Below are 55,082 nucleotides of genomic sequence, written 5' to 3' on the forward strand. Positions count from 1 at the left end.
CGGGTGGGTGCGAGCGGTTTCCTCGGCAAGTACGTCACCACGGACGTGCTGCTGGACGGGATCCGCACCGTCGCCGCGGGCGAAGCCCTCCTGTCGCCGGGTGCCACGCAGGCCCTGATCACCCGGTTCCTGACCACCCCGGCCGCCGGGCCGCCGCTCGCGCCCGTGGAACGCCTCGCGGACCTGACGCCGCGCGAACAGGAGGTGACCGTCCTGGCGGCGCACGGCAAGTCCAACGACCAGATCGCCGGCGAGCTGGTGCTGAGCGTGCTGACCGTCCGCACCCACGTACAGCGCGCGATGACCAAGCTCGGCGCCCGCGACCGGGCGCAACTCGTCGTCATCGCCTACCAGAACGGCCTGGTACGCCCGGAGCCTCCCGGCCCATGACCACGTTGGGTACAACGGCGGCCCCGCGGGCGGACGTGTCTCGGTTCCGATGTGCGTTTTCGATGTGCGTTTTCGAAACTCCGGCCTGCTCGGAACAGGCACGTGGAGGGCAATTCCGGTCAGGGATCGGAATGTCGCGCGCAGTTTATGGCGGTGCGCTGTCACCGGACCATGCAGCTTTGAGCCGGATGCGGGAAGCCCCGACGGCCCAGCGGGGCGTTGCGGCCGGCGTCGAGGGGTGGGGTCGCGACCTGTGGGCAGGGCCCCGGCCAGGACGCCCGTGTCTGCGGCGCCGCCGTACCCGGCCCTGGTGGGGGCAACGCGCGGCGCGGTCGCGCGGGCCGGATACCGGTGTTGCGGTGCGCGCGACCGCGCCGCGCTACCGGGGCGCTAGCGCGCTACTGGCCGACGCGTCCGTCGATGCACTCGCGGAGCAGGTCCGCGTGTCCGCAGTGGCGGGCGTACTCCTCGATCCGGTGCACCATCAGCTCGCGGACGGCGATGCGGTCCTTGCCCAGCCGCTCGCCCAGGTCCGGGTGTTCGGCCAGGACGGCGTCGGTGGCGGCCTGCTCCCGGGCGAGGTCGGCGTACGCGGCCTCGACCATCCCCGGATCGGCCGCGACCGCGTCGAAGTCGCCGCCCTTGCCGTAGAGCTTGGGCAGCGGCTCGCCGATCCAGCCGCGCCAGTCCCGCTCGACCTCGGCGAGGTGCCGCAGCAGCCCGAGCAGCGACATCGTGGACGGCGGGACCGACCGGCGGGCCAGCTGCTCGGCGTCGAGCCCGTCGCACTTCATGCGCAGGGTCAGGCGGTAGTCGGCCAGGTACTCCTGCAGCGTCGCCAGTTCCCCGTCCGGGCTGGGGCCGTCGCTGTTGCGCGGGTCGTCGCCCGGGTCGATCCACATGTCGGGGTAGACGTTCGCCTGGGTCCAGCGCTCGGGTCGCTCGTCGCTCATCTCCCCAGCTTCACCGGTGCGCCTCCGCGCCCGCCACCGCATTTGCGCGCGGCGTCGGTGGGACGCGACATCATGTCGCCCGAAGAGGGCCGAGCGCATCGCATCGAGGACTACAAATGGCGGCTGACCATGTGGACGGAGTCGTACGTCAGCCAGCTCCCGTCACCGAGCGGGCGGTGGGGGCTGACCCGCCACCGCCCGCCGCGTCCGTGCGCAGGCCGTCCGATGAGTGACGGCGGTCAGTGGGGTTGGAGGTTGTCGAAGAGGGCCAGGGCGTCGGCGGGGTTTGGGCTGACGAGGCGTTCGAGGCCGGCGGCGGTGAGTTCGGCCCACCGGGCGGCCCTGGCCCACATGTGTTCCTCGAACGCGCGGACGGCCGCGTCCAGGTCCGCGGGGTCGGGGGTGGCGGCGACGGCCTCGGCGAGTTCGGCGCCTTCCAGCATCGCGAGGTTCGCGCCCGCCCCCAGCGGGGGCATCAGGTGCGCGGCGTCGCCCAGGAGTGTCACGCCCCGGGTGTGCGTCCAGGTGTGGCCCACGGGCAGGACGTGGAGGGGGCGGCGGACGAAGGCGGTGCCGCGGCGGAGCAGGTCGAGGACGGGGTCGGCCCAGCCGTCGAACAGCGCCAGCAGGCCCGCCAGTACGGCCTCGGCGTCGGACGGGTCCGGGCCGAGGTCCGGGGTCGGGGGCGCGGTCGGGTCCGGGGCCGACGGGGGGTCCAGCGGTGCGCGGAACTGGGCGTACACCTTGACGTGGCCGCCGCTGTTGCGCTGGGCGACGACGGCGCGGTTGACGCCGTACACGGCCACGGAGCCGTCGCCGACGAGCCGGGCGAGGTCGGGGTGGCGGGTGTCGACGTCGTCGAGCGAGGTCTCGACGAAGGTGACGCCGGTGTAGTGCGGTGTCACCGGGGACACGGCCGGGCGGACCCGGGACCACGCGCCGTCCGCGCCGACCACGAGGTCGAAAGCCTCCTGCCGCCCGTCCTCGAAGTGCACCAGTACGCCGTCCCGGTGCCCCGGGACAACCCGCGTCACCCCCCGCCCCCACTGGACGTCGAGGTCGCCGAGCAGCAAGTCGCGCAGGTGTCCGCGGTCGATCTCGGGATTGGCGCGCTCGCCCGGGCGCGGCTGCCAGTCGCGGAGGACGGTCCCGTCGCTGTCCAGGATGCGCATGGCTTGCCCCTCGGGGCGGGCCATCGCCTGGAACTCCGCCAGCAGCCCGGCTTTGTCGAGCGCGAGTTGGCCGAGGCCTTCGTGCAGGTCGAGAGTGCCGCCCGGAGGACGGGCGTCGCGGGCGGGATCGCGTTCGAGGACGGTGGCGTGGTGGCCGTGGCGGTGCAGGACGCGGGCGAACGTGAGGCCGGCGGGACCGCTCCCCACTACGGCGATACGGTGTCTCATGTCGATACACTGTATTTCTCCATGACGGCGTATCGCAACAGTACGGTGTACCCATGACTGTGTGGGACCGCCCCGAGCCGCCGACCCGACCCGCCCCGCTCGACCGCGATCGCATCGTCGCCGCCGCGATCGCACTGGCCGACGAGGGCGGCCTCGACGCGGTCTCGCTGCGCAAGGTAGCCGCCCGCTTGGACGCCGGCCCGATGCGCCTGTACGGATACATCTCCACCAAGCAGGAGCTGTTCGACCTCATGCTGGACGCCGTCTATGCCGAGGTCCTGCCCGAGGAGCGGCCCCGCGACTGGCGGGAGGCGCTGCGCGTCCTCGCCGTCCGCACCCGGCAGGCCGCGCTCCGCCATCCGTGGCTGGCCGACCTGCTCGGCGGCCGCCCGACCCTGGGTCCGAACGCCCTTGCCGTGTCGGAGGCCACGCTGTCCGCACTCGACGGCGTCACCGACGTCGACACCGGCATGCGCGCCGTGGAGACGGTCAGCGCCTACTACATCGGCGCGATCAGGCGCGAGGTCGCGAACCTGCGGGCAGAGCACGCCACCGGACTGTCCAAGCACGACTGGCAGCGCGCCCACGGACCGCACGTGACGAACATGCTCGCCACGGGCCGCTATCCGGCGCTCGCCAAAGCCGTGCACGACGGCGCGGACGTGGACCCCGAGACCTCCTTCGCCACCGGCCTGGACTGGGTCCTCGACGCCGTGGCCGCCAAACTCACCCACCCGCCGTCATGAGGCCTGCCGACGTGACGCCCGCCGAAGCGACGCTCGGAAACGCCGCACGCCTGCTCCGGGAGGAACTGCTCCGCGACGGCAGGCCGCTGGGAGACCTGGTCGCGGAGGACGCCTGGCAGGCGTTTCTGCGGTTCGCGCGCATCCCCTTCGACACCCCGAGGACGACCGACTGCGACGGACTGCTCTTCCAGTACGGCACGTACGCCTTCGACGGCCCGCCCGCGTTCCTGCTGGACTTCACCCGGCAGTTCGAGTCCGTCGACGAGCACGGCGGCCACGAGAACCACGTCCAGGTGCACTGCGAAGTCCGGTTCTCCCCCACCCCGGCGCTGAGCGAACTGGGCGGCTTCAGCTCCTGGTTCTTCCCCGGCGGCGGCAGCCTCGACGCGTGGGCGACCGGCCTGACGACGACACCCGCATGGTCGATCGTCGCCGCGCACATCCCGAACGGGATCGTCGTGGCCGTCGAAGACGCCTGCTGAGCGAGGGCGACGACGGCGGGCCCGGCGGGCATCCGGGGCGTCCCTCGGGGGCTACGCGGCGGCCAGGCGCTCGGCTGCGGCAGCACGTACGTGGGCGACTTCCATCAGGTCGTCGCGCAGCTCGGTGACGCGCGCCTGGGTCGTGCGGTTGTCCGGGGCGTGGGCGATGCCGAGGAGCCGGGCCTGCTCCTGGCAATCCCACAGGGACTCCGTGTGGGCGTAGTCCAGGCCGGCTGTCGCCCCGATGGCGGTGAGTGCCTCCAGGTAGGCGGCCCGCGCGTAGGAGTGCGGGGTGTGCAGCCAGAGTCGGCGCAGGTCCGGCGCGGCGGGTGCGGCGGCCGCGCCGAACCGGGCCAGTCGCCGCGCGGTGGCCTCGGGGCCGCACCAAGTGCGCGTACGCCGCTCCAGGTCGCGTACCAGTCGTGCCAGGTGCAGGGCGCGTTCGTCGACCAGCGAGTCCCACGCCCAGTCCCGGCGGATCCCGTCGTACACGAACGCCGAAGCCGCCGAAGGGTCCTGCACGGCCCGCACGGTGCCCAGGCCCCGCCCGCGTTGCAGCAGCCCTTCAAGGGAGTCGGGGTGGGCGTAGGAGTCGGGGTGGGCGTGGAACAGCGCGTCTTCGTCATTCATCGTCCGGAACGATGCCCGACCGGACGCCCCGCCGCCACGCGATATGCGCCCGGCGCGGGGCGGCGCGGGCCCACGAGCAAACAGCCGCCCCCCATACGCTCCGACGCGGCCGCGCACTGGGGGCCGCCGAACCAGAGCCGCCGTACGGTGCGGGCCGCCGCCGGCGGCCGGTCTGGGGCTCGTCGCGGGTATTCAATCGATCGGTTGACCACGGGGCGGCCTGGCCGTAGGTTGTATTTAACCGGCAGGTTGAATAATCGTAGGCGAAAGTGCGAGGTGCGGGAATGTCCGACGACCGGCTGTCCCGGGTGTTCGCCGCGCTGGCCGACCCCACCCGGCGCGACATCGTCGCGCGCCTGGCCGCGGGCGACGCCACCGTCAACGAACTCGCCGCCCCGTACGACGTCACCGTCCAGGCCGTCTCCAAGCACATCAAGGTCCTGCAGGACGCCGGCCTCGTGAGCCGCAGCCGAGACGCGCAGCGCCGCCCCTGCCATCTGGAGGCCGAGGTCTTCGACCTCATGACCAAGTGGATCGAGCGCTACCGGCGCGAAGCCGAGGACCGCTTCCGCCGCCTGGACGCCGTCCTCGCCCGGATGGACGACCAGGGCGACCCGGCCGGCCGAGCCGACGGCCGGACCGACACCCCGCCGGACGACCGGCCCGCAGCCACGGAGGAAGCGGCATCATGACCACCACCGACCACGACAACCCCGGCACCGACCACGACACCGGCCGCCGGGAAACCCGCATCACCGCCGACCCCGCGCAGCCGACGATCGTGATCACCCGCGAGTTCGACGCCGCGCCCGCGCACGTGTTCCGCGCGTACACCGACCCCGACCTAGTCGTCCAATGGCTCGGCCCGCGCCGGCTCACCATGCACATCGACCGCTACGACGCCCGGACCGGCGGCTCCTACCGCTACGTGCACACCGCCGACGACGGCACCGCGTACGGCTTCCGCGGCGTCTTCCACGAAGTACGCCCCGACACCCGCATCGTCCAGACCTTCGGCTACGACGGCTCACCGGACAACGTCAGCCTGGAGACCACCGCGTTCCTCGACCTCGGCGGCCGCCGCACCCGGGTGACCACCACCTCCCTCATGCAGTCCGTCCAGGCCCGCGACGCCATGCTCGCGAGCGGCATGGACCGCGGCGTCCGCGAAGGCCACGAACGCCTCGACGAACTCCTCGCCCGCGACGCCGCCCCGCGCACCCCGGCCGACGAACACCGCCGGATCGCCCGCACCTTCACCGACCGGGTACGCGGCGTCCCGCCCACCGCCTGGGACAACCCCGCCCCGTGCGAGGGCTGGGTCGCCCGCGACGTCGTACGCCACCTCGTCGAGTGGTTCCCGGCCTTCCTGAAGTCCGGCGCGGGCGTCGACCTGCCCGCGGGCCCCTCCGCCGACGAAGACCCGGTCGCCGCGTGGACCGTGCACAGCGACGCGGTGCAGGCCCTCCTCGACGATCCCGCCACCGCCACCCGCACCCTGGCGAACCCGCACATCGGCGAAGTCCCGCTCGACCAGGCCGTCGACCGGTTCTACACCGCCGACGTCTTCCTGCACACGTGGGACCTGGCCCGCGCCACCGGCCAGGACGAAACCCTCGACGCCGCCAAGTGCGCCGAACTGCTGGACGGCATGCTGCCCCTCGACGACGTGCTTCGCGCCAGCGGCCAGTACGGCCCCCGGACGAAGGTGCCCGACGACGCCGACGTCCAGACCCGCCTGCTCGCCTTCATCGGCCGCGCCCCCTGACCTGACGCGCGACCCGGCCAGGGCCGGCCAGGCTCGGCCTCGCCCGGTTGGGCCAGGCCGTGGGACGCCGAAGGCCCGGGAGGCGGCGCGCCGGGCGCCTGGGGCCGGGCGCCTGGGCTGCGGGGACGCGTCAGCCGAGGACGAACGGCAGCCTCGCGGCCAACCCGCCGTCCGCGCCGCCGCCCTCGGTCGCCAGCCGGGAACGCTCCTCGGCGGTCGGCGCCCGGCGGCCGGTACCGACCAGCAGCGCGTCCGCGTCCGAGAACGACGCCGGGAACGCCGCCCCCGCGAGCTCCTCCAGCATCGTGCGCGAACGCGCCAGACCCGGCGCCGGCGGCGACACGTCCGACAGGTGCGCGGCCAAGTCGATGTGGTGCAGCGTCCACTCCAGGACGTACGCCTCCAGGTAGTCCCCCGCCGTGAGCACCTGGTCCTTCGTCCCCACCAGGCCGCGCGGGTCCGCGAGTTCCGCGGCGCGCCCGGCCGCGGAGCCCACGTCGTCGAGGTGGAACTTCAGCAGCCACGGCTCCTGGTAGGCCGCCGCGAGCCGCACGGTCAGCGCGTCCAGCGGATCGTCGCCGGTCGGCGCCTGCACCAGTTCCCAGTACGTCACCGCGTTCCGCGTCGGGGCCGCGTCGGCCGGCGTCGCCAGCGTGATCAGCACGTCCTGCGCGTCGATCACCAGATGGCACACCAGGTCCCGCACCAGCCAGCCCGCGCAACCCGACGGACGGGCGAAGTCCTCGTCCGAAAGGTCCGCGACCGCCGCCCGCAAGGCCGCCCACGAACTCGAGAAGAGATCCACCCCGGCACGCTAACAGCCACCGGACCCGCCCGGCTGCCCGCGGGCGCAGCGCGCCGGGCCACGGATTCGGGTCGCCGCGCTCCCGGCCACCGTTCGGTTCTTCGTTCCGGTTCGCCGAGTCGTCTCCACCGCGCTCGTCCGCGCCGCCGGCTCACGCCGCCGGTTCACGCTGCTGGTTCACTGGTCCCGTGACCAACGATCTCTGGCGCGTCGACCGGCTCGACCTCGACGGCTACCTCGCCCGGCTCGCCCTGCCGGTCCGCGAACCGGGCCGGGCCGCGCTCGACGAACTCCACGAGGCGCACGTACGCACGTTCACGTTCGACAACTTCGACGTCGTCCTGGGCAGCCACCCCGGTGTCGACCTCGACGCCGTCCAGGAGAAGTTCGTGGGACGCGGCCGCGGCGGCTACTGCTTTGAGCACGCCACCGTCTTCGCCGCCGCACTCGAACGCCTCGGCTACGACGTACGCCGCCGTCTCGGACGCGTCGGCGATCCGGCCGACGGCACCCAGCAGGGCCGCACCCACATGGTCGTCGAGGTCCGCCTCGACGGGCAGCGGCTGCTGTGCGACCCCGGCTTCGGTATGAGCCTGCTGCGGCCGGTCCCGATCGCCGACGGCGCCGGCGACGAACACCTCGGCTGGCGCTACCGCATCGACGCCGCGGACGGCAGCGGCACCGGCGGCAGCGGTGGCTGGGAGATGCGGCGGTGGCGCGACGACGGCTGGCAGATGATGCACACCACCGACGAACTGCCCGTCCTGCCCGTCGACGTGGTGATCGGCCACCACTACACCGCCACCCACCCGGCCTCGCACTTCGTGCGCACCCTGATGGTCGCCCGCCACCTGCCCGACCGGCACGTCACCCTCACCGAGGCCACCGTGACCGTACGCCGGGCCGGCGCCCCCACCGAGCACCGCCCGCTCCGCGACGGCGAACTCGCCGACTGGCTGCGCGTCCTCGCCGTGCCGCTCACCGGCGACGAGGAGGGGCGGCTCCTGACCTGGGCGGCCGCTCACCGCCCTACCTGACCGCCCTACCTGACTGCCCCGCTTGACCGACCCGCCGCCCGACCGACCGGCTGAATCGCCGACTCACCGGGCGGCCGGTCGGTGAGTCGGCCGGTCTGCGGGGGCCTCAGGCCCCCACGTACTGGGGGGCCTCAGGCCCCCACGTACGCCGCGAGGTGCTCGCCCGTGATCGTGGACCGCGCCGCCACCAGATCGGCCGGCGTGCCCTCGAAGACCACCCGCCCGCCGTCGTGGCCCGCGCCCGGCCCCAGGTCGATGATCCAGTCCGCGTGCGCCATGACCGCCTGGTGGTGCTCCACCACGATCACCGACTTCCCCGAGTCCACCAGCCGGTCCAGCAGCCCGAGCAACTGCTCGACGTCCGCCAGGTGCAGGCCCGTCGTCGGCTCGTCCAGGACGTACACCCCGCCCTTCTCGCCCATGTGCGTCGCCAGCTTCAACCGCTGCCGCTCGCCGCCCGACAGCGTCGTCAGCGGCTGCCCGAGGCTGATGTAGCCCAGCCCGACATCCGCCAGCCGCCCCAGGATCGTGTGCGCCGCCGGCGTACGCGCCTCGCCCGCACCGAAGAACTCCTCCGCCTCGGCCACCGACATCGCCAGCACCTCACTGATGTCACGGCCCCCGAAGCGGTACTCCAGCACGGACCCGTCGAACCGCTTCCCCTCGCACACCTCGCAGGTGCTCGCCACCCCAGCCATCATCGCCAGGTCCGTGAACACCACGCCCGCGCCGTTGCAGTTCGGGCACGCACCCTCGGAATTGGCGCTGAACAGCGCCGGCTTGACCCCGTTCGCCTTCGCGAACGCCTTGCGGATCGGCTCCAGCAGACCGGTGTACGTCGCCGGGTTGCTCCGCCGCGACCCCTTGATCGCGCTCTGGTCGACCGACACCACGCCGTCACCCGCAGCGGCCGCGGCGCCGCGGCCCGGGCCCTTCACCAGCGACCCGTACACCAGCGAGCTCTTCCCCGAGCCCGCCACGCCCGTGACGACCGTCAGCACCCCGAGCGGGATGTCGACGTCCAGGTCCTGCAGGTTGTTCGTCGACGCGCCCCGGATCGACAGCTTCCCGCGCGGCGTCCGCACCGACTCCTTCACCGCCGCCCGGTCGTCGAAATGCCGGCCGGTGACCGTGCCGCCCTTCCGCAGCCCCTCCACCGAACCCTCGAAGCACACCGTCCCGCCCGCAGACCCGGCCCCCGGACCCAGGTCCACCACGTGGTCCGCGATCGCGATCGTCTCCGGCTTGTGCTCCACCACCAGCACCGTGTTGCCCTTGTTCCGCAACCGCAGCAGCAACTCGTTCATTCGCCGGATGTCGTGCGGGTGCAACCCGATCGTCGGCTCGTCGAACACGTACGTGGTATCCGTCAGCGACGACCCCAGGTGCCGGATCATCTTCACGCGCTGCGCCTCACCACCCGACAGCGTCCCGGACGGCCGCTCCAGCGCCAGATATCCGAGGCCGATCTCCACGAACGAGTCCAGCGTCTGCCGCAACGCCGCCAGCAGCGGCGCCACCGACGGCTCGTCGAGCCCGCGCACCCACTCCGCCAGGTCGCTGATCTGCATCGCGCACGCGTCGGCGATCGACACCTTCCCGATCTTCGACGAACGTGCCGCCTCCGTCAGCCGCGTCCCCTCGCACTCCGGACACGTCGTGAACGTCACCGCACGCTCCACGAACTCCCGGATGTGCGGCTGCATCGACTCCTTGTCCTTCGACAGGAACGACTTCTGGATCTTCGGGATCAATCCCTCGTACGTCAGGTTGACGCCCTCCACCTTCACCTTGACCGGCTCGTGGTAGAGGAAGTCCTGCATCTCCTTCTTGGTGAAGCGGCGGATCGGCTTGTTCGGATCCAGCAGGCCCGACTCCGAGTACACCCGCACCGTCCAGAAGCTGTCCGACTTCCAGCCCGGGATCGTGAAGGCGCCCTCCGAGAGCGACTTCGAGTCGTCGTACAACTGCGCCAGATCGATGTCCGACACCGACCCGCGCCCCTCGCACCGCGGACACATGCCGCCGGTACGGCTGAAGGTCGCCTTCACCGTCTTCTTGTTGCCGCGCTCCACGGTGATCGCACCGCTCGCGCGCACCGACGGCACGTTGAACGAGAACGCGTTCGGCGAACCCGCGTACGGCTTCCCCAGCCGGCTGAACAGGATCCGCAGCATCGCGTTCGTGTCCGTCACCGTGCCCACCGTCGACCGCGGATCCGACCCCAGCCGCTGCTGGTCCACGATGATCGCCGTCGTCAGCCCCTCCAGCACGTCCACCTCGGGGCGCGCCAGCGTCGGCATGAACCCCTGCACGAACGCGCTGTACGTCTCGTTGATCAACCGCTGCGACTCCGCCGCGATCGTGTCGAACACCAGCGAGCTCTTCCCCGAACCCGACACCCCCGTGAACACCGTCAGCCGGCGCTTGGGGATCTCGATGCTCACGTCCTTCAGGTTGTTCACGCGCGCGCCGTGCACCCGGATCAGGTCATGGCTGTCGGGATCGACCGGCGCCTGCGCCGACGGCGCGTCCGGCCTCGCCGCCGACCTGCGGGGCCTCGTCATCGCATTTCCTCGATCCGGATCAGGTTCCCGAACGGGTCGCGGAACGCGCAGTCGCGCACACCGTAGGGCTGGTCCGTCGGCTCCTGCACCACTTCCGCGTCCCCCGCCTGCAACCGGTCGAACGTCGCGTCCAGGTCACGCGTCGCGAAGTTGATCCCCGCGAACGTGCCCTTCGCCATCATCTCCACGATCACGCGCCGCTCCTCCTCGGTGATCCCCGGATCCGCGGCCGGCGGGTGCAGCACGATCGACGTCCCCGGCTGCCCCACCGGGCCCACCGTGATCCACCGCATCCCCTCGTAGCCGACATCGTTGCGCACCTCGAACCCGAGCGTGTCGCGATAGAACGCCAACGCCGCCTCCGGGTCGTTCTGCGGCAGGAACGAAGAATGAATCGTCAGGTCCATGCCGCTCACGCTAACCGCGGCCCGACCCCTGTGCTTCTCGATTCCTGACCGGACGCGTCACCTGTTTCGCCACGCACGACGGCATCCCCTCCGTCGCCTGCGCGGCCCGCTGCCGGTACGCACTCGGCGGCGTCCCCACCAACTCGGCGAACCGTGTGCTGAACGTCCCCAGCGACTGGCAGCCCACCGCGAAGCACACCTCGGTGACGCTCATGTCGCCCCGACGCAGCAAAGCCATCGCCCGCTCGATACGCCGCGTCATCAGATACCCGTACGGCGACTCCCCGTACGCCTGCCGGAACTCACGGCTCAGATGCCCCGCCGACATGTTCGCGCCACGCGCCAACGCCTCGACGTTCAGCGGCTGCGCGTACTCCCGGTCTATCCGATCCCGTACGCGACGCAGCCGCACCAGGTCGAGCGCACGCTGCTCGGGGGAGGGTCTGCCGGTCACCCATACGATCCTGCCACACGGCCCGGACAGCCCCCCCGCAGAACACCCCAAATCAACAGCGCGGAAACACCGCCGCCGCACGGGCGCCGACCTCCGTCTGCCGACGTGGCACAGGTCACGCCGCGCCGGCGCGACCTGTGTAGACCGGATCACCCGCGCCGGGCGTATGCGCAGTGAGTTCAGCGAAGACCCGGGAGCCGTGCTTGACCATCGAGGAGTTCGAAGAGTTCTACGCGCACGCCGCCGCCCGCCTCACCGGCCAGATGTACGTCATGCTCGGCGACGCCCAGGAAGCCCAGGACGTCGTCCAGGAGGCGTTCGTCCGCGGCTGGAGCCGACGCGCCCAACTCGACCGCAACGCCCAACCAGAGGCCTGGATCCGCACCGTCGCCTGGCGTCTCGCCGTCAGCCGATGGCGCGGCCGCCGCCGCACCGAGGCCGCCTGGCGACGCACCGGCGCACCACCCGCGGTCGACGGACCCGGCCCCGAAACCGTCGCCCTCGTCGCGGCACTGCGCGAACTCCCGCCCCGCCAACGCCGCACCCTCACCCTGCACTACCTGTGCGACCTGACCGTGGAACAGATCGCCGCCGAGACCGACACGTCCGCGGGCACCGTGAAGACACACCTCGTCCGCGGACGCGCCGCACTCGCACGCATCCTCCAGGACCCGCGCATTGAGGAGGCCCCCGGTGCCTGAGGCCCCTGACGACCGGACCAACCCGACCCACCCCGACAACGCGTACGACCCGCTGCGCGCCGCCTTCCACCGGGCCGGCGCCCACGGCGAGGCCGGCGCCGACCCCGCACCCCTCGGCCACGTCACCGCCCGCGGCGACCGCCTGCGCCGACGACGCGCCCTCACCCAGGTGGCCGCGGCCGCCGTCTTCCTCGCCGGTACCGGCATCGCCGCCGCGGCCCTCGCCCCCGGCGACGGCCACGCGCCCCCCGCCACGCCCCCGTCCGTCTCCGACACCTCGTGGCCCGCCACCCAACCCCCGTCCGCAATCCCCACCGGCCCCCTCACCGGCGTGCCCGGCAGCCCAACCTCCGAGACCCTGTCCCCCGACGGCGTTTCCACCACCACGACCACATCGGGATCGACCTCCGGAACAACCACCGCACCGGGCGGCATCCCGACCTCCCAGAACCCCTAGCCCGCCCAGGTCCAGCCCGGCCCCCCAAGCCCGGCCCCTGGGCCTGGCCCCGTTCCCGCCCCCTCGAACCACCCGCAGCGCACCCACCCACACCGCCCGCGGGCGATGACGCACGCCCTCACCCGCCCAGGAGCTCCGCCGTGACCCTCACCCCACCGCGCACCCCACCCGCCCGACCGGCGCCCACCACGCCGCACCGATCGGGCGACCGCCCGGAAGCCCGCCGGAAACCACGGACCGCCCCAACCGGACCGGCCGCCGCACTCCTCGCCCGCATACCCCGGCTCGACCGCGACGTCCTGTGGCTCTACTTCCTCACCCGCATCGCTCTGTGGACCACCGCGTACGCCACCCGCCACCTCTTCCCCGCCGACGGCGACGCCCGCCACGCCGAACCCACCCTTTCCGCCTGGGCCCAGTGGGACTGGGTGCATTACATGCACATCGCCCGCGACGGCTACTTCCCCGACACCCCCGGACCCGATCTCCGCCCCGGCGACGAAGGCTGGGACAACCGCGAGGCGTTCTTCCCCGGCTTCCCTCTCCTGCTGCGCGCCGTCCACACCGCCGTCCCGAACTGGACCGCCGCCGGACTCCTCATCTCCCTGGCCGCCGGAGCCGTCGCCGTCCTCGCCCTCGCCCGCATCGCCCGCCACCATTTCGGCGACGACCGCACCGCCCGCCTGGCCGTCCTGTTCCTGCTCGTCTCCCCGTGCGCCGTCTTCCTCGCCGCCGGCTACACCGAAGCCCTCTTCCTCGCCCTCGCCCTGCCCGCATGGCTCGCCGCACTCCGCGGCAACTGGCCGCACGCCGCACTACTCGCCTGCCTCGCAAGCTCCGTACGCGTCAGCGGCCTGTTCCTCACCGCCGCACTCGCCGTCCACTACGCCACAACCGCCACCACCGAAGCCCGCCGCCGCAAAGCCACCGCACACCCCCGACGGCCCGCCGAACCCCGGCCCTCACCCTGGCGCCACCTCCCCTGGCTCGCCCTCCCCGCGCTCCCCCCGGCCCTCTACACCTGGTACCTCCACACCCGCACCGGCGACTGGATGGCCTGGAAACACGCCGAGGAACGCGGCTGGCACCGCCGCTTCCACGCCCCCTGGGACGCCTGGCAGACCACGTGGAACGCCGCCTTCGACAACACCTACCCCACCGGCTACGCCGTCGAATGGCAGGCCGAACTCCTCGCCATGGCCGTCGGCGTCACCCTCGCGACATTCCTCCTCGTACGCCGCCGCTGGGCCGAAGCCACCTACGTCGCCCTCAGCCTGTGGGCCCTCGGCACCTCCTACTGGTACATGTCCATCCCCCGCGCCACCCTCCTGTGGTGGCCCCTGTGGATCATGCTCGCCGCCGCCGCACACCGCCGCCCGTACGCCAAAACCGCCTACCTCGCCCTCGCCGCCCCACTGTCGACCCTGCTCGCCGCCACCTACCTCTCCGGCCGCTGGGCAGGCTGACCCCGGACACCTCCGTCACGCACCAAGCGCAACAAAACATCACAAACCAAACCCCCGCGCTACCCGCTCCACCAACGTGTCCTCCGCCACCCCTGGATCGACCACCACCGAGCGCAGGCCAAGACGCCGCGTCTCCTCCGCGAGCCGATCCGTGAACAACCGGTCCCGCTCCCGCAAATTGCGCTCCGCCCGCTCCGGGTCCCCCGTCCGACTCGAGATGTCCCCCGCCGACCCCCGCCCCTCAAACGCGGCAGCCCGAAACGCCGGCGTCGGCAGCAACCACACCGCCCGCGACGGGTCCGCGAGCAACGGCGCCACCAGACGCGGCAGCAACCGGAACCCCTCCACCACCACCCGCGAATCCGCAGGCAAGGCACGCAAGTCCTCGACGATCAACCCGAACGCCTCACCGCGAAACCAGTGGAACGTCTCGAGCATCACTTCCGGCGAACGCTCCACCCACCGTTCGTCCATGCTCATCGCCGCGAACGCCGCCAAATACGGGGCTTCCGCCCGCGAACTCCGCGCCGCGTGATCACCCATCACATCGTCGGTCGCATACACCCGCAGACCGAACCGCTCCGCCAGCCGCCGGGCGACCGTCGATTTGCCGCCGCCGCTCCCGCCGCCGAGCCAATACACGTCCCGCGGCAACCCCGGCACCGCGTCACGCCTCCGGCAGTGCCGGGATTGCCAGCTCCGCCAGCCGGTCCGGATCCGCCAGGAGGTTGATCTCCACCACCCGCCCGTCCGCCACCGCGAACGACATCACCGAGAACGCCGTCCCCTCCGGCGCCGTCACCAGCCCGTACGCACCGTTCACCAGCGCCAGCCGCGAATACGGCGCGAACTGCGTGAACGTCAGTGCCTGCTCCGCCACCGCCCGCGCCCCCGACACCAACCGCGACACGCCGCCCACCGCCGCCGCACCTGTGTCCGCCCGCAAGACCACATCCGGATCCAGCACCGCCAACAGCGCCTCGAAGTCGCCCGCGCGCGCCGCCTTCAAGAACGCCCCCACGACCTCACGCTGGCGCCCCCGGTCGACCTCCTCCCGCGGCGTACGCCCCTGCACCTTCCGCCGCGCCCGGCTCGCCAACTGCCGTGCCGACGCCGGAGTGCGATCCACGATCGGCGCGATCTCCTCGAACGGCACCTGGAACATGTCGTGCAGCACAAACGCCACCCGCTCCACCGGCGGCAGCGCCTCCAGCACCACCATCAGCGCCAGCCCCACCGAATCCGTCAGCATCGCCGCGTGCTCCGGATCCACCGAGTCGTCCCGGTCCACCACCGGATCCGGCACGTACACCTCGAGCGCATCCTCACGACGCGACTTGCGCGACCGCAGCATGTCCAGGCACACCCGCCCGACCACCGTCGTCAGCCAGCCCCCGAGGTTCTCCACCCCCGATACATCACTGCGGCTCAACCGGATCCACGACTCCTGCACCGCGTCCTCGGCCTCGCTCACCGACCCCAACATCCGGTACGCCACCGCCCGCAGATGCCCCCGGTTCTCCTCGAACCGCTCCGCCAGCACGTCCATCGGTCCCACCACAGCGCACCCATCCCCTCGTCACGCACCAGACCGACGGCCACACAGACGCAACCGCCTCACAAGATCATCAGCGATCCGCGGCCCCACCGACATCCACAGAGCGCGACACCGCCCCGCCGGCCCCGCCGCCGTCCCCCGTTCGACGCAACCGCCCGCCTTCGCCCCACACCCCCGCAACCACGCCCCGAAAACCCCATCTGACCAGCACAAACATCCCGCGACCCGAACCCACGTCTAGGCCGTCCCGGCTAACCCGCCGCGCTGCGCCGCCGCGCCCTCCGCGCTTGTCTGGGCTCACCGACGCGACCGACGTCCCACCGGTCGCCCGTCCGACACGACACGCACGGCAACACGCCCCGGAGGTCCCCCGTGTACGCAACCCGATTCGCCGCAGGCACCGCCATGGCCGCCGCACTGCTGGCCTCCGCGGCGCCCGCGGCCGTCGCCAACGACGGACGCACCGTCCCCTACGTACACGCCACCCCCGGCAACGTCCAACCCGGCCAGACCGTGCAACTCGTCCTCACCTGCCCCACCGAGGCCGCCACCGCCGAGGGCACCTCGCAAGCCGGGACGATCCACTTCGGCAGCGCCACCAAGGGCGTCTTCACCGGCACTCTCCAGGTCCACGCCGCCGTCCCCGCCGGCCAGTACACCGTCACCGCGAACTGCTCCTCCGCGGCACCCTCGGGCAAGTCCGCCGAGAAGTCCGAGAAGTCCACCGAAAAATCCGCGGGCAAGGCCGTCACCACCACCACGACCGTCGTCGTCACCACGACCACCACCACGACGGCCACCACCCACCCCGCAACCGTCACCGGCCCCGTGCGCACCGGCTTCGGCGGAGCCGCAGGCGGCCCTGACTCCACCCAGATCGCCATCGGCACCACCCTCGCCGCGGCCGTCCTCGGCACCGCCACCCTCATGCTCCGCCGCCGCGCCGCCAACCGCGCCTGACCACCACCCAGGCCCACCCCCGGAACGGCGCACCGCGATGCCCCACGGCACCCCCGCCGACACCACCCCGGACACCACCCCCGGCCGCGCGGCCAGCGCCGCGGCCGGGGGTGGCACACGCCTGCGCGTCACCGCCCTCGCCGCCACCCTCGGCGTCGCGGCCCTCCTCATCCACAACGGCATCACCGGCACCCCCGGCCCACCCACCGCCGACAACAGCGGCACCACACCCACCGGCGGAAGCGCACCCCTCACCCGGTCCACCCCCACCTGGATCCGCATCCCCGCCATCGCCGTCAACGCCCGCCTCATCGGCCTCGACGTCTCACCCACCGGCGAACTCGACGTACCCCCCGCCGACCGCGCCGACGTCGCCGGCTGGAACACCGACGCCGTCACCCCCGGCGAAACCGGCACGGCCGTCATCGCCGGACACGTCGACAACAAACGCGGCCCCGCCGTGTTCTACGACCTCGGCAAACTCGGCACCGGACGCAAGATCGAAATCCACCGCCGCGACGGCCACACCGCCGTCTTCACCATCTACGCCGTACGCACCCACCCCCGCGACAACTTCCCCAGCACCCGCGTCTACGGCCCCACCGGACGCCCCGAACTCCGCGTCATCACCTGCGGCGGCACCTACGACGAGCACACCGGCTACTCCGCCAACACCGTCGTGTACGCCCACCTCACCGCCACCCGCTGACACCCACGCCCCTCGCTCGCGAGACCGCACTCACCGGGCCTCGCCCGTGATCACGCCGGTCAGCGCCGCCGCGAAGTCCGCCGATGTCGGGAACGAATACACCGCGGCCGGTTCCCGCAGAGCGCCCGCACCGGGACCCACGTCCACCGCCGCAAACGGCGGTGCCCCACCCCTACCAGCAACCCCCGCTGACGCGTCCCCACTCACGACACTGGCAAGGAATCCCCGAACCCCACCACGCCCCGGACACAACAAACCGAAGACACCACGACGCCCGACCGCCCCGGTGCCACAGTGGACAGAAGGGCCGCCGCGCCCGGTGGCGGCCCCGCCGAGAGGAGCCGGCCATGCCACGCAAGGTCGCCGACTGCACCAAGGCCCCCAACGAAGTCGGCTGCAGCCTCGTGATCATCGGCGAAGAGGACGAAGTCCTCCGGGCCGCCATGGACCACGCCGCCCGCGTCCACAACGAACCCGAGACCGACGAGGTCCGCGACTGGATCCGCAACGACCTCGAAGACGAGAACACCTGGCTCGCCGCACACCACCCCACTCCCGCCTGACGCGTCCGCCCTCAGCGAGCCGCTGACACGTACCGCAGCCGAGGCAAACCGCCGCGGGGCACGACCACTCACGCCCGCACCCGGCCACCCGGCCACCCGGCATGCTTCACCCATGCGCTTCCGCCCAGCCGTCCGCCCCGACCTCGCCCAACTGCTCGCGCTCCTCGGCGACGCCCCGCCCGCCGACTCGGACGCGCACGTCCTCGTCACCGACGCCCACGAGCGCGCCTTCGCCGCCATCGACGACGACCCCCGCAACGAACTCCTCGTCCTCGACGCAGGCGACGGCACCGTCCTCGGCTTCCTCCAGGCCACCTACATCCCCGGCCTCGGCAACAACGCCGCCGACCGCGCCCTCCTGGAAGCCGTACGCGTCCACCCCGACCACCGCAGCTCCGGCCACGGCCGCCGCCTCGTCGCCCACGCCGTCGAACGGGCCCGCCAACGCGGATGCACCCTGGTCCAACTCACCAGCAACAAAGCCCGCACAGACGCGCACCGCTTCTACGAGAACCTCGGCTTCACCCGCAGCCACGACGGCTTCAAACTCCGCCTCTGACCAACCCGCGGCCGGACGCCCACCACCGCACAGCCCCCTCCCCGCACGGGCATAAAATCGTCCCGCCATGAACAACCCCACCCCGGCCGGCCCCGCCGACGCCCACGCCTCCCACGCTCCCGGCCCCCTCGGTCGCCTCGGTCCCCTCGGCCGAGTCGCCACCTTCGTCGCCGTCGGCGACTCCTTCACCGAGGGCATGTCCGACCCGTACCCGGCGAACGGCGCCCACCCGCCCGACACCTACCGCGGCTGGGCCGACCTGCTCGCCGACCGGCTCGCCACCGCCGATCCTGGCCTCCGGTACGCCAACCTCGCGGTCCGCGGCAAGCTCATCCGCCAGATCGCGCACGACCAGGTCCCGATCGCCGCGGCCCTCGGCGCGGACCTGACCACCCTGGCCGGCGGACTCAACGACGTCCTCCGCCCCCGCTGCGACCTGGCGGCCGTCTGCGCCGTCCTCGAGGAGGCCGCCGCGACCCTCGCCGCGTCGACCGGACACCTGGTGCTCTTCCGCAGCACCGACCCGACGCGGCGGCTCAGGTCCAGCGCCCGCCTCATGCCGCGCATCGAGCAGCTCATCTCCTTCGTCGACGATCTCGGCAAGCGCCACGACGCGACCGTCGTCGACCTCTTCACCGCCCGGGTCTTCGACGACCCGCGCATGTGGGGCATCGACCGCCTCCACCTCTCCACCGAAGGCCACCGCCGCGTCGCCGAAGCGGTCTGCGAGGCACTCGGCCTCCCGCACGACCCCGACTGGCGCGTACCCCTCGCCCCCGCCGCCCCGGACCCTTGGCTCACCCGCCGCAAGGCGGACGCCAGTTGGGCCAGGATCCACCTCGGCCCGTGGCTCTACCGCCGCGTCACCGGCCGCTCCTCCGGCGACGGCCGGCCACCCAAGCGCCCGGACCTCACCGCCTGGGAGTAGGCGGCGAGTCGCGACCGGCGCCCGTCCTGTTGATGAGCGCTTGGGTCGGGGTGAAAAGCAGTCGGCCGGGGCCAGTTATGGGAGATTCACCGGAACGGGGGACGCACGAACAGCCGAGGCTCCGCTTGCCGACCCCGGCCGACCGGCGCAGGCTCGGCTGCATGAGCGACAACCCCATCTCCCTGACCGATCTGACCGGCTCGTACACGATCGACCCGGTGCACTCCCGGATCGGGTTCTCCGCCCGGCACGCGATGGTCACAAAAGTCCGCGGCGCCTTCAACGAGTTCGAGGGCAAGGCGACCCTCGACGGCGACGACCCCGCCAAGTCGCAGGTCTCGGTCTCCATCGCGGCCGCGAGCATCGACACGCGCAACGACCAGCGCGACGGGCACCTGCGTACGAACGACTTCCTGGACGCGCCGAACTTCCCGAACATCACGTTCCACTCGACGGCCGTCGAGCAGGTCGACGACGACACGTACCGCCTGACCGGCGACCTCACCATCAAGGGCGTCACGCATCCGCTGAGCATCGACCTGGAGTACAACGGCGCCGCGCGCGACCCGTACGGCAACCTCCGTGTCGGCTTCGAGGGCTCCGTCGTCATCAAGCGCAAGGACTACGGCATGACGTGGAACGCCACCCTGGAGACGGGCGGCGTACTCGTCAGCGACAAGGTCACCCTCGAGGTCGAGGTCTCGGCGGTCAAGGACGCCTGAGCGGCCCTCCCCCGCCCCGGCCGGCACCCGGCCGAACACACCTTGTGCTGTGTCTCTCGGCCCGCGAGCAACCCGCTCGCGGGCCATCAGGCATCCTCCCGTGCCCGTTCTCCGCATTGTTATAGTTGCGCTATAACAACTGGAGTACCTATGGCACCTGCTCGCACCCGCTCGCTCCGATCCGTCACCATCCGCCGCACACTCGTCGCCGGCAGCGCCCCCGTCGTCGGCTTCGCTCTTGTCGCGGTGGCCTTCGCCGCCTGGCACGCACGGCTGCCCGACCCGCTCGCCACCCACATGACCGCAAACGGACGGCCTGACGGCTTCACGTCGCGCGGGGCCTTCCTGCCTGTGTTTGCCGCCCTGCTCCTCGGCCTCGGCTCGTTCTTCCCCGTCATCGCCTGGGTGTCCCGCGCGAACCCGGGCGGCCAGCGCGGTACGACCGCGACCGGCGTCGGCCTCAGCGGCATCCTGACCTTCATCCCGATCATGTTGCTGCGCACGCACCTGGACGCCGACGACAGCAGCACGGTCCGCTTCGGCATGGGGTACCTCGCCGCCGGGCTCGGTGTGCTCGTCGTCGCGGCCGGCCTGGGGTGGCTGCTGGCCGGTCCCCCGGCGAACGAGGTTGTCGAGGCCGCGACCGCTCCGCATGCGAAGGCCGGTCATCTTGAGGCCCGGGACAGCGAAGTCCTGGTGTGGACGCGGCGCGCGGTGTCCCCCGTCCTGGCGGTCATCTCGGTCGCCATGCCGGTCGTCGGCGTGGTCGTCGGCATCCTCGGGGACTGGTGGCCGAGCCTGGTGTTCCTGGGCGCGGCCCTGCTCACCGGTGCGTTCGCGGCCGTCCGCGTCACCGCCAACACCTCCGGCCTGACCGTCGCGTACGGCCCGCTCCCCCGCCCCCGCACCCAGGTGCCCCTGGCACGGATAAGCGAGGCGGGTACCCTCGACGTACGCGCCCTGCGCGACTTCGGCGGCTGGGGCTACCGCATGCGGCCCGGGGCGTCGGGGGTCATCCTCCGTTCGGGCGAAGCGCTCTCGCTCAAGCTGGCGACCGGCAGCACCTTCGTCGTCACGGTCCGGGACGCCCGTACCGCCGCCTCCGTCATCAACACCCTTGCCGCCCGCAGACGGCAGCCCGACGAACGCGACGACGCGGGCCCGGAGCCCGGCGCCGCGGGCGGCACCGACCACCGAGGGGCTCGGTAGATGCTGTTCCGCGTAAACCCCGGATCACCCCGGCCGCTGCACGAGCAGATCGCCGCCTCGGTCCGCCGCGCGGTCGCCGACGGCACCGTGGAGCCCGGCGAACGGCTTCCCGCCGCCCGGGAGTTGGCTGCATCTCTCACCGTCAACGTGCACACCGTCCTGCGCGCCTACCAGCAGCTGCGCGACGAAGGACTGCTCGACCTGCGCCGCGGGCGCGGCGCCGTCGTCGCCGCCGGAGCCGACCCGGCCCGCCTGCACCTCGCCGAACGCGTCGCGGACCTGGTCCGCCAGGCCCGCTCCCTCGGCCTGTCCGACGACGAACTCGTCACCCTGCTCCGCAGCAATCTCGCGGCTCCCTGACGGCTCGCCGGACCGTCTCGGGCGGGTGCGGCTCCGGTGGCGGGGCGGGGCCGGGTGATGGAGGGTTGCGGGAGGGTGGTCGGCTCTCGACGTCGGGCTACCGCGCGCTGCCGCGCCTACGCCCGGACCCGTTTGTCCGCCCGCCCGTTCGCACGCTTGTCCTGTCCGCAGAGGCTGTCCGCGATGGTTGTCCGCGCCCGCCGTCGCCGACGGCGGCTCCGAGGGGAACGGTGCATGTCCGACCACGACGATCTGGCAAGGCTCGCCGCCGACGCGTATGTCTACGGGTACCCCCTGGTATTCGACGTCTCCATGGTCCAGCGCTGCCTGCGGACCGGCTTCGGCTCGCTCCCCGCCACGCAGGCGAACCGGTTCGCGCACGCCCGCAAACTGGCGGGTCCTCAGGACGACTTCGTGTCGGTCAACAACGACACGATCTACTCGCTCGCCCAACTGGACCTGTCCGGCGGGCCGCTGCTTCTGCGGGTGCCGGACACCGCGGACTCGTACTACGTGCTCCAGTTCGTCGACACTTGGACCAACAACTTCGCGTACGTCGGACGCCGCGCCACCGGCACCGACGCCGCCGTCTTCGTGGTCGCCCCGCCCGGCTGGATCGGCGCCGTCCCGGAAGGCACGCGGGTGATCACCGCCCCCACGACGGTCGCCTCGATCGTCGGGCGCTTCGCCTGTGCGGGACCCGACGACCTCGACCGCGTCGCGAAGCTCCAGGAGCAGCTGACGCTCGAACCGCTCGGCGACCCGGGACCGACGGCCGGCCTGCCGGTGCCCGACGACACCGTCCCCGAGGACCTGCGTTTCTGGGAGCAACTGCGGGTGCTGCTCGCGGCGTTCCCGCCGGACACCGAGGATGCCGAGTACCAGCGGCGCTATGCCGCGCTGGGCCTGCTGCACGAGGGCGGTTCGCCGTACCACGACGCCCCGGGCGACCTGGTGACCGCGCTGCGCAACGGGTACGCGGCCGGCCGGCAGCGGGTCGAGGAGGCGAGCCGCACCGGGCTGGACGACCGGAGCTCGACGTGGCACATGGCGCTCCACCTGTTCGACTACAACGTCGACCGCCTGGGCCTGGGCACCGTCGACTCGCCCGACTGGCGCATCGGCGACCGGCGCGCGTCGTACCTGGTACGCGCCGTCGCGGCGCGGGTCGGCCTGTGGGGCAACCACGCCTACGAGGCGGTGTACGCCACCACCTACACCGACGCCGAGGGCCGCCAGCTCAACGGTTCGCGCAACTACACGCTGACGTTCCCGTCGCCTCCCCCGGTCGACGCGTTCTGGTCGGTCACGATGTACGACATGCCGGACTACTTCCTGATCGACAACGCGGCCAACCGCTACTCGATCGGCGACCGCACGCCCGGACTGGTCCACGGCCCCGACGGTTCGCTGACGCTCTATCTGATGCACGCCAAGCCGGTCGAGGGTGAGGCGGCGAACTGGCTGCCGACACCGGCCGGGGACTTCCGCCCGATGCTGCGCATGTACCAGCCGGGCAAGGCCGTGCTCGACGGGTCTTACCAACTGCCGGACATCCAGCCGCTGGACTGACGCGCTCCCCTGGGCTCGGCGTTCACGGCGCGGGTCGAGCGGGCGGCTCAGGCGGCGGAGAGCCCGCTGTCGGCGGCGAGTGACCGGGTGAGCCAGTCGTGTGCGGCGCCCGGGGTCGGGGGCGGCGGGCCGGAGGCCGGGGTGCGCAGGACGGCGACTTCCCGCCAGTAGTGGTCGACGCGCGGGTCGGCGACGAGTTGCGCGTGCAGTGCGCGGCGGAAGGCGGGCGTGTCGCGGGTGGCGCGGGCGCGGGCGTAGGCGTCGACGAAGGAGTCGAGCGCCTCGCCCGGCTGCGGTGGGCGCCGTGCGAGCAGGTGCGGGGCGGCGAGCGCGTACGCGCCCACGAGTCCGTCGTAGACCAGCGCGGCCTGGTATCCCTCGTCGGGCCGGTGTGCGGCGGGCTGGCACCGCGCGAGGCTGTCGCCGGCGCAGTCGCCGGTGACGAAGGCGTGCAGTCGGGCGAAGGCGAGGACCTGGTCCGGGGTGGGGTCGTGGGGCGGGTCCGGAACGGCGTGTTCGAGGACGGCTGCCGCGACGTGCGACGGCAGGCGTGGCGGCAGCCAGCGGCGCCAGAAGCGGGCGATCGCCGTCGTGTCGGGCGGGGTGGTGATGGCGCCGACGAGCCGCAGCCGGTCCGCACGTTCCGCGGGGGCGCAGTCCTTGACGAGCAGGAGGGCAGCCTCCCGCCAGCGCAACGCGGCCATCTGGGAGCCGAGTTCGCGCAGGTGGCCGGCGACCGCGTCCTCGAGGGCGCCGTCGTCGACGGCATCGGGGTCGGCCGGGTCGCCCACCGCGGGGCCGAGGATTCGGCGTACGGCCGGGAGCGGCAGGTCGAGGGTGCGCAGCGAACGGATGAGGCGGAGCCGGTCCAGCGCCGCGGGGGCGTAGCGGCGGTGCCCGCCGGTGCTGCGGGATGCCTCGGGGAGGAGCCCGTGGTCGGAGTAGAAGCGCACGGTCTTGACCGTGGCGCCGGCCTGCTCGGCCAGTTCCCCGATGCTCCACAGGCCGTCTGCCGCCCAGGGCCGCGCGGACGGCGGGGTGGTCGTGTGCGGTGGGGTCGTGGGCGGCGGGGTCCGCGGTGACGGCGACGGCGTGGGCACGGCTTGAACCTCCCTCAAGGGGAGTTCCTACCGTACCCGCGAGCGTGGTCGGCCGAGGTGGCCGGGGGCGCGGCGGCCGCGGCGCGGTCGTGGTCCGGCGGATGCCCTGGAGCTGCGGGTGTGCGGGAGGAGCGGGGAGTGCGGGAGGAGAAAGTCATGACGGCGTACGTGCTGGTGTCGGGTCCTTTCACGGACGGCTCGGTGTGGCGGGAGGTGGCGGACCGGTTGCGGGAGGCCGGTGCGCAGGTGCACCCGGTGACGCTGACGGGTCAGGGTGACCGCCGGGATCCGGCGGGTCCGGGCACGGATCTCGAGACGCACATCGCGGACGTGCTGCGGGCGTTCGAGCAGTGCGACGCGGACGGCGTGGTGGTCGTGGGCCACGGCTATGCCATCCATCCGGTGCTGGGCGCGGCGGATCGGTGTCCGGAGCGTGTCGCGCGCGTGGTCTATCTGGACGCCGGTATGGCGCGGAGCGGGGACGCGCCGTTGGAGCTGCTGCCGCTCCAGGGGCTGCGCGACGAGTTGCGCGCCCGGGTGGACGGCGGCGAGCCGGGTGACCCCGTCGCTCCCCCGGCACCGGGCGAGTGGCAGTTGTGGGGCAGCACGGACGGTCTGTCGTCGGCGGATCTGGCCGAACTGTCCAGGCGCGCCGCCCCGCAGCCGGCGGGCACGCTCCTCCAGCCGCTGGTGTTGTCGGGTGCGGTCGACGCGCTGCCGACGACGGGTGTGCTGTGCACGTCGAGTGGGGCGAACATCGCTCTTTTGGAGTCGGTGCTGAGTCTCGGGGACGCCGGGCTCAGGACGCTGGTGGACCGTCAGGTGACGTTCTTCGAGCTGGCGACGGGGCATTGGCCGATGCTGACCGCGCCCGACGAGCTCGCGGATGTGCTCTTGCGTGCCACGGCGGGCGAGGGCCACGTGTTGGCGGCCCCTGAGGACGGCAGGGAGCCAGGCCATCTGAAGGGCTTCCTGCTCGACGTGCCGCCTGGTCCGCGCGAGCGGATCGGCGCGGTCGATCTGCATCTGCCGGCTGCCGTGTCCCCGCGTCCTGCGGTGGTGTTCGTGCACGGCGGGCCCGTTCCCCCGGATGCCGCGGTGACGCCGCGCGACTGGCCGGGTCTGGTGGGGTACGCCCGGTTGGCGGCGAGCCTGGGGGCGGTGGGGGTGGTCGTGGAGCACCGGCTGCACGGTCTCGGGGACTTCGACCGCTCCGCGGCCGACGTCGCGGCGGCGGTGGAGCAGGTGCGCGCCCATCCGCGCGTCGACGGGGACCGCATCGCCCTGTGGTTCCTGTCGGCCGGCGGACTGTTGTCGACGGACTGGTTGGCGGCGCCGCCGGAGTGGCTGGGCTGCGTGGCGGTGTCGTACCCGGTCCTGGCGCCGCTGCCGAACTGGGGTTTGTCGGATTCGCGGTTCCGCCCAGCCGACGCGCTCGGCGGCGTGGGGCGGTTGCCGGTGGTGCTGACCCGGGTGGAGTTGGAGCATCCGGCGATCGCCGCGACGGTCGCGGAGTTCGTGGCGGCGGCGGAGCCGGTGGGGGCGGATCTCGAGGTGGTGGACGTACCGCAGGCGCACCACGGCTTCGAGACGATCGACCACACGGACGCGGCCCGTGCCGCCGTGTGGCGGTCGATGGGCTCGGTGCTCGGGCATTTGGGGATCCCCGTCGCCCCGGCGGACGCAACCGGCGGCGTACCCGGTTCCGGCGCGTCTGGTTTCGACGTGTCTGGTGCCGCGGGGCCGGTCGCGGTATGACTGGGCCCCCGACCCGATCCTGACGGGTCGTCAGGAGGTGGACTGTGCCGCACTGGACGATTCTCGACGAGGGGCGGGCGGCCGTCGTGCCGGTGGAGCTGTCCGATGGCGGCTCGCCGCTGCTGAGCCGTGCGGCGGTACGGGAGGCGCTGGGCTGGTCGAGCGAGGCGCACGGCTGGTGCCGGGGCGACGTGTGCGTGCCGCTGGGTGTGGCGGCGTCTGCCGAGGGTCCGGGGGACGCGGTCGACCTGGCGGCGTTCGCGGCGGTGCTGGGGCGCCCGTACGCCGCCGAGCGGGCCGCTTCGGTGGCCGCCCTGGGCACCGGGTGTGCGGATGTGGGCCTCGACCCGGGCGGTGTTGCCCCCGACTTCGCGCTGCCGGATCTGGACGGGCGGGTGCACCGGCTGTCGGATCTGCGCGGCCGGAAGGTCGCGGTCAACTTCTGGGCGTCGTGGTGCGGGTGCCGTTGGGAGCTGCCGCACTGGGAGGCGCGATACGTCGAGCTGGCCGAGCACGGCTTCATGTTGCTGAGTGTGTCGCTGGATCACCGTGCGGCGGACGCGGCGCCGTGGATCGCCGAGGCGAAGCCGACGCATCCGGTGGTGATCGACACGGAGCAGCGGGTGGCGGCGCTGTATCAGGTGGCGAATGTGCCTTCGGTGGTGTGGGTGGACGAGGCGGGGCGGGTGGTCCGGCCGAACGACACGCAGTACCCGTCCGACACGTTCGAGGTGTTCACGGATGTGCCGTCGGGCCCGGCGATGGCCGCGTTGCGTCGGTGGGTATCGGAGGGGGACAGCGGACTGACGGCCGAGCAGGTGGCCGCGTACACGCCGCGTCCGGACGCCGCGGCGCAGCAGGCGCGTACCGAGGCGGCCCTCGCGGTGTGGCTGGTGGGCAACGGTCATGCGGGGGCGGCGCGTTCGCGGTTCGAGCGGATCGCGGCGGAGGCGCCGGAGCAGGTGTCGGTGTGGCGGGCGCTGATGCCGCTGCTGGACGCCGATCCGCTGGGCGAGGAGTTCTTCGCCAAGGCGGCGGTGTTGCAGGAGCGCGGTATCGCGCTGGCGCGGCCGCTGCCGGTGGGCCCCGCGGAGGCGGGGCCCACCGGAGGTCAGGCGGAGTAGATGACGTAGAGGGAGTAGCCGGTGGCGTAGTTGCCGGTGCACTTCCAGTCGCTGGCGGCGCCGTAGTGCACGTACTGCTTGCCGACGTCCTGGCACTTGTAGAGCTGCGGGTAGTTGGCCACGTACTGCCAGGCGGCGGCCTGGGCCTGGCCCGCGCCCGTCGCGAGCAGTCCCACTGCTGCCGCGGCCGCGACGGCTCCGCCCGCGAGTCGGCGCCTCGTGTTGCCCATGATTACCCCATCCGGTCGGCGTCAGATCGGGGTGATCGTTCAGGCAGTGACCGCGAGTGGTCAAGATCCGTCACACGGCGGAGGTTTCCGCAATCCATCGGGCGCGGGAGCACATCCTCGGCGCGTCGCCGCCCGAGTGGTCGGTGCCGCTGCGGCGGCGTGTTGCCGGATGGCGGGGCGGGTCGGCCCAGGGCATGATCATGTGGGCTATATATACCTATTGCCCGGTTTCATGGTGCCGAGTGTGAGGACCCTGCCTTGACGACGCTGACCGTGTGGAAGTTCGGTACCCCCGACGGAGCCGAACTCGCCGAGGAGAAGCTCCTCGGGCTCCAGAAGCAGGACCTCATCACCGTCGTCGACGCGGCCGTGGTGTCGTGGCCCCCCGACAAGAAGAAGCCGCGCACCAGGGAACTCCACAACCTCACCGGGGTCGGCGCGCTCAGCGGCACATTCTGGGGCATGCTCTTCGGCCTCATCTTCTTCGTCCCCCTCATCGGCGCGGCCATCGGCGCCGCGACCGGCGCCCTCGCGGGCAGCCTGAGCGACGTCGGCATCGACGACGACTTCGTCGACGAGGTACGCCGCGAGGTCACCCCCGGCACCTCGGCGCTGTTCCTGATGAGCACCGGCGCCGTCACGGACCGGGTGCACGAGGCGTTCTCCGGCACGCGGGCGCAGCTCATCCGCACCAACCTGGCCGACGACGAAGAGGCCAAGCTGCGCGAGGTCTTCGCGGACTGACCGCACAGGCCAGCCGCGCGGGAACCAGGGCGGGCCGGATGCGCCGGCCCCCTCTCCTCCGGCTGCGGCGCGGGCGGGTCGGCCGCCGCGCGCCGCAGCCGGGCCACGTCCGGCCGCGTTCACCCGTACGGGTCAAGGCGGTTCGGCGACCGGACCGGGGTGGTGCATGCAGATGGCGGACGCCGGGGTCCCCGCCGACCCGGGCAAGCGCGACGGGCGCACCACGCGCACCGAACGCCTCAGGCACTGGCGCGGGGCCTGGGAGACGAGCGTGCCCGGCCGCTCCGTCGCGCGGGCCCTCGAAATCCAGATCACCGACCGCATGATGGCCCTGGCCGCGCAGGCGTTCCTGGCCCTGATGCCGCTGGTGATCGTGGTGGCCGCCGCGGCACCCAACGCCGTCAGCGACGGCCTGGTCGACGCGATGCGCAAAAAGGTGGGCCTCGGCAACGGCACGACGACGCGAAACGTCCAGACCATCGCCTCGTCGGCCGCCGAGACGGGTGTCACCGTCCTGGGCTTCCTGCTGGTGCTGCTGAGCGCCACGAGCTTCAGCCGTGCGCTCCAGCGCGTGTACGAACGCAGTTGGCGCCTCTCCCCCGGCGGCCTGCGCAGCGCGTGGCGCCCGCTCGCCTGGATCGTCGGGATGGTCACCTACTTCGTGCTGATCGGTCTCACCTTCCGCGTCACCCACGGGGGCGGTCCGCTGACGGTGGTGCGCATGGCCCTCGCCTCGGCCGGCTCGATCGCGTTGTGGTGGTGGACGCCGTTCGTTCTGCTGTCCGGGCGTGTGCGCTGGCGGGCGCTGCTGCCGACCGCCCTGGCGACCGCCGCGGGGACCCTGGTGCTCGGCGTCGTGTCCGCCGAGTACGTCCCCCGGCTCCTGTCCAGCAACGAACGCCGGTACGGGACCATCGGCGTCGCCTTCGCGATCGAGTCGTGGCTCGTCGTCCTGTTCGCCGTCGTACTGGCCGCGACGGTGCTCGGCGCGGTGCTCGTCGACACCCGCGGCCGGCTCGGCCTGTGGGCGCGCGGGTCGACGGACCCGGGCGGCTGGCGGCGTACCCCGGCACGCCGCCGCGCCACGGACCCGGACGCCACGGGACCGGACGCCGCAGGCCCGGAATCCGCAGACCCGGAATCCGCGGACCAGGACGGCCCGGACCGGGGCGAGGCGGACCCCGGCGCCGCGGACCCCGACCCGAACCGCGGCCCCGCGGACCGTCGAGCAGGAGGACCCCATGGGTGACGCCATCGGACAGGTGCTGAGCCCCGCGATCGGGGTGGCGATCAGCCCGATCCCGCTGATCGCCGTGATCCTGATGCTCGCCACGCCGAAGGGCCGGGCGAACGGCCTGGCGTTCGCCGCCGGGTGGATCGTCGCGCTGACGGCCGGCGTGACGCTGCTTGTGGCGGTCGGTGCGGGCGGCGGCGCCGACGACGGGGAAGGCGGCCGGAGCGCGGAGTGGACGTACTGGATGAAGCTCGGCATCGCCGTGCTGTTCCTGTTCCTCGCCGTCAAGCAGTGGCTCGGCCGGCCGAAGGCCGGTGAGGAGCCGCAACTGCCGTCCTGGATGCGGACCATCGACCGGTTCACCCCGGCGAAGTCGGCGGGACTGGCGTTCGTGCTCGCGGTCGTCAACCCGAAGAACCTCGCGCTGGTCGTCGCGGCCGGTGTGTCGATCGCGGGCGCCGCGACCGACACCGGGGCGCGGATCGCCGCCGCAGCGGTGTTCGTCGCCGTCGCGTCGCTGTGCACCGTGGTACCGCTGGGCGTCTACCTGTTCGGCGGCGTGAAGGCGGCACAGACGCTCGACGGGTGGAAGGCCTGGATGGCCCGGCACAACGGAGCCATCATGGCCGTCCTGTTCCTGGTGCTCGGCGTCAAGTCGCTCGGCGACGCTATCAGCGGGCTGACCGCATGACGCCCGGGGACACACCCCCCAGGGAGCCGCCCCTGCTGCCGCGCCCGGCCCGCAGTGCGGCGGCGTGGAGCGCCGTCATCCTGCTCGTGGTCGCGGTGGTGGCGGGACTGGTCGCGCTGGCCTTCGTGCTGCGCGCGGTCACCGCGCCGCTCGCGATCGCGATCCTCGGCTCGGCCCTGCTGCATCCGCTGTACGGGCGGATGTTGCGCTGGTCGGTGCCGCGCTCCTGGGCGGCCGGGCTCACCTGTGTGGCGCTGGTGGCCCTGATCGCCGGGACCATGTGGGTACTGGTCCGGACGATCAGCGACAACGCGGCGAAGATCGGCGCGGCGCTGACCGACGCCGCGGGCACGCTGCGCGACAAGTACGGCGGAGGCGGCGACCCGGCGGCGGAGGCGTCCGACGGCCTGCACGAACTCGGCGGCAGGCTGGGCGAGTCCATCGCTAACGGAGTGGTCGACGGGGTGGGCATCGCGGTCCAGGTCGTGTCCGGCGGGGTGCTGGTCCTGGCGCTGACGTTCTTCTTGCTCCGCGACGGCCACGAACTGCCGGGCGTCGTACGCGTGGTCACCCCGCGGCGGCACCGCGACACCGCGGACCGCATCCTGCGCCGGTCGTTCCTGGCGGTGGCCGGCTACATGCGCGGCACCACGATCATCGCGCTGATCGACGCCACGTTCATCGCGATCGGCCTGCTGGTCCTGGACGTGCCTGGGGCTCCGGGGCTGGCCGCGCTGGTGTTCGTCGGCGCGTACGTGCCCTACATCGGCGCGTTCCTGTCCGGACTCCTGGCGGTGCTGGTCGCGTTCGCGGACGGCGGCCTCGGCAAGGCCCTGGGCGCACTCGGGGTGGTGCTCGCCGTGCAGTTGATCGAGGGGACGTTCCTCCAGCCGGGCATCCAGAGCCGCACGGTGGCGCTGCACCCGGCCGTCGTGATGGGCGCGGTGGTCGCGGGCGGTGCGGTGGCCGGGATCCTCGGCGCCCTGCTGGCCGTTCCGGTCGTGGCGGTCCTGGTCTCGGCCCTGGCCGTGGTACGCGACGCACCCGTCGCCCGTGAGACCGGATGACCCCGTCCGGCCGCCCCGGTGTCACATCGGGGGTGCGGAGTCCCGGGCGTCGGGCAGCGCGTCCAGCTCGGGCTGCGACAGCAGCCAGCCGGCTTCCGCGAACAGCCGGGTGCCGAACTCGCGCAGGTCGGCGTCGGCGCGGGCGCGGTGGACGAACTCCTCCGGGGAGTCGCCTAACCGTTCCGCGAGTTCCGGCGAGGCGGCGCACAGGCGCCGGAGGATCTCGGGCTGCGGGAGCAGCGGCGTCGGCGTACGTCCGTCAGGGTGCGCGAGTACGCCCTTGGCATTGACGTAGAGGTGTACGCCGAACAGCGTCTCCCCAGAGGGGTGTGCGACCGGGAAGCGCCGCTCCGGCAGCACCACTCGGCGGTACTCCGGGTATTCGGTGTCGTCGACGGCCTTGAGCTGCACGGTGTCAAGCCAGGTGACAATCAGCTCGGGCGTGGCCTCGGCGTCGACGTACGGGGACGCGGCGACGTAACCGGCGGGGCTGACGTGCGCGGAGAACCCGATGCGGATGCCCCGGAGCGTGGCCAGGGTGAGCGGGACGGTGCCGGGCAGTCCGCTCGTCCTGAGCTTGTGCCGGAGTTGGGCGGGTGCGGCGTGGGATCCGATGGCCAGCACCGGAACGCGTTCGTGCATGCGCGGTTCGCCCAGGACGGCCAGCGCGGTGTCGAGGGCGGTGCGGCGGCCGTCGCCCACCTCGACGGCCCACTCGCCGACAGGTGTGCTGTCCGGGGTGATCGGCAGGAGGTGGTCCCCGCGGAGCAAGGCCGGGTGGGTGAGGGGGGTGCCGGGATAGGTCAGGGGTTCGAGCGAGGGGGTCCGGGCGAGTCCGAGGTCTTCGAGGGTGCGTGCGGTCACCTGGTACCGGCTCCAATGGGCGCGCACCGGACCGGTCTGACGTGCCCCGATCGCGACGCTCTCGGCGGGCGGACGCGGCGACTGTACCCGCGGCCCCGGCGGCGTCCCGGCCGTCCGTGGCGGATTGGCCGGGACGCGCGCGCGGTCCCGCGTTCCGGGGATGTCCGGGGCTCCGCACGTTCGGCGTCCGACGGGCGGACGCCGCGCGGGGAGGCCCGCCGAGAGGCGCGTCGCGGTCCGGCTCAGGTGGCGACGGCCTCCGCGGCGGCTGTTTCGGCGGCGGCTTCGGCGGCTGATTCGGCGGCGGCCGAGTCGAGGCGGCGCAGGGCGAGTTCGGCGTAGATCGCGGCACCGTCGACGAGGACGGCGTCGTCGAACTCGGCTTCGGGTGCGTGGTTCGCGGGTGCCTTGGTGACGTCCCGGTCGGTCGGGCAGGCGCCGAGCATGAGCATCGCGCCGGGGACGTCGTCGAGGACGAGGGAGAAGTCCTCGGCGCCCGCGCCGGGCCGCGGGGACTCGACGAAGCGCTCCTCGCCGAGGACTTCACGGATCACCGTTTCGGCGTGCGTGAAGGCGCCGGCGTCGTTCACCGTGACGGGGTAGCTCATGCGGCCGAAGTCCACCTCGACCTCCAGGCCGTGGGCGGCGCCGACGCCGCGCACCAGGGCGGTGACGTCGTCCTTGATACGGGCGTTGGTCTCGCGGGAGAAGGTACGCAGTGTGGCGTTGAAGACGGCCTCGCCGGGGATCACGTTGTCGACGGTGCCGGCGTGGAAGCTGCCGACGGTGATCACGACGGGGTCGAATATGTCGTACCGGCGCGTGACCATGGCCTGGAGCGCGGTGACCATCTCGCAGGCGGCGGGGACGGGGTCCTTGGCGCGGTGCGGCATGGAGCCGTGGCCGCCCGCGCCGCGTACGGTCACCCGCACCGAGTCGGCGGCGGCGAGCGCGGTCCCGGCCCGGCAGGTGAAGACACCCTGCGGGATCATGGTGGAGGCGACGTGCAGGGCGTAGGCGGCGACGGCGCGTTCGCCGCTCGCGTCCAGGACGCCTTCGTCGATCATGAGGCCCGCGCCGCCGGGGCCTTCCTCGCCGGGCTGGAACATGAAGACGACGTTGCCGGCGAGGGTGTCGCGGCGGGCGGCAAGCAGGTGGGCGGCGCCGGCGAGCATGGTGGTGTGCAGGTCGTGGCCGCAGGCGTGCATGCGCCCGGGGACCGTGGAGGCGTAGTCGACACCGGAGCGCTCGCCGACCGGGAGGGCGTCCATGTCGCCGCGCAGCAGGACGGTGGGGCCGGGGAGGGCGCCGCGCAGGACTGCGGTGACGGAGCTGAGGGCGCGTCCGGTGGTGGTCTCCAGGGGCAGTCCGGCGAGTTCGGCGAGCACGCGCTCCTGGGTGTAGGGCAGGTCGAGGCCGAGCTCGGGGCGGGCGTGCAGCTCGCGGCGCATGCGGACCATGTCGCCGTGCAGCGCGCGGGCGTCTTCCAGGACGGTCATCGCGGGGGCTCCTCTCGTGGCTTCTCCGGGCACGTCCCGGCGCCGCCCGGGCCCGGGCGGGCGCGGGCGCGTGGTGCGGGGCTACCCAGGTCAGGTTCTCCTTCGTGCGTGTGATGGCATGTCAGATGCCGGAACACCTCTCGGGGAGCACGCATGACGCAGGAATCCTTCAGGTCCTGGGGGCGGGACGACCTCGACGAGCTGGACCTGTCGCTGGTCCACGCGCTCCAGGTGGCGCCGCGCGTGCCGTGGACGGAGCTGGGTCCGGTGCTGGGTGCCGACCCGGTGACGCTGGCCCGGCGCTGGCGGCGGCTGGTCGCGTCCGGGAGCGCGTGGACCACGTGCTACCCGGGGCCGGGACGGGGTTCGTTCGACCCGGGGTGCCTCGCGCTGGTGGAGGTCGACGCCGAACGGGGGCGGGTGGGCGAGGTGGCGCGGCGGCTGGCGGAGGACGCGCACGCGATCGCGGTGGAGCACCTGACGGGTGGCCGGGACCTGCTGGTCACCGTGGGTGCGCCGGATCCGGCGACGCTGACGCGCTACCTCCAGCACCGCTTGTCGGCGGTGCCCGGGGTGACGGCCTCGCGTACGCACCTGGTGACCCGGCTGTACCAGGAGGGCAGTTCGTGGCGGCTGCGGTCGCTCGACCCGGGGCAGCGGCGCAGCCTGGTGGCGGCGGGCGACGACACGCCGCGCCCGCGCCGGGTCACCGACGCCGAGCGGGAGCTCGTGCTGGCGCTGGGGTTGGACGCGCGGGTGCCGGTCGCGGACCTGGCGCGGGTGCTGGGGGTGAGTGCGGCGACGGCGGCGCGGCGGCTCGCGTGGCTGGTGTCGTCGGGGCACGCGCGGCTGCGCTGCGAGGTCGCGCACTCCCTGTCCGGGTGGCCGGTGTGCGCGACGTTGTGGGTGAGTGTGCCGCCGGGGGAACTGGAGGCGGTCGGCGGGGCGTTGGCGGCGCACGGTGACGTACGCCTGTGTGCGGCGGTGACGGGGACGGCGAACCTGTGCGTCGTGACGTGGCTGCGGTCGGTGGGCGACGTACCGGTGTGGGAGGCGGACCTGGTGCGTCGCTTCCCGGGTGTCGCGGTGCTGGACCGGGCGGTGACTCTGGAGGTGGCCAAGCGCATGGGCCGCCTGCTGACCTCCGACGGCCGGGCGGCGGGGTACGTGCCGCTGGACATCTGGGCGGATCCGGTGGCCGTGCCGGAGTCACATGCTCTCCAGGGTCCTTCCCTTGGTCTCGGTGACGAAGGCCTTGACGAATAGCAGGGACAGGAGCGCGAATCCGGCGTACATGGCGTACGTGGCCGACAGGTTCCAGTCGCGCATGGTCGGGAACGACTCGGTGACGGCCCAGTTGGCGATCCAGTTGAACGAGGTCGCGACGGAGACCGCGAGCGCGCGGATGCGCAGCGGGAACATCTCGCCGACCATGACCCACAGGATGACGCCCCAGGACACGGCGAAGAAGAAGACGAAGACGTGCGCGGCGACCAGGGCGATCGTGCCCTGGGTGTCGGGGATGGAGATCTCGGTGCCGCTGCCGGTCTTGTAGGAGAAGGCCCACGAGGCGCAGCCGAGGGCGACCGTCATGCCGACGGATCCGATCATCGCGAGCGGTTTGCGGCCGATCTTGTCGATGAAGAGCATCGCGACGACGGTGCCGACGATGTTGACGATCGACGTCGAGATGCTGATGAGCAGCGAGTTGGACTCGTCGATGCCGACCGACTGCCACAGGATCGACGAGTAGTAGAAGATCACGTTGATGCCGACGAGCTGCTGGAAGACGGCGAGGCCGATGCCCGCCCACACGATGGGCAGCGGGCCGAAGCGGCCGAGCAGGTCGGTGAACCGGGGTTTGTGGTCGGTGGCGATGGAGTGCTGGATCTGGGCGATGCGGGACTTCGGGGCGACGCCGCGGCCCTCGACCTCGCGCAGTACGCGGGCGGCTTCGTCGAGGCGGCCGGTGGCCACCAGGTGCCGCGGCGACTCGGGGATGGCCAGGGTGAGCACCAGGTAGAGCAGCGCGGGTACGACGGCGGCCATGAGCATCCACTGCCAGGCGTCCAGCGGGCCCAGCGCGTTCTGGCTCTTGCCGTCGGCGCCTTGCGCGATCCCCCAGTTGACGAGCTGCGACGCGGTGATGCCGAGGACGATGGCCATCTGCTGGAACGAGGCGAGTTTGCCGCGGTGCGCGGGCGGCGCGATCTCGGCGATGTACGTGGGGCCGATGACGGACGCCAGGCCGATGGCGAATCCGGCGAGCACCCGCCACGCGCCCAGCGACCAGATGTCCCACGGCATGGACGAGCCGACCGCGCTGACCGCGAAGAGCACCGCGGCGATGTGCATGACGCGGAGCCGGCCGAGGCGGTCGGCGAGGCGTCCGGCGACGGCCGCGCCCGCGGCGGAGCCGAGCAGCGCGACCGCGACGACGGTGCCGGTCTCCCCGCTGCCGACCTCGAAGTGGTCCTGGATGCCGGTGACGGCGCCGTTGATGACGGAGCTGTCGTACCCGAACAGGAAGCCGCCGAGCGCGGCGGCGGCGGCGATGACCGTGACGCGCTTGAGGCTCTCCCGGTCGACCGGGGTCGTGGGCTCGGTTGTGGTTGCCATAGATCGTGCGAGTAACCGGAATCGCGGTCCGGTATGCGCGGCACAACCCTTCGGTTATCCCGGTTCGCAGTAACCTACGAGCGTTTCCGTCCTCTTCCCTGGGATGCGCCAATGCCTGCGGTGAACAAGCCCCGTCTCGACCAGCGACCCGAATGGGCGGCCTTGCGGGGCCTCCGGGAGGAGCGGTTCCGGGACGCCCACCTGCGCGACCTGTTCGCGGCGGATCCGGGTCGCGCCGAGCGCTACGGCGTACGGGTGGGCGACCTGTTCGTGGACTACTCGAAGCACCTGGTCGACGACGGGGTGCTGGCGGCGCTGCGCGAACTGGCGGCGGCGACGGACGTGGCCGGGCTGCGGGACGCGATGTTCCGGGGCGAGAAGATCAACGTGACCGAGGACCGCGCGGTGCTGCACACCGCCCTGCGCGCGCCGCGCGACGCGGTCGTCGAGGTGGACGGGCGCAACGTGGTGCCCGAGGTGCACGCGGTGCTGGACAAGATGGCCGCGTTCGCCGACCAGGTCCGTTCGGGTGAATGGAAGGGCCACACGGGCAAGCGCATCCGCAACGTGGTCAACATCGGGATCGGCGGGTCGGACCTGGGTCCGGCGATGGCGTACGAGGTGCTGCGCACCTTCGCCACGCGGGACCTGACCTTCCGCTTCGTGTCGAACGTGGACGGCGCCGACCTGTACGAGGCGGTCCGGGACCTGGACGCGGCGGAGACGCTGTTCATCGTGGCGTCCAAGACGTTCACGACGATCGAGACGGTCACGAACGCGACCTCGGCGCGCGACTGGCTGCTCGGCGAGCTGAAGGCCGACCAGGACGCGGTAGCGCGGCACTTCGTGGCGCTGTCCACGAACGCGGAGAAGGTCGCGGACTTCGGGATCGACACCGCGAACATGTTCGAGTTCTGGGACTGGGTCGGTGGGCGGTACTCCTACGACTCGGCGATCGGGCTGTCCCTGATGATCGCGATCGGGCCGCGGCACTTCCGCGAGATGCTGGACGGCTTCCACCTGGTCGACGAGCACTTCCGCAGCGCGCCGCCGGAGCGCAACGCGCCGATGCTGATGGGCCTTCTGGGGGTCTGGTACGGCGCGTTCTTCGACGCCCAGTCGCATGCCGTGCTGCCGTACTCGCACTACCTGTCGAAGTTCACCGCGTACCTCCAGCAGCTCGACATGGAGTCGAACGGCAAGTCGGTGGACCGCGAGGGCAACCCGGTCGGGTGGCAGACCGGTCCGGTGGTGTGGGGCACGCCGGGGACGAACGGGCAGCACGCGTATTACCAGTTGATCCACCAGGGCACGAAGCTCATTCCCGCCGACTTCCTCGGGTTCGCCCGTCCGGTGGACGAGCTGCCGCCGGGGCCGGCCGCGCAGCACGACCTGCTGATGGCCAACTTCTTCGCGCAGACGCAGGCGCTGGCGTTCGGGAAGACCCCGGACGAGGTGCGGGCCGAGGGCGTCGCGGAGGAGCTGGTCCCGCACAAGACGTTCCGCGGCAACCACCCGACCACCACCATCCTGGCGGACGCGCTGACGCCGTCGGTGCTGGGCCAGTTGGTGGCGCTGTACGAGCACAAGGTGTTCGTGCAGGGCGCGGTGTGGGACATCGACTCGTTCGACCAGTGGGGTGTCGAGCTGGGCAAGGTCCTGGCCAAGCGCCTGGAGCCGGTCCTGACGCAGGGCACCGGGGCGGACGGCCTCGACGCGTCCACCGCGTCGCTGATCGCCCGGTACCGCGAGCTGCGCGGCCGCTGACGCGCGGCTCGGCGCCGCCCGTTCGGGTGGCGCCGAGTGGCGGCGGGGTGGCGGGGGCTGTCCCATGGAGGGATGAGCGGGCACGGTCGCGGGTGGTGGACGGAGTTCCCGCCTGCCTCGGGAGCGGCCGTGATGTCCACGGCCATCGTCTCCATCGGCATGCACCTCGCCGGTTTCGAGGTCCTGTCGAAGGCGCTCCTCGCGCTCGCCGGCGTCGTGTGGGCGGTGCTGGCCTGCGCGTTCGCGTTGCGGGTGCGGTGGGACCGGCCGCACTGGCGTACCGACGCCGACACCCCGCCGGCGCTCACCGCCGTCGCCGCGACCTCGGTCCTGGGCACCCGCATCGCCGTGCTCGGGTGGCACGAGGTGGCGGCCGTGCTGCTCGTCCTGGCGGCCGCGGTATGGCCGTTCCTGCTGCTCGCCGTCGTCCGGCACTGGCAGCGCCGCGGCATGCCGGGGGTGGTGTTCCTGGTGTGCGTCGCGACGCAGGGCCTGGCCGTGCTGGCCGGCACGCTCGCCCCGCAGGCCGGCGACTGGCTGATGTGGATCGCGCTGTGCCTGTTCGCGTTCGGCCTCGCGCTGTACGTGGACGCGCTGCTGCGCTTCGACTTCCGCCAGGTGCTGACCGGTGAGGGGGACCACTGGATCGCGGGCGGCGCGCTCGCCATCTCCACCGTCGCGGGCTCGAAGCTGATCGCCTCTCCCGTGTGGACGGGGTGGTCGCACACCGTCCTACGGACGACGACGCTCGTGCTCCTCGCCCTCGCCGCCGCCTGGTACGCGGTGCTCGCCGCCGCCGAACTGTGGCGCCCGCGCCCGTACTACAGCATCCGCCGCTGGTCGACGGTGTTCCCGCTGGGCATGACGGCGGTGGCAGCGCTGTCGGTGTCGACCGCGGCCGGCATCGCGTGGCTGGACCGCCCCGGACGCGTGCTGCTGTGGGTCGCGGCCGCCGTGTGGCTAGTGGTTCTCGTCGGTTTCGTCCGCTCGCTCGGACGTCGCGAGGATCACGCACAGGACGGCGGCCGCCAGTCCGAACGCCACCAGGCCCGCGCCGCGTGACCACGTGTTCGCCACCGCCGCGGAGGCGGCCGCCCCCGCGACGACCGCGGCGAGGCGCCCCAGTGCCCACAAGTCCTGCGCGGCGAGCGGTTGGCCCCCTCCGGCCCGGCGGGCCACGGCGACGAGGGTCCCGGTGAAGTAGGTCGAGGGGGTGCCCCAGGTGCCGGCCTGGAGGCCCATGGCCAGTGCGGCGGCGAGAACCAGGAGCGTGCGCCCGCTCTCGGTGTGCCCGGTGTCGAGTGCCCAGGCGAGGGCGGGGATCGCGAGCAGGGCCAGTTCGACGAGCAGGAGGTCGCGTACCCGCAGCCGGCCGACGGCGGCGCCCGCGGCGGCGGCTCCGGCGACGAACCCGGCCAGGGCGGCGACCGCGTGGCGGACCACGTCTCCGTCGCCGTCGACCGCCGCGGCCCCGACGAGCACGAAGTTGCCGGTCATCACGCCGGCGAAGACCTTGCCCAGGCAGAAAAGGGTGAAGGCGTCGACCGCGCCGCCGGTCGCGGCCAGGGCCAGCAGTGCGATGTGGTCCCACGGCCGGACGGGGTTCTTCGGCGCGGGGGCGGACGTCACACAGGTCATTCTGGGGGCGGACGCGTCATTCGCCCCGCTATGACACCCGGCTCGGCGCCGCCCGTTCCGCCCCGGCGCCGGCACTGGCTCCGCCCGTGTCCGCGTACGCCCGGGTCCGCGTCCGCCCGGGTCCGAATACGCCCGGGTCCGCGTCCGGCGTGGCGTGGCGGACCGAGCGGCGTCGGCGAACCGAGCGGCACTCCGGACCGTGCGGCACTCCGGACCGTGCGCGGGATGTGCCGCCGCTCGGGTCACCCCTTCGTCATGGCCGCGTACTTCCTGAGGAACAGCGCCTCGGCGAGGGCCATGTGCTCGATCTCGGTGGGGTCGACGCTCTCGTTCGGCGCGTGGATCAGGCAGCGCGGCTCCTCGACGCCCATGAGCGCGATCTCCGCGTCCGGGAAGGTCTCCTTGAAGATCGTGCAGAGCGGGATGGAGCCGCCTTGTCCGACCGTCGTCATCGGCCGGTCGTACGCCTCCTCGAGCGCCTCGCGCAGCGCGGCGTACCCGGGTCCGCCTATGGCGGCCTCGAACGGCGATCCGGACTGCTCGGGTTCGAAGGCGAGTTGCACGCCCCACGGCGCGTGCGCCTTGAGGTGGTGGACGAGCTTGTCGAGCGCGTCGTCGGCGTCCTGCCCGGGCGGCACACGCAGGCTGACGCGGGCGCGGGCGACGGGCGGCACCGAGGCGCTGGACCCGACGACGGGCGGGCAGTCGATGCCGAGCACGGTGACCGCGGGGCGGGCCCAGACGAGGTCGGCGACCGCTCCCCCGCCGACGAGCCCGACGCCGTCGAGCACGCCCGCGTCCGCGCGGAACTGCGCCTCGTCGTACGGCTCGCCCTGCCACACCTGGTCGTGCGGAAGTCCGTCCACGGCCGTGCCGCCGTCGGCGTCGCGGAGCGAGGCGAGCATGGCGATCAGCGCGGCCAGTGCGTCGGGGGCGGGTCCGCCGAACATGCCGGAGTGCACGGCGCCCTTGAGCGCGCGTACCTCGACGACGAGGTTGGCGACGCCGCGGAGGGTCGTGGTGAGGGTGGGCAGGCCGACGGCGGCGTTGCCGGTGTCGCACACCAGGATCGCGTCGGCGCGCAGCACGTCGGGGTTGGCCGGCACGTACTCCTCAAGTCCCGCGGTGCCCTGTTCCTCGGAGCCTTCCGCGACGATACGCAGCGACACGGGGATGTCGTCGCCTAGGGCGCGCAGGGCGGTGAGGTGCATGGCGATGTTGCCCTTGCAGTCTGCGGTGCCGCGCCCGTACCAGCGGCCGTCCTTCTCGGTGAGCTCGAACGGCGGGGACTGCCAGGCGTCGTCGTCCAGCGGGGGCTGGACGTCGTAGTGGCAGTAGAGCAGGACCGTCGGGGCGCCGGCGGGGCCGGGGCGGTGGCCGACGACGGCATTGCTGCCGTCGGGTGTCTCCTCCAGGCGGGCGTCGGTGAAGCCGAGTTCGCGGAAGGCGTCGGCGACGAACCGGGCGGCCTTGTGGCACTCCTCCACCGGGAACTGCCGGGCGTCGTAGACGGATTTGAAGCCGACGAGAGTGGCGAGGTCGCGCCGGGTGCGCGCCATCTCGGCCTTGACGCGCTGGGCGAGCGCCGCGTCCGCCGTGGTGCCCTGGGTGGTCATGTGCGGTGGTCCTTCCGGTGGCCGGGAGTCTCAGGGTTCGACGACGTCGTCGAACTTGAGGTCGTCGATCTCGTTGTCGAACGCGGCGACCTTGTCCGGGCAGTACGTCTGCAGCACGATGCGTTCGGCCTGGGCGACCCGGGCGCTGCCGATGATCGGGCGCTGCCCGGGCCCCGCCGCGCCGTTGTTGAGGCTGACCCGGTCGACGCCCTGGCGCAACGCGTCGCCGGGGTCCTCGCAGACGATGCCTCCGTCGGTGCCGAGGTTGCGCACGATCAGGTCCGTGTCGGGCTGCGGGAGCCCTGCGGCGCCGAGGGCGGCGCGCAGCTGGTTGGCCTTGTCGGTGGCCTGGTTCGTCCTGTGCACGCTGTTGTACGCGACGATGCCGCTGATCAGGAGGCCGAGGAGGAGCACGAGGGATCCGACGTAGATCCACCTGCGGCTCATGATGCCGGTGTCGACGTGTCCGGCGTGGTCGACGTCCTCGCCCTGCACGTGGTGTGTCTTGGTGCTCATGCCTGGCCCTCGCCCTCGGTCACGGTGCCGACGCCGGCCTTCCATTCGGTGTCGGGCTGCTTCCAGTGGGGCTTGCGGAATCGGTAGAAGAGGAACGGGATCAGCAGGCCGACGATGAGCAGGCCGCCGCCGACGATGCCGATGTACGACCAGACGCTCCCGGAGCCGAACTGCGACGGCGGCACGAAGCCGATCACCAGGGCCGCGGCGGACGCGAGCAGGCCGGTGACGCACAGCACGGGCAGCACGGGGGCGCGGAAGCCGCGCGGGTGGTCGGGCTTGATGCGGCGCAGCCGCATCGCGGCGACGAACATCAGCAGGTAGACGATGAGGTAGACCTGCGTGGTGATGACCGACAGGATCCAGTAGGCGCTGGAGACGTCGGGGATGAAGGCGTACAGCAGGGCGATGCCGGTGGTGACGATGCCCTGGCTGACGAGGATGTTCTGCTGCACGCCGTGCTTGTTGAGGCGCTGGAGGAACGGCGGTAGGTAGCCCTCTTCGCGGGCGACGGTCAGCAGGCCCTTGGACGGTCCGGCGAGCCAGGTCAGCATGCCGCCGAGGGAGGCGGCGATGAGCATGATGCCGAGCACCGGGGTGAGCCAGTTGACGTTGAAGTACGAGAAGAACGCGTCGAAGGCCTGCATGACGCCCGCGGTCAGCGACAGGCTCGACGACGGCACGACCCAGCTGATGGCGATGGCCGGGAGGATGAAGATGAGCAGGACCAGGCCGGTGGCGAGGAACATCGCCCTGGGGAACTCGGTCGCGGGCTTGCGCAGCGACGAGACGTGGACCGCGTTCATCTCCATGCCGGAGTAGCTGAGGAAGTTGTTGACGATGAGGACGAGGCTGGCCAGGCCCGTCCACGGCGGGAGGATGTGGCTGCTGTCCATCGGGGCCGCCGAGGCATTGCCTTGGCCCAGGAAGACGAATCCGAGCACCACGAGCAGCAGTCCGGGGACCAGGGTGCCGATGATCAGGCCCATGCTGGACAGCCCCGCGACCGTCTTGGTGCCGCGTGACGAGACCAGGACGCCGAGCCAGAAGAGCGTGACGATGACGATCGCGGTGTAGATCCCGTGGTTGGCCAGGCTGGGGTCGATGACGTACGCGAAGGTGCTGGCGACGTACCCGAGCAGGCTCGGGTAATAGAAGATCGTCATCGCGAACTGGCACCACACGGCCAGGAATCCCAGGGGCTTGCTGAGCCCTTCGGCGACCCAGCGGTACACGCCGCCGCTCCAGCCGGACGCGAGTTCGGCGGAGACGAGCGAGGTGGGCAGCAGGAAGACGATGGCGGGCACGAGGTAGAGGAAGACCGCGGCCAGACCGTAGATCGCCATCGTGGGCGCGGCGCGCAGCGAGGCCACCGAGCTGGTGGTCATCAGGGCCAGGGCGATCCAGGAGATGGCGTTGAGTTTGGGCCCGGCGTGGGCGGCGGTACGCCTGCCGGTGGTGGCGACCCGGCTCGCGGGCACGTCCATCGATGCCACGTCTGAGCTCCTTCACGGCGGGGCAGGCACCGGATCCGGGGATCACACGATCAACAGGGCGCGCAAAATGCCTATTTGATCCGGTTTTCATCCACCGTTGCATCATTAGGCAGCCTGATCACTGCCGCAACAGGAGCTGACGCGCTGTCAAAGCACCGAAGACCGCACGCGGACGGGCTCACGCGTACGCGTCGCCGCCGTCCACGCCCAGGAGTTCGAGCGCGGCCATCGCGAGTCCGGCCAGGTCGCCGCCGAGGTACGGCACCGACACGGCGGCCTCGTCGTCGGGCGCGGCGGTCTCGTCGTCGTCCGGCACAGGCCCGTCTTCGTCGGGTCCGTCGGCGTCCTGCGCGATGCGGGCCTGGAGTACCGCCACAGCCTCCGCGCGGGCGGATCCCCCGCCGAGGCACGCCAGCACGAACGCGGCGGCCCAGGCGACCGGTTCGCCGGTGTCCGACATCCCCCGTTCGGCCCAGGGGGTGAGTGCGGCGTCGCCGCCGAGCAGCAGCACCGCCACCGCCGCCGTGGCCACGACGTGTCCGTGCGCCTCGGTGCGCAGCACTTCGACCAGCGCCGGGACGCTGCGCTCCGCGTCCTCGGGGAACCATGCGAGCAGGTACGCGGCGGCGATGCGCACGCCGGGCTCGTCGTCCTCCAGCAGCGCGCGGTAGACCGCCGTCCCGGTGCGCACCGCGTCGTACGACTCCAGCGCCCAGCGCAGGCAGTCGCGTTCGAACGCGAAGTCGAAGACCTCCAGGTGGTAGGCCCGGTTGCGGCGGATGTCCTCGCTCGGCGCCTCGGCGACCCACTCCTCCATCTCGCGGCGCGCGTCCGCCGGGTCGAGCGCGGCGGCCTCGGCGACCTCGCGGCGCAGCCGGGCCGGGTCGAACCCGCCGGGTAGGCAGGCGTCGTCGTACCCGATCGCGAGGGAGGCGAGCAGGGCGAGCACGCGGTGCCGCTGCGGCGTGGCGGTGTCGGCGGCCAGGGATATCAGCGCGCGGGCGGCGAAGGGGCTGGCGGCGTAGCGGGTGCCCTGGTGGAACACGCTGCCGTACAGCGCCGCATACGCCTGGTCCCGGGTGCTCCGGTCGGGTGACCGAAGCGCGGCTATGCGGTCGGGCACATCGTCGGCGGCCCCGTAGGCGTGCGTGAGCGACGCCCAGTCGACGTCCTCGATTGCGGCGCGGGCGAGCGGTCCGTCCCACCGTTGTCCGGAGAAGGTCGTCATGCGACGAACGCTAACGAGGCGGACCGACACTTCCGGCGGTTCCCGGCATGCCCGGCAGGTGCCTGGAGGATGCTTGGCGGGTGGCCCCGCGCCCAGGCGCGAGAATCGGCGCATGGATGAAGAGGACGAGCGCGTGCCGGTGTCCGCCGATGTGGATCTGGGGCGCGCGGCGCTGCTGCCGGACATCGACCGGCCGGGGGCGTGGCTGCTGACCCTCGACGGTTCGCCGCAGTCGTACGTCGACCTCGACGACCCGGAGTATCTGGAGTTCGAGTACGTCCGGCGCCTCGGCCACGTGGTCGACCTCGCCGCTCCCGGCGCCGGGCCGCTGGACCTCGTGCACCTCGGCGGCGGCGCGCTCACCCTCGCGCGCTACGCCGAGGCCACCCGGCCGGGCTCGCGGCAGTACGTGATCGAGGCGGATGCGGCGCTCACCGCTCTCGTGCGGCGCCACCTGCCGCTTCCCGCCGGCTCGGCGGTCGCCGTGGAGGCGTCGGACGCCCGCGCCGCACTCGCGGCGCTGCCCGCGGAATCAGCGGACGTGGTGCTCGCGGACGTGTTCCACGGCGCGCTGACCCCTGCCCACCTGACCTCGGTGGAGTTCGTCGCGGACGCGGCCCGGGTGCTGCGGCCCGGCGGGTTCTACGCGGCCAATGTCGCGGACGGCGGCGCGCTGGACTTCCTGCGGGGGCAGGTCGCCACCGCGCGGGCGGTCTTCCCGTACGCGTGCCTGATCGCCGAACGCGAGCACCTGGACGGGGAGCGCTTCGCGAACGCAGTGCTGGTGGCCGGGCGGGCCGGGCTGCCGGTCGGCGAGATCGCGGCGCGGGCCGCGGCGGACCCGTACCCGGCCGTGGTGCTGGACGGGCGTGACCTGGACGCTTTCGCGGCCGGGCGGCCGGCCGTGACCGATGACACAGCGACGGGGTCGCCGGCGCCGCCACGTGGGGTCTTCGGCATCGGGTGACGCGGCGCGTGTGATCCGTTCCACGGAACCGGTTCGGGCGATTTGATCGTTGATCATCATTAAAGAGAAAATCACCCGGTTCCACCCGTGGCGGCGCCCGCCGCCACCCGGTTCCCCAGCCACGAGGTCACTACGTGAGTCGCGCAGTCATACCCGGCCCCCGCAAGGGGCTCCGCACCGTCCTCCTGCCCGCCGTCGCCGCCTCGGCCCTGCTGCTGACGGCCGCCTGCGGGGGTGGCTCGTCCGACCGGGGCGACGAGGGGCAGAGCAGCCAGGGCGGGGGTTCCGGCGCCGCCGCGACGGAGGCGGGCGACGACTCGGGGACCGGCCAGACCGGCGGCGACGGGGGGACCGGCACGGATGCGAAGCCCGGCGGCCAGGACGGCACCGGCAAGCCGGACGGGCAAGACGCACAAGACAAGGACAAACATGACAAGCAAGACAAGAAAGACCAGGAGGCTCCGCCCAAGGTTCGGGTGGACCCGGCGGACGGCTCGGTCACCGCAGAGGCCGGGCGACCGGTCACGGTGACCTCCGACGAGGGGACCCTCACCGCGGTCCGCGTGACGGACGCCGACGGTGGTGCGGTCGCGGGCGCGCTGAGCGCCGACCGCAAGACGTGGACGTCGAGCGGACGTACCGCACCGGGCACGGCGTACCAGGTCGACATATCGAGCCGCACCCCCAAGGGCAAGGCACAGGAGTCGTCGACGAAGTTCACGACGCAGAAGGCCGACCGCATCAACAAGGTCGCGATGAAGCCCGGCAACGGCGGCACCTTCGGCGTCGCGCAGCCGGTGTCGATCGTCTTCGACTACCCCGTCGCCGACAAGGCCGCGGTGGAGCGGAACCTCAAGGTCAACACGTCGGTCCCGACCCAGGGTTCGTGGGGCTGGATCAAGGACCAGTCCGGCAAGGACCGGGTGGACTGGCGCCCGAAGGAGTACTGGAAGCCCGGCACGCGGGTGACGCTCAACGCGAATTTGCAGGGCGTCAAGAGCGGCACCGGCACGTACTTCGCACGCGACTACGAGACGTCGTTCACCGTCGGCTCCGGCCGCGTCGTCGAGGTGGACGTACCGAACCACAAAGTGAACGTCGTCGAGAACGGGCAGCTGGTGAAGTCGCTGCCGATGTCCGCCGGTTCCGCCGAGTTCCCGACGCGCGGCGGCACCCACGTCATCCTCGCCAAGAACGCCAAGGAGACACTGGACTCGCAGACCGTCGGCCTCGGCGACCGCTACAACCTGCCGGACGTCCCGTGGGTCGTGCACTTCACCTCGTCCGGGACGTTCTTCCACTCCGCCGCCTGGAACACCGCGAACATCGGCCGCAACAACACCAGCCACGGCTGCGTGGGCATGACGGTCGAGGACGCCAAGTGGTTCTACGACCGCGTACAGGTCGGCGACCCCGTGGTCGTCAAGGGCTCGACAAGCACCGCAGTCACCGACCCGGGCAACGGCTTCGGCGCATGGCAGATGCCCTACCCCCAATGGCAAACCAAAAGCGCCCTCTCATAGCCGGTAGGGCTCCCGGGCAGTCGGGTGCGTGCGGTCAGGCGAAGGGCTCGGCGATCATTGCGGTGGCGATGCGGTGGAAGCCGAGCCTGCCGTACACGCGCGCCACGTCGCCGTCGCCCGCGCTCAGGAACACCAGGTCCATGCCGGCGTCGAGGGCGTCGACGACCAGGGCCCAGGTGACCGCCGCCGCCAGTCCCCTGCGCCGGGCGCTGGGCAGTGTGCCGATCGCGACGACCTCGGTGACCCGGCCGCGCGGCTGGTGGCTGCCGACCGCGACGGGCCCCTTGTCGGTGTACGCCGCATAGGTGACGGTCCGCCCGGTGCGCATGCGTTCCCCGATGTACCGCAGCGTCTCCGGTCGTTGGCCGGGCGCCGCCGCGTCGCGCAGTTCGGGACCGCCGAGTCCGATCGCGGTGCCCGGCTCGGAGAACGCGACCACCGGGACGCTCTGCACGCGGGCGAGGTCGAGTGCGTCGTGCTCGACCCGGCGTACCTCGACCTCCTCCGAACGGGGCCGGGTGACCCGCCGGAAGGCGGCCTCGTCCAGCACCATGATCGGGTGTGCGTGCACGTTGAGCCCGGCGCGCAGCGCCACGTCGCGCAGGCCCGGCGTCGTCTCGTGTACCCACTCGAACGCCTCGGGCAGGCCGAGTTCGCGCTGCCGCAGGCGTACCGCGGCGACGTCGCCGACGGTGGGGCGGGCGGTGTGTCCGCGCGTGGGGCGGGCGTAGAACGGCCAGCCGTCGCCGTCCTGGAGGAACAGCGTCAGCGAGCCGAAGTCCTCGGGGAGGACGGTGTTGCGGGGGACCGTGTCGTAATACGCCTCAAGGCGTTCGAGCAGGTCGCGGGTGGTGGCGGTCTCGGTCATCACCGCCAATCCAAGCGGATGCGGAGCAGTGCTTCCACCGGAATGCCCGCACGTTGCGCTCCCTGGACACCTGGCGCGCCCTGGCGCGGCGCCGGTCAGCGGCCGCCATGCACCGGCAGTACGGCCCCGGTGGTGAACGCGGAGGCGTCGGACAACAGCCACATGACCGCCTCGGCCACCTCTTCGGCCGTCCCGGCGCGTCCCATCGGGATGGAGTTCGCCTTCTCCGCAAGGCGGTTCGGCTGCCCGGCACCCGCGTGCAGGCCCGTCTCGATGAGCCCCGGGGCCACCGCGTTCACGCGGATGCCCTCGGCGGCCACCTCGTGGGCGAGGCCGAGGGTGAGGGCGTCGACGGCGGCCTTTGTGGCGGCGTAGTGCACCCACTCCCCCGCGCTGCCCAACTGCGCCGCGCGCGAGGAGATGTTGACGATGAGGCCGCCCGGGCCGCCGCGCCGGGTGGACATGCGGCGGACCGCCTCGCGGGCGCAGAGCATGGCTCCGACCACGTTGACGTCGACCGTACGGCGCAGCGCGTCGCTGTCCAGGTCGTCGAAACGCCCGTGGGCGCCGACGATCCCGGCGTTGTTGACCAGTGCGGCGACCGGACCGCCGAGCACCGCCTCGGCGGCGTCGAACAGGCGGACCACGTCGCCCTCGACGGACACGTCGCCCGGCAGCGCCACCGCCGTGCCGCCGGCCGCCTCGACGGCCGCGACGACCTTGAGGGCGCCGTCCTCGTCCGACGCGTAGTTGACGGCTACCGCCCAGCCGGCGTCGGCGGCGGCGCGTGCCACGGCGGCGCCGATGCCCTTGCTGCCTCCGGTGACGAGGAGGGTTCCGCGTACGGTCATGCGCTGTTCTCCCGGGTCGTCTCGGTTTCCAGGGGTTTCCTGGCTTTTGCCGACACATGATCTCATCGCGGAGTGTCCGTACGGTTGTCGGCGCGGGCTCCGTGCTCCGGCACGCGCGGCGCGGGGCGCGGCCGGTCTGCGCGGCCTCTTGCGAACGGGTGTACGTGCGGGGCGGATACCTATGCGGGCATGCTTGTCCGGCCAGGCACACGAAGGTCCTGTCCGACGTACCTGTAGGCCGACGTACTGACGGGCCATCTGACTATCTGAGGAGTTCGCATGCCACCTTCGGGGCGTCGTCTGAGATCGGCGACGGTGGCCGCGGCAACGACCCTGAGCCTCGCCTGTGCGCTGGCCGCGTGCGGCGGTGGCTCCAAGGGGTCGAAGAAGTCGGACTATTCGGAAGTGTGCGTACACCGGCAGTCGATGATGCGCGTGGCCGACAACTTGTGTCTGACGGACCGCACGAACGTCTACTCCTGGTACTACATACCGCGCAAGACGGGGAAGCAGGAGAACGCCGTTCCCTCCGAGGGCAGTTCCTACACCGGCACCGGCGGGACGTTCACCCGGCCCAACAGCGGGTCGGTCACGCGCGGCGGGTTCGGGGGCAGCGGCGGTGACGGGAGCAGCGGCGGAGGCGGCTGAGCCGGTCCGGCGTCGTCGGCGGGGCGGGGTCGGCCGGAAGACGGGGCCAGGCCGAGACCGGGGCCGCGGCCGGAGCCGCGGCCGTACGACGCTTCGGGCTCAAACCAGCCGCCTCCCTGGCTGCCCGACCCGACTTCGGTCCGGCGCACCTGTCCCCCAACCCGCCGGGCTGCCCGCGTGCCGGTTCCCAGGCCGTGCCACCATGCGGCGATGGACCGGATAGCGATCGAACCGCGGCCCGACTGGAAGCACTTGGTCGAGTCGCAGGGGATGTTGTACGTGACGACCCGCCTGGACGGCGGCGGCGAGGTGCCGTACTGGTTCGAAAACGCCTACTACCGGTTCACGCTGCCGGAGATCGACCGCCTGGAGCAGGTGACGCGGGAACTGCACGAGATGTGCGTTTCGGCGGCGCGGCACGTACTGGAGCGCGGCGACCTGGCGGCGTTCGCGCTCCCGGAGGACGCGCGCGCCTACCTCCTGCGCACGCTCGACGAGGACCATCCGAGCCTGTACGGCCGCTTCGACCTCGCCTGGGGCGGCGCGACCGGCGGCATCGCCGAGCCGAAACTCCTCGAGTACAACGCGGATACGCCGACGACGCTGATCGAGGCGTCCATGATCCAGTGGTTCTGGCTGCGGGACCGCTTCCCCGACCGCGACCAGTGGAACAGCCTGCACGAACGCCTCGTGCGGGCCTGGCAGCGCATGGCGCCGAGGCTCGCGTCCGAGGTCGTGCACTTCGCGCACGTGGGCGGCACCGACTTCGACGAGGAGTGGCTGACCGCCTCGTACCTCCGCGACACGGCCACCGAGGCCGGGCTCACCACGGTCGGCCTGGAGGTCGCCGACATCGGCTGGCACGACGGCGCGCTGCGCTTCGTCGACCTTGAGGACCGGGCGATCGACACGATGTTCGTGCTGTATCCGTGGGAGGACATGCTGACCGATCCGTTCGGGCGCCACGCCGTCGACCACCCGGACACCGTGCGCTTCCTCGAACCGGCCTGGAAGGCCGTGCTGTCCAACAAGGCGATCCTGGCGACCCTTTGGGAGCTGTATCCCGGACACCCGAACCTCCTCCCCGCGTACCTCGACTCCCCGCGCGAGTTGACCTCGTACGTCGCAAAGCCCTTGCACGGCCGCGAAGGCGACTCGGTGCGCATCGTCACGCCCGACTCGGAGTACGTGCACCCGAGCGTCGACTACGACGGCTCCGAGGGCTGGTGCTTCCAGGAGTACGTACCTCTGCCGAACCTCGACGGCAATCAAGTCGTGCTCGGCTCGTGGATCGTCGACGGCAAGGCCGCCGGCCTCGGCGTCCGCGAATCCGACGGCCCCGTCACGGACTTCTACGCCCGCTTCGTCCCCCACATCGTCGACACCCCCGCCCCCAGCGAAGCCGAACGCATGCGATGGCTCGAGGAGGATTAGGCGCGTCTTCGATTTCGCGGGTCGGGCCGTCCGGCCACCCACTTCTACGCACGGGGTGAGCGCGCCTCTCGCGGCGGTGCGACCTGAGCCCGTGCCGGTGAGTCAGGCTGCGAGGCGTGCCACCCCACGCCCGATGCCGCGTAGCAGGCGTACGTACCGGCTCCAGCGCGCCGGGCGTGCCACCGCGCCCGTGCACGCCAGTTCGGCGCGGTCGAGGCTGTCCGCCAGGCAGGCGTTGTGGAGCGGCCGCCACAGGAGTGGCCAGGTGAGCCGGGCCGGTCCGCGAGCGTCCATGGCGAGGGTGTGGCGCAGCAGCGTGTGTTCGTCGTCGACGGCCAGGACGGCGTATTCGTGGAATCCGTGGAAGCCGCGCGGTCCGCTGAAGGCGAAGCGAACCCAGACGGAGGGGACGTACGCGGCGACCGTGTAGCGGACCGGACCGTGGCCGCCTACCGCCCCGGCGGCCAGGGGACGGTCGAACTTCATCGGCGGCCACTCCCGGCGCGGCCACAGTTCGTCAGCGCTGCTCGACAGGGCGTCGATCAGCGCGCCCACGTCGCTCTCCTTCGCGGTCAGCAGTCGCTCGTGCACGTTGTAGATGCCCATGCGTCCTCAGAACTGTTGTAGAGATATCTCTCTAATATTCTGGAGAGTACTCTCTAACTCATGGCCAGACCAGCCCGCTTCGACGCCGACCAACTCCTCGACGCCGCCGTACGCCTGGCCGCGGCAACGGGACCGGGCGGGGTGACCATGTCCGCGGTCGCCAACGACGTGGGGGCCCCGAGCGGTTCGGTGTACCACCGCTTCCCCGGGCGACCCGTGCTGCTCGCCGAGGTGTGGCTGCGGACGGTCGAGCGCTTCCAAGAGGGCTACTTCAAGGCCCTGGACACGGACGTCGACGCGCGGCAAGCGGGACGCGCGGCCGCGCGCCACGTCGTCTCCTGGAGCCGCGCCCACCCGGAGGAGGCCGCCGTCCTCCTGTACGGCGCCGGTGACTTCGGACGCGCCCACTGGCCCAAGGAACACGTCCACCGTGCGGAACACGGCAACCAGCGCGTGCGCACCGCCCTTGCAGCCCTCGCCGAGGCGCTGGGAGCCAAGGCCCGCCAGGACACCGAATGCGTCGAACTCGCCCTCATCGACCTACCGCTCTCCCTGGTCCGCCGCCACCTACGGACTGGTGAGCCGCTTCCCGCCCACGCCGAAGACCTCGCCGAGGAATGCGCCACCGCCCTACTCAACTCGCTCCCCACCAACTCGACTTCGCCGCCCCCGCCCCCAGCCGCCCCCTGACAACCCGGCACGTTCAGCCCTACTCGGCGGACGCCGGTGGGGCTCTGCGCCCGCACCGTCGCACTCAGGGGCTTGTATTCCTCGTTTGGGTGTATCTGTCAGCCGTTCGGGTTGGCGCGGCAGGCTGGACGGAACAGCTCACGTGAACCGGGTCGCGGGGACCGGCGTGCGAAGTCCCAGGCGATCGGCGGTTCTTGCCCGTGGGTCCCGCTCGCGGGACCGCCGCAGAGGAAGGGGCCGATGCGATGGGGATGAACGATGACCAGGTGGAGGCGCGGGACATCGCGGGAGGGGTACGCGACCTGCTGCGCGGGACGGGGTCGCGCGCGGACAGCAAATGGGTGCGGGGGCTCCGGCGGGCCCGGGAGAGCAACGTGCCGTTCGGGGTGGCCCTGCACGCGCGAACGGCCTTGCGGTGATGCCGAATCCCGCCGGTGTGGCGAGCATTGTCTCCGTGCAGGCAATGACGAACTCGTCGCGCGTGATCTTGCCGTCGCGGTCGACGTCCGCGGCATCGGCGAGCGCGGCCCGGAACGTCCCGGCGCCGTCGAGGACCGCTCGGCCCTGCGCGGACTCCCGGGTGAGCCCAAGGCCCTCCACCACCCTTTCGCCTGCGCGCTCGAAGTCGGCCTTGGTGACGACTCCGTCCCCGTCGACGTCGATGGAGTCGAAGCGCACGGCCATCTTGCGCTGGTAAAAGTCCCTGTCCACGGTTTCCTGCCCTTTCGCTCGGGTCGCCACCTGATCATCGGTACGCGGTCGCGTCACCACGAGGGGCCGCTCCGGCAGGGCGTACGAACCTCATGCAAACGGGAGACACCGAGGACGGCCGACTGACGCAGTCGGGAGCAGCGGACCGCTCGACGCGGCGGTTCGCCGACGACGGTCGGTCGGCGTCGGACCACACGTTGCAGGCGATGTTGGCGACCTGCCCAACCCCCTTTGCTCACCGGCAGGAACGGCCGAGGGCGTTCCATTCGGCATCACCACGATCTCCCGCCACCCATGCCCACAGAAAGGCGGCTTCGGCAATGGGCTCTGTCCACCTGCACACGCCCCCGTACCCGGACGACCCTGCCGGTCGCGCCGGCTCGTACGCTGGGGTGTGTGGAGGATCGCGCGGATATCGGGATCGGTGCGCGTCCGGCGCCGACGTTGCGGCGGTACGTGGACTCGTACGTCGGCTTCGACCTGCGCGCCTTTCCGGCAGGTGTGCACTGCGGCCCGCCGAGCCGCGCGCTCACGACGGTGATCGGACTGTCAGGTCCGTTGCAGGTGGCGGCGGGCGTGGACGACGGGTCGCCGGTCAACGAATTCACCGCCGTGGCCGGAGGTCTGCGGTGCCGGTCCGCCGCGATCCACCACGACGGGCGCCAGCAAGGCGTCCAGGTATCGCTGACACCACTCGGGGCACGGGCCATATACGGCTTGCCCGCCGCTGAACTCGCTCACCAACTGGTCCCGCTCGACGAGCTTCTCGGAACGCTGGGCGTCGAGTTGGTCGACCGGCTCCGTACGGCCACGACATGGGCGACGCGGTTCACCGCGCTGGACGAACTGTTCCTGCGGGCCGTCAATCGTGGCAGCGACCGCGTACGCCGGGTGCGACCCGAGGTGGCGGAGGCCTGGTCCCGCCTCGTCGGTGCGCGGGGGCGCGTCCAGGTCGGTGCGGTGGCCGCGGAACTCGGCTGGAGCCGTCGGTACCTCACCGAGCGGTTCAGCGGTGAGCTGGGTCTGTCACCGAAGACTTTCGCCCGAGTACTGCGCTTCGAGCACGCCCACGAACTGGCCACGGCGCGGAATCCCCTCCCGTGGGCCGCTGTGGCGCCCCTTGCCGGCTACGCGGACCAGGCCCATCTCGTACGGGACTGGAGCGAGTTCACCGGCCGGACGCCGACGGCCTGGCGTCGCGGCGAAGTCCTCCTCGGGAGCCGCGCAGGCGAAGGCTCGCTCGGGACCGCATAGCCGCCAGCCGAGTGCCCGCCGCGTCGCCGTCTGTTCCCATTCGTTCAAGACCATCCGAACACTGCGGTGTGACGATCGCCGGTATGGAACTCGTCAACCACACACGCAATGCCATCGACCTCCGAACCACCCCCGTGCACCTCGGCCTTGGCTCGCGGGCAAAGCCCATCGAGGGCTTTGCCTGGGACCCGGAGGTGCTCAAGGCCTACAGCGCCGCGGTCGCGGCAGACGGCGCCGAGGGCCGACTGGTGGCGATCATCGACGGCGACGGCCCCGGCGACCACTGGGAGAACCACCCCGCCGGCGACGAACTGGTCGTCTGCCTCAGCGGGTCGGTCACAGTCACGCGCGACGTGGACGGCGTACCCGACCGCGTTCTGCTCGGCCCGGGCGAGGCCACCGTCAACCCGGCCGGGATTTGGCACGCTGTCGACATGACGGGCCGACGTCCATCCTGACCATCACCGCCGGCATCGGCACCGACCACCGCCCTCGCACGGACGCCGACGCCCAAGGCGACGAGGGCTGATTTCACGACCGGCCGCCCTGTCACCCGTTGGTCCGAGGCCGCGATGCCCGGAGCACGGGGACCGCCCCGCCCACGGGCCGTACCCCTGTCGTGCGATTCGGGAGTACGGCCCGTGGGACGCGCGCGGCTGGTACCGGGTCAGGCGGGGACGTCGGTCAGGCGCCGCAGGGTGAACGGCTCCGCGAGAATCTCCCCCAGGACCTCCGCGACGTGCGCGAAATGCGGCAGCGAGAAGTGGTGCTCAAGAGCGGCCTCGTCGGCCCACTCCTCGACGATGATCATCCGATCGGGGCGGGCCGGGTCGGCGTACGGCTGGTAGCCCAGGCAGCCGTCCTCGGCCAGCGACGGCCCGATCATCGCGTCCAACTCCCGGCGCAGAGGCTGCTCGTGGCCCGGCTTGGCGATGA

At 72.3% G+C, this 55,082-nt stretch carries 57 protein-coding genes and 2 pseudogenes (2 of these 59 cut by a window edge); 35 read left to right on the top strand and 24 right to left on the bottom strand.

Annotation, left to right across the window (positions count from 1 at the left end):
• On the top strand, positions 1-390 hold the 3' portion of the coding sequence (locus ACWD12_RS32210) for a response regulator transcription factor (protein ID WP_450102520.1). It extends 291 nt beyond the left edge of the window; only the last 390 of its 681 coding nucleotides appear in the window; its start codon lies beyond the left edge, outside the window; the stop codon is at positions 388-390.
• Between the two features lie 398 nt (positions 391-788).
• Here the strand turns inward: ACWD12_RS32210 and ACWD12_RS32215 are convergent, their stop codons facing one another.
• Positions 789-1,343 (bottom strand): DinB family protein, encoded by a 555-nt coding sequence (locus ACWD12_RS32215; protein WP_450102521.1) that lies wholly within the window; start codon positions 1,341-1,343, stop codon positions 789-791.
• A gap of 239 nt (positions 1,344-1,582) precedes the next feature.
• On the bottom strand, positions 1,583-2,743 hold the full coding sequence (locus ACWD12_RS32220) for an FAD-dependent oxidoreductase (protein ID WP_450102522.1): 1,161 nt from the start codon (positions 2,741-2,743) through the stop codon (positions 1,583-1,585).
• Positions 2,744-2,796: 53 nt separating this feature from the next.
• Between ACWD12_RS32220 and ACWD12_RS32225 the strand changes: the two genes are divergently transcribed.
• Both ACWD12_RS32225 and ACWD12_RS32230 read left to right on the top strand, forming a co-directional pair.
• Positions 2,797-3,489, top strand: a complete 693-nt coding sequence (locus ACWD12_RS32225) for a TetR/AcrR family transcriptional regulator (RefSeq protein WP_450102523.1) — start codon at positions 2,797-2,799, stop codon at positions 3,487-3,489.
• A gap of 11 nt (positions 3,490-3,500) precedes the next feature.
• Positions 3,501-3,971 carry a hypothetical protein gene (locus tag ACWD12_RS32230; protein WP_450102524.1) on the top strand — a complete coding sequence of 157 codons (471 nt, stop codon included), beginning with the start codon at positions 3,501-3,503 and terminating at the stop codon, positions 3,969-3,971.
• Positions 3,972-4,022: 51 nt separating this feature from the next.
• Here the strand turns inward: ACWD12_RS32230 and ACWD12_RS32235 are convergent, their stop codons facing one another.
• Positions 4,023-4,601, bottom strand: a complete 579-nt coding sequence (locus tag ACWD12_RS32235; protein ID WP_450102525.1) for a hypothetical protein — start codon at positions 4,599-4,601, stop codon at positions 4,023-4,025.
• A 284-nt stretch (positions 4,602-4,885) separates the two neighbouring features.
• Here ACWD12_RS32235 and ACWD12_RS32240 point away from each other — a divergent pair, with 284 nt between their 5' ends.
• Together ACWD12_RS32240 and ACWD12_RS32245 are read left to right on the top strand one after the other, a co-directional pair.
• The gene (locus ACWD12_RS32240) at positions 4,886-5,293 is read left to right on the top strand and encodes an ArsR/SmtB family transcription factor (RefSeq protein ID WP_450102526.1); all 408 of its coding nucleotides are present in this window, start codon (positions 4,886-4,888) and stop codon (positions 5,291-5,293) included.
• Entirely contained in the window at positions 5,290-6,369 is a 1,080-nt protein-coding gene (locus ACWD12_RS32245; protein ID WP_450102527.1) for a TIGR03086 family metal-binding protein, read from the top strand. The genes ACWD12_RS32240 and ACWD12_RS32245 overlap by 4 nt, the downstream gene beginning before the upstream one ends.
• Positions 6,370-6,499: 130 nt before the next feature.
• Here the strand turns inward: ACWD12_RS32245 and ACWD12_RS32250 are convergent, their stop codons facing one another.
• Positions 6,500-7,174: a maleylpyruvate isomerase N-terminal domain-containing protein gene (locus tag ACWD12_RS32250; protein ID WP_450102528.1), complete on the bottom strand. Its 675-nt coding sequence runs from the start codon at positions 7,172-7,174 to the stop codon at positions 6,500-6,502.
• Positions 7,175-7,362: 188 nt separating this feature from the next.
• On the opposite strand from ACWD12_RS32250, the gene ACWD12_RS32255 reads away from it, so the two are divergent.
• Positions 7,363-8,211 carry an arylamine N-acetyltransferase family protein gene (locus ACWD12_RS32255; RefSeq protein ID WP_450102529.1) on the top strand — a complete coding sequence of 283 codons (849 nt, stop codon included), beginning with the start codon at positions 7,363-7,365 and terminating at the stop codon, positions 8,209-8,211.
• Positions 8,212-8,342: 131 nt separating this feature from the next.
• Here ACWD12_RS32255 and ACWD12_RS32260 read toward each other — a convergent pair whose 3' ends face one another.
• From ACWD12_RS32260 to ACWD12_RS32270, 3 genes are read right to left on the bottom strand one after another with little or no spacing between them, the layout of a single operon-like run.
• Positions 8,343-10,778 (bottom strand): ATP-binding cassette domain-containing protein, encoded by a 2,436-nt coding sequence (locus ACWD12_RS32260; protein WP_450102530.1) that lies wholly within the window; start codon positions 10,776-10,778, stop codon positions 8,343-8,345.
• Complete coding sequence (locus tag ACWD12_RS32265; protein WP_358352432.1) at positions 10,775-11,185, bottom strand: VOC family protein; 411 nt, start codon at positions 11,183-11,185, stop codon at positions 10,775-10,777. The genes ACWD12_RS32260 and ACWD12_RS32265 overlap by 4 nt, the downstream gene beginning before the upstream one ends.
• A gap of 10 nt (positions 11,186-11,195) precedes the next feature.
• On the bottom strand, positions 11,196-11,639 hold the full coding sequence (locus tag ACWD12_RS32270; protein ID WP_450102531.1) for a helix-turn-helix transcriptional regulator: 444 nt from the start codon (positions 11,637-11,639) through the stop codon (positions 11,196-11,198).
• Positions 11,640-11,842: 203 nt separating this feature from the next.
• On the opposite strand from ACWD12_RS32270, the gene ACWD12_RS32275 reads away from it, so the two are divergent.
• From ACWD12_RS32275 to ACWD12_RS32285, 3 genes are all read left to right on the top strand, one after another.
• Entirely contained in the window at positions 11,843-12,340 is a 498-nt protein-coding gene (locus ACWD12_RS32275; protein WP_450102532.1) for a SigE family RNA polymerase sigma factor, read from the top strand.
• The gene (locus tag ACWD12_RS32280) at positions 12,333-12,797 is read left to right on the top strand and encodes a hypothetical protein (RefSeq protein WP_450102533.1); all 465 of its coding nucleotides are present in this window, start codon (positions 12,333-12,335) and stop codon (positions 12,795-12,797) included. Before ACWD12_RS32275 ends, ACWD12_RS32280 begins: the two co-directional genes overlap by 8 nt.
• A 140-nt stretch (positions 12,798-12,937) precedes the next feature.
• Positions 12,938-14,263, top strand: a complete 1,326-nt coding sequence (locus tag ACWD12_RS32285; RefSeq protein WP_450102534.1) for a mannosyltransferase family protein — start codon at positions 12,938-12,940, stop codon at positions 14,261-14,263.
• 39 nt (positions 14,264-14,302) lie between these two features.
• Here ACWD12_RS32285 and ACWD12_RS32290 read toward each other — a convergent pair whose 3' ends face one another.
• The gene (locus ACWD12_RS32290; RefSeq protein WP_450102535.1) at positions 14,303-14,905 is read right to left on the bottom strand and encodes a hypothetical protein; all 603 of its coding nucleotides are present in this window, start codon (positions 14,903-14,905) and stop codon (positions 14,303-14,305) included.
• Positions 14,906-14,930: 25 nt separating this feature from the next.
• On the bottom strand, positions 14,931-15,812 hold the full coding sequence (gene sigJ / locus ACWD12_RS32295) for an RNA polymerase sigma factor SigJ (protein ID WP_450102536.1): 882 nt from the start codon (positions 15,810-15,812) through the stop codon (positions 14,931-14,933).
• A gap of 381 nt (positions 15,813-16,193) precedes the next feature.
• Here sigJ and ACWD12_RS32300 point away from each other — a divergent pair, with 381 nt between their 5' ends.
• The 9 genes from ACWD12_RS32300 (at position 16,194) to ACWD12_RS32340 (ending at position 23,403) form a co-directional block, all read left to right on the top strand.
• Positions 16,194-16,781 (top strand): hypothetical protein, encoded by a 588-nt coding sequence (locus ACWD12_RS32300; protein ID WP_450102537.1) that lies wholly within the window; start codon positions 16,194-16,196, stop codon positions 16,779-16,781.
• A 37-nt stretch (positions 16,782-16,818) separates the two neighbouring features.
• Positions 16,819-17,490, top strand: coding sequence for a class F sortase (locus tag ACWD12_RS32305; RefSeq protein WP_358352418.1), 672 nt, complete (start codon positions 16,819-16,821; stop codon positions 17,488-17,490).
• Positions 17,491-17,837: 347 nt separating this feature from the next.
• Positions 17,838-18,053, top strand: coding sequence for a DUF1059 domain-containing protein (locus ACWD12_RS32310; protein ID WP_358352417.1), 216 nt, complete (start codon positions 17,838-17,840; stop codon positions 18,051-18,053).
• Positions 18,054-18,165: 112 nt separating this feature from the next.
• A complete protein-coding gene (locus tag ACWD12_RS32315) occupies positions 18,166-18,612 on the top strand; it encodes an N-acetyltransferase family protein (RefSeq protein WP_450102538.1) in 447 nt (148 codons plus the stop codon).
• 67 nt (positions 18,613-18,679) lie between these two features.
• Entirely contained in the window at positions 18,680-19,540 is an 861-nt protein-coding gene (locus tag ACWD12_RS32320; RefSeq protein WP_450102539.1) for an SGNH/GDSL hydrolase family protein, read from the top strand.
• A gap of 161 nt (positions 19,541-19,701) precedes the next feature.
• Positions 19,702-20,262, top strand: a complete 561-nt coding sequence (locus ACWD12_RS32325; RefSeq protein WP_358352413.1) for a YceI family protein — start codon at positions 19,702-19,704, stop codon at positions 20,260-20,262.
• A gap of 150 nt (positions 20,263-20,412) precedes the next feature.
• A complete protein-coding gene (locus ACWD12_RS32330) occupies positions 20,413-21,471 on the top strand; it encodes a DUF1648 domain-containing protein (RefSeq protein ID WP_450102540.1) in 1,059 nt (352 codons plus the stop codon).
• The gene (locus ACWD12_RS32335; RefSeq protein ID WP_450102541.1) at positions 21,472-21,831 is read left to right on the top strand and encodes a GntR family transcriptional regulator; all 360 of its coding nucleotides are present in this window, start codon (positions 21,472-21,474) and stop codon (positions 21,829-21,831) included.
• A gap of 234 nt (positions 21,832-22,065) precedes the next feature.
• Entirely contained in the window at positions 22,066-23,403 is a 1,338-nt protein-coding gene (locus tag ACWD12_RS32340) for a DUF1254 domain-containing protein (RefSeq protein ID WP_358352409.1), read from the top strand.
• 47 nt (positions 23,404-23,450) lie between these two features.
• Here ACWD12_RS32340 and ACWD12_RS32345 read toward each other — a convergent pair whose 3' ends face one another.
• Complete coding sequence (locus ACWD12_RS32345) at positions 23,451-24,407, bottom strand: MerR family transcriptional regulator (protein ID WP_450102589.1); 957 nt, start codon at positions 24,405-24,407, stop codon at positions 23,451-23,453.
• 252 nt (positions 24,408-24,659) lie between these two features.
• Between ACWD12_RS32345 and ACWD12_RS32350 the strand changes: the two genes are divergently transcribed.
• The gene (locus ACWD12_RS32350; protein ID WP_450102542.1) at positions 24,660-26,261 is read left to right on the top strand and encodes an alpha/beta hydrolase; all 1,602 of its coding nucleotides are present in this window, start codon (positions 24,660-24,662) and stop codon (positions 26,259-26,261) included.
• 44 nt (positions 26,262-26,305) lie between these two features.
• Entirely contained in the window at positions 26,306-27,385 is a 1,080-nt protein-coding gene (locus ACWD12_RS32355) for a redoxin domain-containing protein (RefSeq protein ID WP_450102543.1), read from the top strand.
• Here the strand turns inward: ACWD12_RS32355 and ACWD12_RS32360 are convergent.
• Positions 27,373-27,615, bottom strand: a complete 243-nt coding sequence (locus ACWD12_RS32360; protein WP_450102544.1) for a hypothetical protein — start codon at positions 27,613-27,615, stop codon at positions 27,373-27,375. The two genes, ACWD12_RS32355 and ACWD12_RS32360, sit on opposite strands and share 13 nt — an antisense overlap.
• Before the next feature lie 258 nt (positions 27,616-27,873).
• On the opposite strand from ACWD12_RS32360, the gene ACWD12_RS32365 reads away from it, so the two are divergent.
• The 4 genes from ACWD12_RS32365 (at position 27,874) to ACWD12_RS32380 (ending at position 31,351) form a co-directional block, all read left to right on the top strand.
• A complete protein-coding gene (locus ACWD12_RS32365) occupies positions 27,874-28,359 on the top strand; it encodes a DUF1269 domain-containing protein (RefSeq protein ID WP_450102545.1) in 486 nt (161 codons plus the stop codon).
• A gap of 166 nt (positions 28,360-28,525) precedes the next feature.
• Complete coding sequence (locus tag ACWD12_RS32370; RefSeq protein WP_450102546.1) at positions 28,526-29,608, top strand: YhjD/YihY/BrkB family envelope integrity protein; 1,083 nt, start codon at positions 28,526-28,528, stop codon at positions 29,606-29,608.
• Entirely contained in the window at positions 29,601-30,284 is a 684-nt protein-coding gene (locus ACWD12_RS32375; RefSeq protein WP_450102547.1) for a GAP family protein, read from the top strand. Before ACWD12_RS32370 ends, ACWD12_RS32375 begins: the two co-directional genes overlap by 8 nt.
• On the top strand, positions 30,281-31,351 hold the full coding sequence (locus ACWD12_RS32380; RefSeq protein ID WP_450102548.1) for an AI-2E family transporter: 1,071 nt from the start codon (positions 30,281-30,283) through the stop codon (positions 31,349-31,351). The genes ACWD12_RS32375 and ACWD12_RS32380 overlap by 4 nt, the downstream gene beginning before the upstream one ends.
• Positions 31,352-31,372: 21 nt before the next feature.
• Here the strand turns inward: ACWD12_RS32380 and ACWD12_RS32385 are convergent, their stop codons facing one another.
• Together ACWD12_RS32385 and ACWD12_RS32390 are read right to left on the bottom strand one after the other, a co-directional pair.
• Positions 31,373-32,215: a hypothetical protein gene (locus ACWD12_RS32385; RefSeq protein ID WP_450102549.1), complete on the bottom strand. Its 843-nt coding sequence runs from the start codon at positions 32,213-32,215 to the stop codon at positions 31,373-31,375.
• Positions 32,216-32,457: 242 nt separating this feature from the next.
• Positions 32,458-33,714 carry a M20 metallopeptidase family protein gene (locus ACWD12_RS32390; protein WP_450102550.1) on the bottom strand — a complete coding sequence of 419 codons (1,257 nt, stop codon included), beginning with the start codon at positions 33,712-33,714 and terminating at the stop codon, positions 32,458-32,460.
• A gap of 153 nt (positions 33,715-33,867) precedes the next feature.
• Between ACWD12_RS32390 and ACWD12_RS32395 the strand changes: the two genes are divergently transcribed.
• A complete protein-coding gene (locus ACWD12_RS32395) occupies positions 33,868-34,980 on the top strand; it encodes an Lrp/AsnC family transcriptional regulator (RefSeq protein ID WP_450102551.1) in 1,113 nt (370 codons plus the stop codon).
• Here the strand turns inward: ACWD12_RS32395 and ACWD12_RS32400 are convergent.
• Positions 34,924-36,333, bottom strand: coding sequence for a sugar porter family MFS transporter (locus tag ACWD12_RS32400; RefSeq protein WP_358352390.1), 1,410 nt, complete (start codon positions 36,331-36,333; stop codon positions 34,924-34,926). The two genes, ACWD12_RS32395 and ACWD12_RS32400, sit on opposite strands and share 57 nt — an antisense overlap.
• A gap of 120 nt (positions 36,334-36,453) precedes the next feature.
• On the opposite strand from ACWD12_RS32400, the gene pgi reads away from it, so the two are divergent.
• Both pgi and ACWD12_RS32410 read left to right on the top strand, forming a co-directional pair.
• The gene (pgi, locus tag ACWD12_RS32405; RefSeq protein WP_450102552.1) at positions 36,454-38,100 is read left to right on the top strand and encodes a glucose-6-phosphate isomerase; all 1,647 of its coding nucleotides are present in this window, start codon (positions 36,454-36,456) and stop codon (positions 38,098-38,100) included.
• 132 nt (positions 38,101-38,232) lie between these two features.
• Positions 38,233-39,162, top strand: coding sequence for a tellurite resistance/C4-dicarboxylate transporter family protein (locus ACWD12_RS32410; RefSeq protein ID WP_450102553.1), 930 nt, complete (start codon positions 38,233-38,235; stop codon positions 39,160-39,162).
• Here ACWD12_RS32410 and ACWD12_RS32415 read toward each other — a convergent pair.
• The 5 genes from ACWD12_RS32415 to ACWD12_RS32435 all read right to left on the bottom strand — a co-directional run bounded on the left by ACWD12_RS32415 (position 39,061) and on the right by ACWD12_RS32435 (position 44,594).
• Complete coding sequence (locus ACWD12_RS32415; RefSeq protein WP_450102554.1) at positions 39,061-39,729, bottom strand: YoaK family protein; 669 nt, start codon at positions 39,727-39,729, stop codon at positions 39,061-39,063. The genes ACWD12_RS32410 and ACWD12_RS32415 overlap by 102 nt on opposite strands.
• Before the next feature lie 251 nt (positions 39,730-39,980).
• The gene (locus ACWD12_RS32420; RefSeq protein ID WP_450102555.1) at positions 39,981-41,354 is read right to left on the bottom strand and encodes a M20/M25/M40 family metallo-hydrolase; all 1,374 of its coding nucleotides are present in this window, start codon (positions 41,352-41,354) and stop codon (positions 39,981-39,983) included.
• Positions 41,355-41,384: 30 nt separating this feature from the next.
• Entirely contained in the window at positions 41,385-41,870 is a 486-nt protein-coding gene (locus ACWD12_RS32425; RefSeq protein WP_450102556.1) for a hypothetical protein, read from the bottom strand.
• Entirely contained in the window at positions 41,867-43,366 is a 1,500-nt protein-coding gene (locus tag ACWD12_RS32430; protein WP_358352380.1) for an APC family permease, read from the bottom strand. The genes ACWD12_RS32425 and ACWD12_RS32430 overlap by 4 nt, the downstream gene beginning before the upstream one ends.
• A gap of 178 nt (positions 43,367-43,544) precedes the next feature.
• On the bottom strand, positions 43,545-44,594 hold the full coding sequence (locus ACWD12_RS32435; protein ID WP_450102557.1) for a hypothetical protein: 1,050 nt from the start codon (positions 44,592-44,594) through the stop codon (positions 43,545-43,547).
• Positions 44,595-44,706: 112 nt separating this feature from the next.
• Between ACWD12_RS32435 and ACWD12_RS32440 the strand changes: the two genes are divergently transcribed.
• Both ACWD12_RS32440 and ACWD12_RS32445 read left to right on the top strand, forming a co-directional pair.
• On the top strand, positions 44,707-45,561 hold the full coding sequence (locus tag ACWD12_RS32440; protein WP_450102558.1) for a spermidine synthase: 855 nt from the start codon (positions 44,707-44,709) through the stop codon (positions 45,559-45,561).
• A 134-nt stretch (positions 45,562-45,695) separates the two neighbouring features.
• Positions 45,696-47,084, top strand: coding sequence for a L,D-transpeptidase (locus tag ACWD12_RS32445; RefSeq protein WP_450102559.1), 1,389 nt, complete (start codon positions 45,696-45,698; stop codon positions 47,082-47,084).
• A 34-nt stretch (positions 47,085-47,118) separates the two neighbouring features.
• Here the strand turns inward: ACWD12_RS32445 and ACWD12_RS32450 are convergent, their stop codons facing one another.
• Complete coding sequence (locus ACWD12_RS32450; RefSeq protein ID WP_358352372.1) at positions 47,119-47,952, bottom strand: GNAT family N-acetyltransferase; 834 nt, start codon at positions 47,950-47,952, stop codon at positions 47,119-47,121.
• Positions 47,953-48,047: 95 nt separating this feature from the next.
• Entirely contained in the window at positions 48,048-48,803 is a 756-nt protein-coding gene (locus ACWD12_RS32455) for an SDR family oxidoreductase (protein WP_450102560.1), read from the bottom strand.
• A gap of 279 nt (positions 48,804-49,082) precedes the next feature.
• On the opposite strand from ACWD12_RS32455, the gene ACWD12_RS32460 reads away from it, so the two are divergent.
• Entirely contained in the window at positions 49,083-49,451 is a 369-nt protein-coding gene (locus ACWD12_RS32460) for a hypothetical protein (protein ID WP_358352368.1), read from the top strand.
• A gap of 210 nt (positions 49,452-49,661) precedes the next feature.
• Positions 49,662-50,885, top strand: a complete 1,224-nt coding sequence (locus ACWD12_RS32465) for a glutathionylspermidine synthase family protein (RefSeq protein WP_450102561.1) — start codon at positions 49,662-49,664, stop codon at positions 50,883-50,885.
• 102 nt (positions 50,886-50,987) lie between these two features.
• On the opposite strand, the gene ACWD12_RS32470 is transcribed toward ACWD12_RS32465, so the two are convergent.
• Complete coding sequence (locus ACWD12_RS32470; RefSeq protein ID WP_358352364.1) at positions 50,988-51,491, bottom strand: SRPBCC family protein; 504 nt, start codon at positions 51,489-51,491, stop codon at positions 50,988-50,990.
• Between the two features lie 60 nt (positions 51,492-51,551).
• On the opposite strand from ACWD12_RS32470, the gene ACWD12_RS32475 reads away from it, so the two are divergent.
• The gene (locus ACWD12_RS32475) at positions 51,552-52,181 is read left to right on the top strand and encodes a TetR/AcrR family transcriptional regulator (protein WP_450102562.1); all 630 of its coding nucleotides are present in this window, start codon (positions 51,552-51,554) and stop codon (positions 52,179-52,181) included.
• 245 nt (positions 52,182-52,426) lie between these two features.
• Positions 52,427-52,600, top strand: a complete 174-nt coding sequence (locus ACWD12_RS32480; RefSeq protein WP_450102590.1) for a hypothetical protein — start codon at positions 52,427-52,429, stop codon at positions 52,598-52,600.
• Positions 52,601-52,649: 49 nt separating this feature from the next.
• Here the strand turns inward: ACWD12_RS32480 and ACWD12_RS32485 are convergent.
• Positions 52,650-52,865: pseudogene (locus tag ACWD12_RS32485) on the bottom strand (EF-hand domain-containing protein); the annotation flags it as partial.
• A gap of 423 nt (positions 52,866-53,288) precedes the next feature.
• On the opposite strand from ACWD12_RS32485, the gene ACWD12_RS32490 reads away from it, so the two are divergent.
• Positions 53,289-54,146, top strand: a complete 858-nt coding sequence (locus ACWD12_RS32490) for a helix-turn-helix domain-containing protein (protein ID WP_450102563.1) — start codon at positions 53,289-53,291, stop codon at positions 54,144-54,146.
• Between the two features lie 83 nt (positions 54,147-54,229).
• Positions 54,230-54,675: pseudogene (locus ACWD12_RS32495) on the top strand (cupin domain-containing protein).
• A gap of 138 nt (positions 54,676-54,813) precedes the next feature.
• Here the strand turns inward: ACWD12_RS32495 and ACWD12_RS32500 are convergent.
• Positions 54,814-55,082 carry the 3' portion of a putative quinol monooxygenase gene (locus ACWD12_RS32500; RefSeq protein ID WP_450102564.1) on the bottom strand. The gene runs 31 nt beyond the window's last position, so the window shows 269 of its 300 coding nt (coding positions 32-300); the start codon falls outside the window, past its right edge; its stop codon occupies positions 54,814-54,816.

The organism is Streptodolium elevatio, assembly GCF_053592165.1.

Excerpts from the sequence above, each read along its gene's own strand:
- ACWD12_RS32215 (WP_450102521.1), bottom strand. The coding sequence starts at position 1,343 with ATGAGCGACGAGCGACCCGAGCGCTGGACCCAGGCGAACGTCTACCCC.
- ACWD12_RS32220 (WP_450102522.1), bottom strand. The coding sequence starts at position 2,743 with ATGAGACACCGTATCGCCGTAGTGGGGAGCGGTCCCGCCGGCCTCACG.
- ACWD12_RS32225 (WP_450102523.1), top strand. The coding sequence starts at position 2,797 with ATGACTGTGTGGGACCGCCCCGAGCCGCCGACCCGACCCGCCCCGCTC.
- ACWD12_RS32235 (WP_450102525.1), bottom strand. The coding sequence starts at position 4,601 with ATGAATGACGAAGACGCGCTGTTCCACGCCCACCCCGACTCCTACGCC.
- ACWD12_RS32240 (WP_450102526.1), top strand. The coding sequence starts at position 4,886 with ATGTCCGACGACCGGCTGTCCCGGGTGTTCGCCGCGCTGGCCGACCCC.
- ACWD12_RS32245 (WP_450102527.1), top strand. The coding sequence starts at position 5,290 with ATGACCACCACCGACCACGACAACCCCGGCACCGACCACGACACCGGC.
- ACWD12_RS32260 (WP_450102530.1), bottom strand. The coding sequence starts at position 10,778 with ATGACGAGGCCCCGCAGGTCGGCGGCGAGGCCGGACGCGCCGTCGGCG.
- ACWD12_RS32265 (WP_358352432.1), bottom strand. The coding sequence starts at position 11,185 with ATGGACCTGACGATTCATTCTTCGTTCCTGCCGCAGAACGACCCGGAG.
- sigJ (WP_450102536.1), bottom strand. The coding sequence starts at position 15,812 with ATGGACGTGCTGGCGGAGCGGTTCGAGGAGAACCGGGGGCATCTGCGG.
- ACWD12_RS32305 (WP_358352418.1), top strand. The coding sequence starts at position 16,819 with ATGCCCCACGGCACCCCCGCCGACACCACCCCGGACACCACCCCCGGC.
- ACWD12_RS32310 (WP_358352417.1), top strand. The coding sequence starts at position 17,838 with ATGCCACGCAAGGTCGCCGACTGCACCAAGGCCCCCAACGAAGTCGGC.
- ACWD12_RS32315 (WP_450102538.1), top strand. The coding sequence starts at position 18,166 with ATGCGCTTCCGCCCAGCCGTCCGCCCCGACCTCGCCCAACTGCTCGCG.
- ACWD12_RS32320 (WP_450102539.1), top strand. The coding sequence starts at position 18,680 with ATGAACAACCCCACCCCGGCCGGCCCCGCCGACGCCCACGCCTCCCAC.
- ACWD12_RS32325 (WP_358352413.1), top strand. The coding sequence starts at position 19,702 with ATGAGCGACAACCCCATCTCCCTGACCGATCTGACCGGCTCGTACACG.
- ACWD12_RS32330 (WP_450102540.1), top strand. The coding sequence starts at position 20,413 with ATGGCACCTGCTCGCACCCGCTCGCTCCGATCCGTCACCATCCGCCGC.
- ACWD12_RS32335 (WP_450102541.1), top strand. The coding sequence starts at position 21,472 with ATGCTGTTCCGCGTAAACCCCGGATCACCCCGGCCGCTGCACGAGCAG.
- ACWD12_RS32340 (WP_358352409.1), top strand. The coding sequence starts at position 22,066 with ATGTCCGACCACGACGATCTGGCAAGGCTCGCCGCCGACGCGTATGTC.
- ACWD12_RS32350 (WP_450102542.1), top strand. The coding sequence starts at position 24,660 with ATGACGGCGTACGTGCTGGTGTCGGGTCCTTTCACGGACGGCTCGGTG.
- ACWD12_RS32360 (WP_450102544.1), bottom strand. The coding sequence starts at position 27,615 with ATGGGCAACACGAGGCGCCGACTCGCGGGCGGAGCCGTCGCGGCCGCG.
- ACWD12_RS32370 (WP_450102546.1), top strand. The coding sequence starts at position 28,526 with ATGCAGATGGCGGACGCCGGGGTCCCCGCCGACCCGGGCAAGCGCGAC.
- ACWD12_RS32375 (WP_450102547.1), top strand. The coding sequence starts at position 29,601 with ATGGGTGACGCCATCGGACAGGTGCTGAGCCCCGCGATCGGGGTGGCG.
- ACWD12_RS32380 (WP_450102548.1), top strand. The coding sequence starts at position 30,281 with ATGACGCCCGGGGACACACCCCCCAGGGAGCCGCCCCTGCTGCCGCGC.
- ACWD12_RS32390 (WP_450102550.1), bottom strand. The coding sequence starts at position 33,714 with ATGACCGTCCTGGAAGACGCCCGCGCGCTGCACGGCGACATGGTCCGC.
- ACWD12_RS32395 (WP_450102551.1), top strand. The coding sequence starts at position 33,868 with ATGACGCAGGAATCCTTCAGGTCCTGGGGGCGGGACGACCTCGACGAG.
- ACWD12_RS32400 (WP_358352390.1), bottom strand. The coding sequence starts at position 36,333 with ATGGCAACCACAACCGAGCCCACGACCCCGGTCGACCGGGAGAGCCTC.
- ACWD12_RS32410 (WP_450102553.1), top strand. The coding sequence starts at position 38,233 with ATGTCCACGGCCATCGTCTCCATCGGCATGCACCTCGCCGGTTTCGAG.
- ACWD12_RS32420 (WP_450102555.1), bottom strand. The coding sequence starts at position 41,354 with ATGACCACCCAGGGCACCACGGCGGACGCGGCGCTCGCCCAGCGCGTC.
- ACWD12_RS32425 (WP_450102556.1), bottom strand. The coding sequence starts at position 41,870 with ATGAGCACCAAGACACACCACGTGCAGGGCGAGGACGTCGACCACGCC.
- ACWD12_RS32435 (WP_450102557.1), bottom strand. The coding sequence starts at position 44,594 with ATGACGACCTTCTCCGGACAACGGTGGGACGGACCGCTCGCCCGCGCC.
- ACWD12_RS32440 (WP_450102558.1), top strand. The coding sequence starts at position 44,707 with ATGGATGAAGAGGACGAGCGCGTGCCGGTGTCCGCCGATGTGGATCTG.
- ACWD12_RS32450 (WP_358352372.1), bottom strand. The coding sequence starts at position 47,952 with ATGACCGAGACCGCCACCACCCGCGACCTGCTCGAACGCCTTGAGGCG.
- ACWD12_RS32455 (WP_450102560.1), bottom strand. The coding sequence starts at position 48,803 with ATGACCGTACGCGGAACCCTCCTCGTCACCGGAGGCAGCAAGGGCATC.
- ACWD12_RS32460 (WP_358352368.1), top strand. The coding sequence starts at position 49,083 with ATGCCACCTTCGGGGCGTCGTCTGAGATCGGCGACGGTGGCCGCGGCA.
- ACWD12_RS32465 (WP_450102561.1), top strand. The coding sequence starts at position 49,662 with ATGGACCGGATAGCGATCGAACCGCGGCCCGACTGGAAGCACTTGGTC.
- ACWD12_RS32470 (WP_358352364.1), bottom strand. The coding sequence starts at position 51,491 with ATGGGCATCTACAACGTGCACGAGCGACTGCTGACCGCGAAGGAGAGC.
- ACWD12_RS32475 (WP_450102562.1), top strand. The coding sequence starts at position 51,552 with ATGGCCAGACCAGCCCGCTTCGACGCCGACCAACTCCTCGACGCCGCC.
- ACWD12_RS32480 (WP_450102590.1), top strand. The coding sequence starts at position 52,427 with ATGGGGATGAACGATGACCAGGTGGAGGCGCGGGACATCGCGGGAGGG.